The 57,671-nt window shown below is 68.0% G+C and carries 42 protein-coding genes, 1 tRNA gene and 1 pseudogene (1 of these 44 running past the window's edge); 22 read left to right on the forward strand and 22 right to left on the reverse strand.

Annotated features, from left to right (window positions below):
* A pseudogene (locus DB30_RS30930) lies at positions 1 to 1,314 on the forward strand (hypothetical protein); the annotation flags it as partial.
* 55 nt (positions 1,315 to 1,369) lie between these two features.
* A complete protein-coding gene (locus tag DB30_RS30935) occupies positions 1,370 to 2,317 on the forward strand; it encodes a M14 family metallopeptidase (RefSeq protein WP_052555795.1) in 948 nt (315 codons plus the stop codon).
* 28 nt (positions 2,318 to 2,345) lie between these two features.
* On the opposite strand, the gene DB30_RS30940 is transcribed toward DB30_RS30935, so the two are convergent.
* Positions 2,346 to 4,115 (reverse strand): serine/threonine protein kinase, encoded by a 1,770-nt coding sequence (locus DB30_RS30940; RefSeq protein WP_052555797.1) that lies wholly within the window; start codon positions 4,113 to 4,115, stop codon positions 2,346 to 2,348.
* A gap of 272 nt (positions 4,116 to 4,387) precedes the next feature.
* Positions 4,388 to 6,307, reverse strand: coding sequence for a serine/threonine-protein kinase (locus tag DB30_RS30945; RefSeq protein ID WP_052555799.1), 1,920 nt, complete (start codon positions 6,305 to 6,307; stop codon positions 4,388 to 4,390).
* A 229-nt stretch (positions 6,308 to 6,536) separates the two neighbouring features.
* Between DB30_RS30945 and hutH the strand changes: the two genes are divergently transcribed.
* Positions 6,537 to 8,078, forward strand: a complete 1,542-nt coding sequence (gene hutH / locus DB30_RS30950) for a histidine ammonia-lyase (RefSeq protein WP_052555801.1) — start codon at positions 6,537 to 6,539, stop codon at positions 8,076 to 8,078.
* Between the two features lie 184 nt (positions 8,079 to 8,262).
* On the opposite strand, the gene DB30_RS30955 is transcribed toward hutH, so the two are convergent.
* Together DB30_RS30955 and DB30_RS30960 are read right to left on the reverse strand one after the other, a co-directional pair.
* Positions 8,263 to 9,849, reverse strand: coding sequence for a glycosyltransferase family 39 protein (locus DB30_RS30955; protein ID WP_052555804.1), 1,587 nt, complete (start codon positions 9,847 to 9,849; stop codon positions 8,263 to 8,265).
* A 358-nt stretch (positions 9,850 to 10,207) separates the two neighbouring features.
* Positions 10,208 to 13,546, reverse strand: a complete 3,339-nt coding sequence (locus DB30_RS30960) for a hypothetical protein (protein ID WP_146661367.1) — start codon at positions 13,544 to 13,546, stop codon at positions 10,208 to 10,210.
* A 346-nt stretch (positions 13,547 to 13,892) separates the two neighbouring features.
* Here DB30_RS30960 and DB30_RS30965 point away from each other — a divergent pair, with 346 nt between their 5' ends.
* Complete coding sequence (locus tag DB30_RS30965; RefSeq protein ID WP_146661369.1) at positions 13,893 to 16,256, forward strand: OmpA family protein; 2,364 nt, start codon at positions 13,893 to 13,895, stop codon at positions 16,254 to 16,256.
* 26 nt (positions 16,257 to 16,282) lie between these two features.
* On the opposite strand, the gene DB30_RS30970 is transcribed toward DB30_RS30965, so the two are convergent.
* The 8 genes from DB30_RS30970 to DB30_RS31005 form a co-directional block, all read right to left on the reverse strand.
* Positions 16,283 to 16,612, reverse strand: coding sequence for a hypothetical protein (locus tag DB30_RS30970; RefSeq protein WP_146661371.1), 330 nt, complete (start codon positions 16,610 to 16,612; stop codon positions 16,283 to 16,285).
* Between the two features lie 306 nt (positions 16,613 to 16,918).
* Positions 16,919 to 17,674, reverse strand: a complete 756-nt coding sequence (locus DB30_RS30975) for an FHA domain-containing protein (RefSeq protein ID WP_052555810.1) — start codon at positions 17,672 to 17,674, stop codon at positions 16,919 to 16,921.
* 96 nt (positions 17,675 to 17,770) lie between these two features.
* The gene (locus DB30_RS30980) at positions 17,771 to 21,184 is read right to left on the reverse strand and encodes a hypothetical protein (RefSeq protein WP_052555812.1); all 3,414 of its coding nucleotides are present in this window, start codon (positions 21,182 to 21,184) and stop codon (positions 17,771 to 17,773) included.
* Complete coding sequence (locus DB30_RS30985; protein ID WP_146661374.1) at positions 21,181 to 22,965, reverse strand: YncE family protein; 1,785 nt, start codon at positions 22,963 to 22,965, stop codon at positions 21,181 to 21,183. The genes DB30_RS30980 and DB30_RS30985 overlap by 4 nt, the downstream gene beginning before the upstream one ends.
* 50 nt (positions 22,966 to 23,015) lie before the next feature.
* Complete coding sequence (gene recO, locus DB30_RS30990) at positions 23,016 to 23,837, reverse strand: DNA repair protein RecO (RefSeq protein WP_052555815.1); 822 nt, start codon at positions 23,835 to 23,837, stop codon at positions 23,016 to 23,018.
* An 8-nt stretch (positions 23,838 to 23,845) separates the two neighbouring features.
* Positions 23,846 to 25,201, reverse strand: coding sequence for a magnesium transporter (gene mgtE, locus DB30_RS30995; RefSeq protein ID WP_052555817.1), 1,356 nt, complete (start codon positions 25,199 to 25,201; stop codon positions 23,846 to 23,848).
* 76 nt (positions 25,202 to 25,277) lie between these two features.
* The gene (locus DB30_RS31000) at positions 25,278 to 25,949 is read right to left on the reverse strand and encodes a helix-turn-helix domain-containing protein (RefSeq protein WP_146661376.1); all 672 of its coding nucleotides are present in this window, start codon (positions 25,947 to 25,949) and stop codon (positions 25,278 to 25,280) included.
* A gap of 105 nt (positions 25,950 to 26,054) precedes the next feature.
* The gene (locus DB30_RS31005; RefSeq protein ID WP_146661378.1) at positions 26,055 to 26,999 is read right to left on the reverse strand and encodes a tetratricopeptide repeat protein; all 945 of its coding nucleotides are present in this window, start codon (positions 26,997 to 26,999) and stop codon (positions 26,055 to 26,057) included.
* Between the two features lie 93 nt (positions 27,000 to 27,092).
* Here DB30_RS31005 and DB30_RS31010 point away from each other — a divergent pair, with 93 nt between their 5' ends.
* The 3 genes from DB30_RS31010 to DB30_RS31020 all read left to right on the forward strand — a co-directional run bounded on the left by DB30_RS31010 (position 27,093) and on the right by DB30_RS31020 (position 29,018).
* Positions 27,093 to 28,067: a DHH family phosphoesterase gene (locus DB30_RS31010; RefSeq protein ID WP_052555824.1), complete on the forward strand. Its 975-nt coding sequence runs from the start codon at positions 27,093 to 27,095 to the stop codon at positions 28,065 to 28,067.
* A complete protein-coding gene (locus DB30_RS31015; protein ID WP_052555826.1) occupies positions 28,067 to 28,582 on the forward strand; it encodes a YkgJ family cysteine cluster protein in 516 nt (171 codons plus the stop codon). The genes DB30_RS31010 and DB30_RS31015 overlap by 1 nt, the downstream gene beginning before the upstream one ends.
* A 362-nt stretch (positions 28,583 to 28,944) precedes the next feature.
* A tRNA-Met gene (locus tag DB30_RS31020) sits at positions 28,945 to 29,018 on the forward strand.
* A gap of 243 nt (positions 29,019 to 29,261) precedes the next feature.
* On the opposite strand, the gene DB30_RS31025 is transcribed toward DB30_RS31020, so the two are convergent.
* From DB30_RS31025 to DB30_RS31035, 3 genes are all read right to left on the reverse strand, one after another.
* Positions 29,262 to 29,402, reverse strand: coding sequence for a hypothetical protein (locus DB30_RS31025; RefSeq protein ID WP_153258432.1), 141 nt, complete (start codon positions 29,400 to 29,402; stop codon positions 29,262 to 29,264).
* Positions 29,403 to 29,540: 138 nt separating this feature from the next.
* The gene (locus tag DB30_RS31030) at positions 29,541 to 30,818 is read right to left on the reverse strand and encodes a succinylglutamate desuccinylase/aspartoacylase family protein (RefSeq protein ID WP_146661380.1); all 1,278 of its coding nucleotides are present in this window, start codon (positions 30,816 to 30,818) and stop codon (positions 29,541 to 29,543) included.
* Positions 30,819 to 30,908: 90 nt separating this feature from the next.
* Positions 30,909 to 32,831, reverse strand: coding sequence for a CBS domain-containing protein (locus tag DB30_RS31035; protein WP_052555830.1), 1,923 nt, complete (start codon positions 32,829 to 32,831; stop codon positions 30,909 to 30,911).
* Between the two features lie 139 nt (positions 32,832 to 32,970).
* Between DB30_RS31035 and dtd the strand changes: the two genes are divergently transcribed.
* Both dtd and DB30_RS31045 read left to right on the forward strand, forming a co-directional pair.
* Positions 32,971 to 33,423, forward strand: a complete 453-nt coding sequence (gene dtd, locus DB30_RS31040; protein ID WP_052555915.1) for a D-aminoacyl-tRNA deacylase — start codon at positions 32,971 to 32,973, stop codon at positions 33,421 to 33,423.
* 41 nt (positions 33,424 to 33,464) lie between these two features.
* Complete coding sequence (locus DB30_RS31045; protein ID WP_052555833.1) at positions 33,465 to 34,673, forward strand: serine/threonine protein kinase; 1,209 nt, start codon at positions 33,465 to 33,467, stop codon at positions 34,671 to 34,673.
* Between the two features lie 14 nt (positions 34,674 to 34,687).
* Here DB30_RS31045 and DB30_RS31050 read toward each other — a convergent pair whose 3' ends face one another.
* From DB30_RS31050 to DB30_RS31070, 5 genes are all read right to left on the reverse strand, one after another.
* A complete protein-coding gene (locus DB30_RS31050) occupies positions 34,688 to 35,269 on the reverse strand; it encodes an eL43 family ribosomal protein (RefSeq protein ID WP_052555835.1) in 582 nt (193 codons plus the stop codon).
* A 34-nt stretch (positions 35,270 to 35,303) separates the two neighbouring features.
* Complete coding sequence (locus tag DB30_RS31055; protein ID WP_146661382.1) at positions 35,304 to 36,044, reverse strand: SDR family NAD(P)-dependent oxidoreductase; 741 nt, start codon at positions 36,042 to 36,044, stop codon at positions 35,304 to 35,306.
* A gap of 7 nt (positions 36,045 to 36,051) precedes the next feature.
* A complete protein-coding gene (locus DB30_RS31060; protein WP_052555838.1) occupies positions 36,052 to 37,491 on the reverse strand; it encodes an FAD-binding oxidoreductase in 1,440 nt (479 codons plus the stop codon).
* A gap of 92 nt (positions 37,492 to 37,583) precedes the next feature.
* Entirely contained in the window at positions 37,584 to 38,717 is a 1,134-nt protein-coding gene (locus DB30_RS31065) for a mechanosensitive ion channel family protein (protein ID WP_052555842.1), read from the reverse strand.
* A gap of 29 nt (positions 38,718 to 38,746) precedes the next feature.
* Positions 38,747 to 40,090 carry a KamA family radical SAM protein gene (locus tag DB30_RS31070; protein WP_052555845.1) on the reverse strand — a complete coding sequence of 448 codons (1,344 nt, stop codon included), beginning with the start codon at positions 40,088 to 40,090 and terminating at the stop codon, positions 38,747 to 38,749.
* Between the two features lie 211 nt (positions 40,091 to 40,301).
* Between DB30_RS31070 and DB30_RS31075 the strand changes: the two genes are divergently transcribed.
* The 10 genes from DB30_RS31075 to DB30_RS31120 all read left to right on the forward strand — a co-directional run bounded on the left by DB30_RS31075 (position 40,302) and on the right by DB30_RS31120 (position 47,717).
* Positions 40,302 to 40,904: an NADPH-dependent FMN reductase gene (locus DB30_RS31075; protein WP_146661384.1), complete on the forward strand. Its 603-nt coding sequence runs from the start codon at positions 40,302 to 40,304 to the stop codon at positions 40,902 to 40,904.
* 17 nt (positions 40,905 to 40,921) lie between these two features.
* The gene (gene cutA / locus DB30_RS31080; RefSeq protein ID WP_052555851.1) at positions 40,922 to 41,248 is read left to right on the forward strand and encodes a divalent-cation tolerance protein CutA; all 327 of its coding nucleotides are present in this window, start codon (positions 40,922 to 40,924) and stop codon (positions 41,246 to 41,248) included.
* A gap of 9 nt (positions 41,249 to 41,257) precedes the next feature.
* Entirely contained in the window at positions 41,258 to 42,790 is a 1,533-nt protein-coding gene (locus DB30_RS31085) for a metallophosphoesterase family protein (RefSeq protein ID WP_052555854.1), read from the forward strand.
* Between the two features lie 27 nt (positions 42,791 to 42,817).
* Positions 42,818 to 43,420, forward strand: coding sequence for an RNA polymerase sigma factor (locus DB30_RS31090; RefSeq protein ID WP_240480365.1), 603 nt, complete (start codon positions 42,818 to 42,820; stop codon positions 43,418 to 43,420).
* An 11-nt stretch (positions 43,421 to 43,431) separates the two neighbouring features.
* On the forward strand, positions 43,432 to 44,109 hold the full coding sequence (locus DB30_RS31095; RefSeq protein WP_146661386.1) for a DUF1109 family protein: 678 nt from the start codon (positions 43,432 to 43,434) through the stop codon (positions 44,107 to 44,109).
* A gap of 86 nt (positions 44,110 to 44,195) precedes the next feature.
* Positions 44,196 to 44,567 (forward strand): hypothetical protein, encoded by a 372-nt coding sequence (locus DB30_RS31100; protein WP_146661388.1) that lies wholly within the window; start codon positions 44,196 to 44,198, stop codon positions 44,565 to 44,567.
* Positions 44,568 to 45,023: 456 nt separating this feature from the next.
* On the forward strand, positions 45,024 to 46,409 hold the full coding sequence (locus DB30_RS31105; RefSeq protein WP_165704034.1) for a zinc-dependent metalloprotease family protein: 1,386 nt from the start codon (positions 45,024 to 45,026) through the stop codon (positions 46,407 to 46,409).
* 115 nt (positions 46,410 to 46,524) lie between these two features.
* The gene (locus tag DB30_RS31110; protein WP_146661393.1) at positions 46,525 to 46,920 is read left to right on the forward strand and encodes a hypothetical protein; all 396 of its coding nucleotides are present in this window, start codon (positions 46,525 to 46,527) and stop codon (positions 46,918 to 46,920) included.
* A gap of 104 nt (positions 46,921 to 47,024) precedes the next feature.
* Positions 47,025 to 47,234 (forward strand): hypothetical protein, encoded by a 210-nt coding sequence (locus tag DB30_RS31115; RefSeq protein ID WP_146661395.1) that lies wholly within the window; start codon positions 47,025 to 47,027, stop codon positions 47,232 to 47,234.
* Positions 47,235 to 47,303: 69 nt separating this feature from the next.
* Entirely contained in the window at positions 47,304 to 47,717 is a 414-nt protein-coding gene (locus DB30_RS31120) for a hypothetical protein (protein ID WP_146661397.1), read from the forward strand.
* A gap of 441 nt (positions 47,718 to 48,158) precedes the next feature.
* Here the strand turns inward: DB30_RS31120 and DB30_RS31125 are convergent, their stop codons facing one another.
* Together DB30_RS31125 and DB30_RS31130 are read right to left on the reverse strand one after the other, a co-directional pair.
* Positions 48,159 to 50,387 (reverse strand): prolyl oligopeptidase family serine peptidase, encoded by a 2,229-nt coding sequence (locus DB30_RS31125; RefSeq protein ID WP_240480366.1) that lies wholly within the window; start codon positions 50,385 to 50,387, stop codon positions 48,159 to 48,161.
* A gap of 241 nt (positions 50,388 to 50,628) precedes the next feature.
* Positions 50,629 to 54,504 carry a serine/threonine-protein kinase gene (locus DB30_RS31130; protein ID WP_052555870.1) on the reverse strand — a complete coding sequence of 1,292 codons (3,876 nt, stop codon included), beginning with the start codon at positions 54,502 to 54,504 and terminating at the stop codon, positions 50,629 to 50,631.
* Between the two features lie 133 nt (positions 54,505 to 54,637).
* Here DB30_RS31130 and DB30_RS31135 point away from each other — a divergent pair, with 133 nt between their 5' ends.
* The 3 genes from DB30_RS31135 to DB30_RS31145 all read left to right on the forward strand — a co-directional run.
* Complete coding sequence (locus DB30_RS31135) at positions 54,638 to 55,696, forward strand: hypothetical protein (RefSeq protein ID WP_052555871.1); 1,059 nt, start codon at positions 54,638 to 54,640, stop codon at positions 55,694 to 55,696.
* 73 nt (positions 55,697 to 55,769) lie between these two features.
* Positions 55,770 to 56,933, forward strand: a complete 1,164-nt coding sequence (locus DB30_RS31140; protein WP_052555873.1) for a DUF1365 family protein — start codon at positions 55,770 to 55,772, stop codon at positions 56,931 to 56,933.
* Between the two features lie 58 nt (positions 56,934 to 56,991).
* On the forward strand, positions 56,992 to 57,671 hold the 5' portion of the coding sequence (locus tag DB30_RS31145; RefSeq protein WP_052555875.1) for a C45 family autoproteolytic acyltransferase/hydrolase. It continues 1,099 nt past the right edge of the window; only the first 680 of its 1,779 coding nucleotides appear in the window; its start codon is at positions 56,992 to 56,994; its stop codon lies beyond the right edge, outside the window.

Here is a 57,671-nt window from a genome sequence, read left to right on the forward strand (position 1 = left end):
TGCGGCGCTGCGCAGCGCGACGGGGCATCCCGCCGACGTCGGCGACGCCATCGCGGCGGCGACGACACCCCGAGCAGCGAGGAGCAGACGCCCGAGCCGCAGCGCGTGTCGCAAGACGAGATCGTCATCGACATCGACATCGACGAGCTGAGCGCCGTGCGAACCGAGTTCGGCGAGATCGACGAGCTCGACGAGCTGACCCTCAAAGGCCGACGCCGCGCGGTCCTCGATGACCTGACCGACGAGGTCGAGGTCGAGGATCTGACCGAGCGAGACGCCGAGGATCTGACCGAGCAAGACGACGACGACGACGATGACGACGCCGCCGAGCTCGATCCGTCTGGCGAAGAGCCACTCGCTGCCGATCCAGATCCGAGCTCGGCCGCTCAGGACGACGCGCCCGAGCCCGCGTCGGCGAGCGCCGACGAGGTGACCGCCACCGCTGCTTCCGCCGAAGACCAGCCGCAGGTGGACGCAGACAACGACAGCGACAGCGACAGCTCGGGGGAATCCGAGGGCGACAAGAAAAAGCGCAGGCGCAGGCGCAGGCGCAAGAAGGCCCCGGTCGCGCCGCCAGAGCTGACCTGTCCGCCGCACAAGGATTTCTGGGAGATCTGGGCGGGCAAGTTCTCGGCCGCCGACTTCGCCCGGGAAGAGGACAGCAAGGACGCAGAGACCGACACCGACGACGACATCCAGGTCGAGACGGTTCGGCCTGCGGCGCCGTTCGCCGAGCCCGAGGTCGACGACTCGTCGGTCCCCGTGATCCAAGACGCGCCCGGGGACGATGCGCTCGTGCGGGTTGGCCTCAACATCGGCCGCAAGCACGGGCACAAGGCTGCCCATGTCCGCGCGCTGCTCCGGCGCGTGACCGGGCTCCACGGCAAGGCGGTCAAGGATCTGACCGTCCGCGATCAGAACAGCTTGTTCCGCATGGACGGGCAGCACTTCGAGACCGTGGTCGCGCGGCTCGACGGCAGCGTGGTCGACTCCATCGCGTTGACCCTCGTCAAGATGACGGAGCTCGACGCGGACGCGACCCCGCTGCGGCTGCCCGACGAGCAAGCGGCGACCATGGTCGCCGCGAGCACCCTCGCCGACGCGCTCGACTCGAGCGCCGCCGAGCCGCCCGAGCCCGCGCCCGAGCAGGCCGTCGCCCCAGCTGAACCCACGAACTCAGGGGACGCTGGGGAGACCGTGAGCGCCGACGACGCCGTCGACCGACAGCCCGAAGCGAGCGTCACCGACGTCACCGACGTCACCGACGTCACAGAGGCGCCCGAGCCGATCGCCGCTGGCCCCGAAGAAGGCTGACGCCATCGCTTGGCGGGGCCCTCGGCTGAGGGCCTCGCCGCCCACGAGTCACGCGATGATCCCCTACCCCTCGCCCGAGCAGCGCGAGCTCGAGCTCGTCGAGCTCGTTGCGAGGGCCAGCGCGACGATCCCCGGCACAGAGTTGATCGAGTACGGCCGCAGCGTCGAGCAGCGGCCGCTCCACGTCGTTCGCGTCCCGTCACCCGCGAGCACGGCGTCGAGCGTGGCCCCGCGCGTGCTGGTCTGCGCCAACACCCACGGACCCGAGTTCATCGGCAACCGCGTGTGCGTGGGCATGCTCGCCAAGCTGATCGACGACCCTCCCCCACCGCTGCGCCAGCTCCACGAGCGCGCCGAGCTGTGGCTCGCGCCGTGCCTCAACCCCGACGGCTACGCCCGCACCCACGCACGCGACGGCGCCGGCACGCTCGCGCAGCTGCGTCACAACCATCGTGGCGTGGATCTCAATCGCAACTGGCCACTGCCAACCGGAGCTCGACGGCTTCCGCTACCGGGCGCCGGAAGCCCAACCCCAGGCGACGCGACCTACCGCGGCCCCTCGCCCCTGAGCGAGCCCGAGACGGCTGCGCTGGACCAGCTGCTCACGACCCAAAAATTTCACGCCAGCGCCAACCTGCACAGCTTCATGGGCACCATGTTTCCGCCGCGCGTCCGCACCCGCGCGGCGGCAATGGCCTACGCGCGCCTGTGCGCTGCGCTTCGCCAGGCTCAGCCCCACACCCGCTACCTGCGGATCGCCAGCCGCGTGTTCGACACCTTCACGGGCGAGCAAGAAGACCACCAGCACCACGCCCACGGCTGCTGGTCGATCTGCGTCGAGTGCTTCTCCGTGCGAGCCAGCCTGGCCCAGAGCTTCGGACGGCGGGTGCCCTTGTTCTGGCGGTTCAACCCCCGCGATCCACAGCCGTGGGTCGACAACGACGTCCCCGGCGTCGCGGCCTTCCTGCTCGCCACACTCGATCTCCCGCCAGCGCACCCATGACCCCCACAGGCGGCTGTGGGGGTCAAATTCAGCCTCCGCGAGAGCCGAAGGGATCCTTGAGATCCGGCGACACGCGACGCGGCGGCTTCTTCGTCTTCGCGTCTTCCTTCGGCGTGGGCGTGGGATCTGGCGCGGGGTCGGCCTTCTTCTTGTTCGTGACCGTCTTCTTGGGCGCGGCCTTTTGAATCGGCTGCATCACGTACTCGAACTTCTTGTCCGAGTCCGGGACAATCTCGATCGTCTGCGGCTCGAAGCCGGCGGCCCTGAGCGTGAGCGGCAGCCGCTCGGTGGACTTCTCGACGCTCACGCCCTCGGGGGTGTTGGTCTTGCCGTAGCTGCCGTTGTCGCGGGGATCGAGGATCGAGGCGATCACGGGGTTGCCCTCCGCGTCGGTCGTTGTGATCCGGTAGGTGACGGTCTCGGTCCCGTCCGCGATCTCCTTGACCTTCTCGGGCTCTTCGACAACAGGCGGCGTGACCGGCTGCTCGACCACGTCTGGCTCGGGGGCCTTGGCCACGGCGGCGGGCTCTTCTTTGGCGTCGGCTGTCTTGTCGCCGCCGTCACCACCGAAGGCGATGAACGCCCCGACGCCCGCAGCGACCAGCGCGAGGCCGCCGACCAGCCCGAAGATCAGGCCTTTCTTGGACCCACCCTGCTCCTCGTCGGTCGCCGAGACTGGCGGGACCGTGCCCGGCATGACCGTGCGGCTGCCGGTGAACGCCATCTCACCGGTCGAGGGGCGGGCGATGTTCTCGTTGACGAACGCGACCGCAGCCGCGCCGCTGCCCACCGCCTCGATCGCGGCGGCCATCTCTCGCATGTCGGCGAACCGTAGCTCGCGATCTTTTTGCATGGCCTTGAGGATGATCGCCTCGACCTCGGCCGGGATCTCGGCCTCGGGGACCAAGGCCGAGGGCGCCTCGGGGATCTCGAACATGTGCTTGGTCAGGATCCCCATGAAGGTGTCCGCGGTGAACGGAACCCGACCGGTGAGCAGCTCGTAGAGGATGACGCCGAGCGCGTAGACGTCGACGCGATGATCGGGCTTGGCGCCCTGCGCCTGCTCGGGCGACATGTACTCGGGCGTGCCGAAGATCATGCCCGTGCGCGTGAGCCCCTTGCCCTCGCCCTCTTCCTCCGAGGTGACCTTGGCGATGCCAAAGTCGAGCACCTTGATGAAGTCCTCGTTCTTGCCCCGCGTGATGCGGTAGCAATTCTCGGGCTTCATGTCGCGGTGGATGATGCCCGCGTCGTGAGCGGCCGCGAGCGCGCGACAGACCTGCAACATGATGTGTTTGACCCGCGCCCAAGGCAGCCGCCCGTGGTTCTTGACGGTGTCCGAGAGGTCCTCGCCGTTGAGGAACTCCATGATGAAAAACACGGAGCCATCGGGCGTGTCACCAAAGTCGGTGATCTCCACGACGTTCTCTTGGCTGATCATCGAGGCCGCGCGGGCCTCCTGCAGGAACCGCTCGCGCAGATCCTCTTTGTGGGCGTACTCGTGGCTGAGAACCTTGACGGCGAACTTCTTGCCGATCTGCGCGTGCTCGCCCAGGTAGACGGTGCCCATGCCGCCTTCGCCGAGCTTCTTGATGACGCGGTAGCGACCCAGCAAGACCGTCCCGATCAAGTCGTGGACGTTTTGGCTCTGCGAAGGCGTGGGGGCGACGATCTCGGGTACGGCCTCTCCCATCGAGATCATGGTGCCGCCGCTGCCGAGGTCTTCTGCCGCTTGGGGTGCTGCCGCTTGGGGGGCCGCCGGTGGTGGGGCTGCCGACAGCACGGTCGACTTGGGCATTGGCGGAGGTGCGCCCGCTACCATCGTCCCCTTTCCACCGATCCCGGGCGAGGGCGCTGGCGGTGGTTTGGCGCTGGCGATCATCGTGCCTCCGCCTGCGGGTACGTGGAGGTTCGGGTTCGCTTTCGGTTCAGCCATGAGTCGCTCGTCAGTTCAGAGGCCGGCTCAGCCTACCGTATTTTCTGCAAGCCGGCTGTTGGGCACGTCTAGTTTCGTGGGCATCGCGGGGCACCGCAACCGGAGATCGACCTCGAGCATCCTGGAGTGAGGGGTCACCGGCTCGTGTGCTCGGACCCGCGCGTGCGGCCTTCGACTGGCGGACCTGCGTGGGTATTCGCCGGGTTGCTCGTGGGATCTGGGCCAACGCGCCCAGCGCGAGCGAGCGCCCGACTGCTCTCATACGAGCGCAGGCCGTGTATGGATCCCGTCACACCAGACCCCCGCGCCTCTCGCCGCTGAAGCCAGCGCATGAAGCCGATTGTGACCAGCGCGGCGAAGATCGCCGCGCCCAATGCGACCATGACCAGCGGCAAATGACGGCTCTGCAGACCCCGACGTGACGGCTTGCCCAGCGGCTGCGTCGACTCGGGCGTGGGCGTGCGCGACACCGCAGTGGCGGGAGCCGGACGCGGGGGCGCGACCCTGGACGGAACACCGTCACGAATGATGATGCTGGGCCGCTTGCGGGGATCTTTCGTCTCTGCAGCGTCCTCGATCTTGCCCGGCTTTGCCGAAAAGCTGCCCGTCGCCGGTCCGTCGAGTTCGGTGTCATGGGCGCGCGCGACCGACCCCGATCCGATCATGATCGTTGCCCGCCGAACGATGTCCTGCTCGGACACGGCGGGCGCTGGCGCCTGGGGTTGGGCCCAACCGGCCTGCGCCGCGTGACCCGGCTGATCCGTGGCGGGCTCGAGATCGTTGGCCGCCGCGGTCTGGATCAAGTGCGCCGCTTCGAGCGCCGAGCTGGGTCGCTCGTCCCGGTTCTTTGCCAGCAATTTGGCGACGGCGGCCTCCAAGCTGGGGAAGTCCGCGAACCGAGGGTCGACCTCGCGCAGCCGGGGCGCGTGCTCGAACACCTGCTTGCTCATGGTCCCGCCCGGCGAGTCCGCGCTCAGCGGGACCCGCCCGGTCAGCGCCTCGAACAGCACGATCCCCAGCGCGTAGAGATCTGACCGTGCGTCGAGGTCATCGCCGCGGGCTTGCTCGGGCGACATGTACTCGGGCGTGCCGACGATCGAGCCGACAGCCGTCAACCGGACCTTGCGACGGACGACCTGCGCGATGCCGAAGTCGAGCAGCTTGACCTGCTCGGCGGCCTCTTGGCTGGGCGCGACCAAGAACACGTTGTCCGGCTTGAGGTCGCGGTGGATCACCCCGGCCCGATGCGCGGCGGCCAAGCCCCGCGCCATGTCACAGGCGATCCCGATCGCCCGCGCAGGAGCGACTGGCCCGCTCTGGGCGATCTCGCGGGCCAGGCTGCGCCCGTCGAGGAACTCCATCACACAGTAAGGGCTGCCGCCTGGGGTCGTGCCGTAGTCGATGATGTCGACCACGTTCGTGTGCTTGACGCTCGACGCGATCCGAGCCTCTTGGGCGAAGCGCTTGGCGACCTCGGGCTTTTGCGAGTAGCGGCGACGCAGCACCTTGATCGCCAGGTTGCGCCCGATCAGCAGGTGCACGGCCTTGTAGACCAAGCCCATGCCGCCCGCGCCGATCTGATGTTCGATCCGGTAGCGATCGCCAAGCACGACGCCGAGCAGGTGCTCTTCGTCGCCCGAACCGAGGCCCGGTGGCACCGGCCAGCCCTCTGTTGCCACGGCGGCGGAGCCATCTTGGGAAGCCTGCCAACCCGAGCTGCTGATCTGCGCGCTGAGCTGCACGACGCCCCCCGAAGACGGCTCGGGCGACGGAACCGCGGCGAGAGTTGCGACCGCACGCGGGCCCGACGAACCGCTGGCCGGCGCGGACGCAACACGCAGCGGCCCAGAGCCGATTCGGATCGGACCCGACCCAGCTCGGATCGGACCCGAGCCCACGCGGATCGGCCCCGACCCGGCCCGATCCGAGGCTGGCTGAACCCGATCGTCTTGGTCGTGATCAGCCGGAACCCAACGCAGCACCGAGCCGGACGCGGACGCGCCTGCCGTCGGGCCACCGGGGCTCGTGAGCTCGCCGAGCGGTGAGCCGTCCATCGGACAGAAGCTGGGCTCCCCGTCGTAGCGAGCCCCGCAATGCGGGCATACTCGCATTCTCGACTAGCGTAGACGTCCGGGTTGCGGCGGTCAACGCGGACTGCGACCCGGATCGCGGTTTGTATTTGGGCCGCCCGCCGCCGGACCACGTGAGCTCACTTGGTCCCGGCTCGGCTCGGAAACGACCGTCCACGTGGGCGGCACGTGGGCGGCCGTGATATCGGACTCCATGCCCGCCCAAACGGTGATCGTCGGACGCCAGATCGACATCGAAGAAGTTCGTCGAGTCGCGCGACGAGGCGCGGCCGCGACCCTCCACGAGGAGGCCGAGTCGAACCTGCTGCGCACCCGCGCCCTGCTCGAGCGCGCGCTCGCCGAGGGCGCGACGATCTACGGCGTCAACACTGGCTTTGGGGCGCTGTCGGGCGTCAAGGTCCCACCCGCTCGGCTGCAGGATCTTCAGCGGAACCTGCTGCGCAGCCACGCAGTTGGCGTGGGTGAGCCGCTGGGCGCAGACGTGGTCCGAGCGCTGCTCATGCTGCGCGCCCACACCCTGGCGCTGGGTGCTTCGGGGGTGCGACCCCTCGTTCCTCAGCGCCTGCTCGAGCTCCTGCGCGCCGGCGTCGTGCCTGTGGTCCCCTGCCAAGGTAGCGTCGGCGCCAGCGGTGATCTCGCTCCGCTCGCCCACCTCGCGCTGCCGCTCATCGGTGAAGGTGAAGCGTGGCTCGAGGGCCAGCGGATGTCGGGCGCCGAAGCGCTGCGCAAGTGTGGGATCGAGCCGCTCGACCTGGCCGCCAAAGAGGGTCTGTCGCTCATCAACGGCACCCAGGTCACGACCGCGATCACGGCGCTGGCGCTGGCCGACGCCCGCGAGCTCGTCGAGGCCGCGGACATCATCGGCGCCGCCAGCCTCGACGCGCTGCTTGGCACGACCGCGTGCCTCGACGCCCGGATCCACGCAGGCAAGCCCCACCCCGGCCAGATCCACAGCGCCGAGCTGATCACCCGGCTGCTCGCCGGCTCGCCGCTCAACCAGTCCCACGCCGACTGTGGGCGAGTGCAGGACGCGTACTCGATGCGCTGCATGCCGCAGGTCCATGGGTCGGTTCGGGCCGCGATCGAGTACGCCGCGACGGCCGTCGGCATCGAGCTCAACAGCTTCACGGACAACCCGCTGGTGCTGCTGCGTGATCCCAACGATCACGCCGCCGGCTTCGATGTCCTCAGCGGCGGCAACTTCCACGCCTGCAGCGTCGCGCTGCCGGCCGATCACATGACCGCTGCGCTCACCACCCTCGCAACGATCAGCGAGCGACGCATCGATCGACTGTGCACGGCCGCCCACTCCCGCGGGCTCCCAGCGTTCTTGACCAACGACCCCGGGGTCGAGAGCGGCTTCATGATGGCGCAGGTCACCGCCGCCGCGCTGGCCAGCGAGTGCAAGTCGATGTCGTTCCCGGCCAGCACCGACACGATCCCGACCTCCGCGGGGAAGGAAGACCACGTCAGCATGGGCCCGATCGCCGCGCGCAAGCTCGCCGCCGTGGTTCGCAACCTCGCCCGGGTCTTGGCGATCGAAGCCGCGGCCACGGCCCGAGCGCTGGATCTGCGCGAGCACCCCAGCAGCCCAGCGTTGATGCGCGTACACGCGGCGATCCGCGAGCACATGGCCCCGTTCACCGGGGACCGAAGCATGACCGCCGAGCTCGAGTCGCTCGCGGACGCGATCATCGACGGCCAGCTGCGCAAAGCGTCAGAGGCAACAGCCTGAGCGACCAGAGTCCAAAGGTCGGAGTTTGGGTCCGGGCGTATAGCCTCCCGCCGAAGCCACCAAGCCCCTTCTAGGGGGCCACACATGCCCCTGCGAACAGCCAACCCCGAGGAGCGAAGCGACCAGACGCGAAGCGGCTGCAGTCGGCGAAGTCTAAGGTCTCTGTGGGGGTCTCTAGAGGTCTCTAGAGGTTCCTGCGCTTCCACAGCTGGACCCGACCGATCCGCACCCGCCGGTCGCGGCGGTAGTGCGCGTCCAAGAACGCGTGAAGCTGCTTGAACTCGCGGTGCGGAACGGTGGACCCCAGCACCACGTAGGCCGGGCGCGAGGCCTCCAGATCCGCGATGAGTTGCCTTGAGTACTCGGACTCGACAAACCGCAGCGGGCTCGCCGGCCGTCGCCAGGTGTCGTCGTTGGGTTGGCTCAGGATCCCCAGGGACTTGTAGATTCGGCTGCCCGACATGCGCCCGGTCAGCGGGTACACGTCCCACAGGTGCCAGCCCCACATCCAGATCCGGTCGTCGGGTTCGGTGTGGTCGAGCAGGTGCTTGGCGATCCGGCGGCCGCCCAGATCGTGGGGCTGGGCGCGATCATGACGAACGTGATCCAGCATCAGCAGCGCGCGAACCACCAACACCGAGCACAGCGCCAAGGCCAGCGAGCGCGGGACCCAGTGGGCGGTGCAGCGGCGCCCCAGCAGCCCGCAGGGCGCCGCGGCGAGCACACACATCGGCGCGGCCACGGCCAGGAAGTAGCCCTTGTAGAACCGAAACCCGAGGCTCGCGGCGACGAGCATGGCGAGCAACCAAGCGCACACGAAGCCGAGCTCGCGCAGGCGCTGATCCGACTGCGCGCTCACGCCAGCGCGCCAGTTGGCCACGCGCTCGGCCACCCCGCGAACGCACGAGAACGCGGCGAGCACCAACGCCAGCCCCACGAAGTGAGCCAGAGCCAACGCGCCTTCCCAGGCTGACGCCGCCAGCCCAGCCTCGCGCGCGCCCAAGTAGCGAAGCCCCCAGCGGCTCACGAAGTAGCCTTCGAACAGCGCCCTGAATTCACCCGCCGCCACGTACTGCGCGACGATCGGCAGGTGTGCGAGGCCGAACCCGAGCAGCACCCAGGCCGGATCACCCGCGCGCTCGAGCACCCTCGCCCACCCGTCGCCGCGGCTCACCTTGGCCCGCGCCAAAGACTCGCCGCCATCGCCAACGAAGGCCATGATCAGCAGCGGCACCAACACGATCCCGTCGGGTCGTTTGCACAGCGCAGCGAAGCCCGCGAGCGCGCCCGCCAGCATCCACGCGCTGGGTCGCCAGCGCTCCGATCGGACCCGCAGCGCCTCGATCCCCGCCCAAAAACTAGCGATCTGCGGCAGGTTCGCCCAGGTCACATAGTTGGCGTCCATCGAGTCGAGGTGCGCGTCGTGGAGCGCGTACAGCCCCGCGCCCATGACCGCACCGAGTCGCCCCCAAAGTCGCCAAGCGAGCCCGGCCACGCAGGCCAGCGCCAACAGAGCCCACAAATTCGCGGCAACCTGAAAACGCGAGATATCCCGCGCCTCAGGCCCCGCGAACCACTTGGCCAGATAAAAGCTCCCCGGCGCCTTGAGCTCCAAAGTGTCGACATACGGCAAGCCCCCATGCTCGAGGACCATCGCGTTGTAGAGGATCCCCGCGACATCGTGCGAAGCGAACCCACCCTGGCTAAACCCCGGCTCCCGCACCCACGCCGACCCCACCAAAACGACGATCAGCCCCACAACCGTCAGCACCGTCGCCGCGACCCCCCATCGCCCCCCCCTCTGCCCAGCTCCCGTCACCTACACACCCTCTCCAAACCGGCTGCAGTCAAAGAGCGAAGCCCCATGTGGGGGACTAAAGCGGATGCCCGCCGAAGCCACCCGAGCCCCCTTTTAGGGGCCCAGCCAGCCCCGAGGAGCGACCGCGAGCCGACGACAGTTGGCGAAGCACAAGAGCCCACGAGAGTGTCCAACAAGGATGCCCGCCGAAGCCACCCGAGCCCCCTTTTAGGGGGCCACACATGCGGATGCGAACAGCCAGCCCCGAGGAGCGAAGCGACCAGACGCGAAGCGGCTGCAGTCGGCGAAGGGCGAAGGTGCATGTGGGGGTCTAAAATGGATGGCTGAACGTGACGTTGATGTTGAATGGCGGCAGCAGTCGATCCACGTCGTCGATACCCTGCACCTCCGCGATGTAGTCGGGCAAGGTCTCGCCAAGACAGGTCCGCCCCCCCCGCCGGCCAAGCGGGACCGCAGCGTCAACCCGCAGCAGCTGCGGCGCGACGCCAAGCCAGGTAAAGCGCGCCGCCAGACCGTACCCAACCTGCCCGTACCAGCTGTTGGACCCAAACCACCCGCTGTAATCGTCACACCCCGACAGCGTCGTGACCCCGCCGAACAGCGCGCCGCTGATCGTGCGCACGAAGATCAAGTTGAACAGGGGGATCCGCAGATCATCCAAGATCACGTGGCGGTACTCGACCAGCGAGCGCGCGACCCCGCGACCGTACAGCTCGTTGGAGGTGAAGCCGACCAAGGCGCCCAGTCCGCCGCCGCGGTTGAGGCTGCGAAACTCGAGCTTCGAGGCGAGCGGCGCGACCACGCTGGCCTCGACCAGGGTCGCCAGCACGTGGTGGTGGGCGAGCGGCCACATCTGGGCCCAGCCGGCGTCGAAGTTGAGCGAGAAGCGGTGATCGGTGGCGCCGTCGAGCCGCACGGTCTGCGAGCCCGCGACGCTGCCGTACACGATGTGTCCGCGCTCGGGCCAGCCGCCGTATTTGTAGGTGCTGTGGCTCAGGCTCAAGCGCTCGACCAAGCGCATGCCGCCCGCCTGATCGAGCCCGCCGGTGTTGAGCCACGCGATCGAGTTGGTGTTGCTCAGGCGCAGCCTTCGCTGCTGGCGATTGCGCTTGGCCCCAAAGTAAAAATTGAAGCGCGTGCGACCGCCAAGGTTGGCCTCACTGTTGGTGTAGGCGTAGAACTCTGCCGTCCGGCGAAGGTCCCGCCGCAAGCTGGCCTCGAACGCCAGCGCCGCCGAGATCGCGTTGAACCGGGCCTGGGTCGTGCTGGCGGTCGCCAGCTCGGAGGCCGCGACCGAGAACCCAAACCCACGGTAGACGAACCGGGTCTTGGCGGGCGCGCGGTTGTTGAACAGCGGATCGCTGCTGTCGCCCCGCGCGCTGCGGATCACGCTGCCGGAGATCCGCGAGGTCTCGACCAAGCGCGCGCGTGGATCCAGGCGCACCGACGCGAGCCGGCGCTCGGTGTCCAGCGTGAACACGTGCTGGGCCGCGCTGGGTTGGTCGAGCAAGTCGGCGCCGGGCAGCGCCTCACCGTTCCAGGCCAGGTAGTGATCCTGCCCGCCTCGCTCGTTCACGTAGACTTGGATCGGCTCGATCAGCGGGCGATCGCTGTCGCGCGAGATCGTGATCTCGTGATGCCAGCGACCGTCGTCACCCTTGCGCGAGCGGACGTCCGTGATCGCGTAGTCGACCTCGGGATAGGGCCCAAGCCACTGGTCGAAGAACCAACCCAGCTCGCGGCCCCAAGCCTGCTCGGCGACGACCCGCGGATCGCTGTCGGGGTTCTGGCCCAGCTCCGCGTAGAACCCTGCGAGCTGCGGATCATCGAGGAGGTCCGACAGCTTCTCGTGGATCCGCCGCCCGCTCGGCAGCTCGTTGGCGAAGAACAGCGGGTGATGCCGGACCGGCCACTGATCTTCGCTGCCGCGAAAGTACGCGGACGAGAACGAGGCTTGCCCCGAGTACAAGAAGCTGTCGATCGCCGGCACGAAGGTCCACGCGGCGAGCAGATCGACAGCGTACTCGTCACGCAGATCCCGGGCCCGCTGCCACAGCTGGGCGAGCACGACCCCGAACGAGCCCGAGAGCCACAGATCCGTCGAGCTGTCGTGACGCCCCGAAAAATGTGCGTAGGCCAGCAGATCGCAGATCGAGCGGGCGACTTGGATGTCGTGAAATTTTGCCAGGCGCTTGGTCGCGAACAGCTCGAGGTACTGATCGCTGACCATGACCGCGGTCGGGTGGAACATCGACACGTCGCTGCGCAGCGGGCCTTGGACCACGGTCAGCTCGGCGTCCGGCGGCGGCTCGATGCTGACGACCGACGCGATGTCGATCGCGGCGGTGGCGATCGACAGGACGTGGCCCGCGACGTCGTGCAGCGGGTGCAGCAGGTTCTCTTGCGGGTACTGATCACCGGGCCGAACGTCGATGTGCAGGACCCGGACGCGCACGCCTCGATGCCAGATCTGGGTGTGGTGCCAGCGCGGCCCCCAGAACACCGAGGGATACGCGATCACGGCGCGCGGATCGATCGCTTCGCGGGTGATCACGAGCTCCTGCCCGTCGAGCGCCTTGGCCTGTTCGGTGGTCGGCTCGGTGCCCGGCGCCCAGCTTGGGACCGCCCCAAATCGAGCGTGATCGACCACCCACTCGACCGGCGTGATCACCCGCCCGTCGGCTGGCAACCACACGCCGCCGCGGGCCGGCTCGCTCGGCAGCGGTGCGATCGCGCCAGACAGGCTGCACCGGCGCCACACACATCCCAGCGGCCAATAGCGATGCGGGACCTCGACGCGGTAGGCGATCGTGACCTCGGTGACTCCCGCCGGCAGCTCGATCTCGATGTCACGCCGCGCCCCCACCCGCTTGGGCGTCAGCTCCTGACCACCCGCGTACACGCTGGCCACGATCGTGCGCGCGCGCTCGGACGGACCCGCGACGTAGGTCGACAGCGCGATCTCGTCGAGCTCGCGCGGCTCGTCGCGCAACAGCTCGGCGTAGTCGAGCAGGACCAAGCGCTGCTGGGCACGGGCAGGATGGGTGAGTTCGTAGCTCGCCCGCCCCTCGACTTCTGAACGGCGGCGGGCGACCCGATCACCCTCGCGCGGGTGATCGCCGCCGCGCCACACGGTCAGCTCGACGCGAACACGAGCGACCGTTGCTTCTGCGTTGGAGGGGGTTGCGACCGGGGCCTCGCCGCGCTCGTCCTCGCTCGGCTCGGGAGCTGGCTGGCGAGCCTCACTCTCGGCAGCGCTATCGACAACGCTCTCTCCAGCGCCGCTGGCTGGCGTCGCGTCGACCTCTGGGGCCGCGACTGGCCCCTCGACTGGGCCCTCGACTGGGCCCTCGACCGAGCCCGTTGGGGGGGCTGCGACCGCGTGCGACCCCGCCCCCGCGAGCGACTCGAGCAGCGGCGCGACGACGCCAAGCACGATCATCGCGACCGCGAATCCGAGCACCACGATCATGCGACGCAAGATCGGACGCGAGGTCGCGAGAGGATCGAGGGAAGCCACGATCGAACTCGGGCCGGGGATGCGTCGCTGCGGTCGCACGTCGAGGTGTCGCCGTAGCTTAACGCCAGCGCTGGTCCACGTCGCCCCCGCCGTGTGCGCGAGCGCGAGGGTCTGGTGTCGCGGTTCCATGACCATGTCCGCGGATTCCTTCAAGGGAAATCGCCCTCCCCTTCAGATCCTCGAATTCTCGCTCCTGTCGCCTCTTTGAGGGCTTCCGCCAAACCTCGGGCGTGCACCTTCGTGCTGGTCATCGCCCGAACTTCAGCGCCGCGACCAGGCGATCCGAAGGCCGATCGGAGGCCGATCGCGGTCTCCTGTGCACCTGGCCAGTCGAGCACCCGGGCTCACCAACGACGGGGGCCCGAGTACCCGCGAGCTCCGACCGCCGCCTCGCTCGCCGCTTGGCTCGTCAGCGATCCACTCCAGGAGCGAGACCGCGTTTGACACCTGCACGCTGACGTACGACGCTATTTACATGCGCCGTCTGTCCATTCATCTGCTCGCGTCGGGCCTTGCTGCGAGCACCCTGTTGTTGCTCCCCGGTCTCGCGTTCGCGGGTCCACCTTCGCTGCCCGAAGGCGGCGACGCCGAAGAAGCGACCGACCCCGAAGCGGCGACCGACGGCGGAGAAGAGATGTTGACCGCCGACGGCCAGCCGATGCCAACCGACACCGTGCCGGCTGGCCCGGGTGAAGACGTCGTCGATGATGGGACAGAGGCCGAGGCCAGCGGTGAGCTCGGCGGCGCGTTCGATCCAGAGGCCGACAGCTCGCTCGACTCGTCGTTCAGCGGCGGCTCCGAGACAGCGGGCTCGGCCGACGCTGGCGGCACCGACACGTCAATGGGCACGCTTGGCTACGAGGGCGAGTCCGGCCCCGGCATCGTCGCCGGTCGTCACGAGCCGGTCATGAACTCGCTGCGCGGCCCGGTCGGTCTGTTCTACACGTCGCTGGCCGACGTTGGAGGCAAGTACACGTTCCGCTTCCAGCTCCACAGCGACTTCTTCGTCAAGAACAACTTCTTTTGCTGTGAAGGTACATCAGACGGCGATCGCCACGCCCGACTCCGCGGCGCCGTCAACCTTGGCTTCACCTTCACAGAGTGGACCGAGGTCTACTTCAACATCAACAGCTCGGCGAACCGCAACACCCGTGATCAGGGCGCTCGCCAAGATCCGCCGTCCGTGTTCGCGCTGGGCGACATGAACTTCGGCGTGAAGGGTGCCTATAAATTCCTCAACGGCGGCGTCGGCCTTGGCGGGCAGCTTGGGCTTGGTTTGATCTCGGGCAGCGAGCGGCTGCGGACCTCGCGAGTGAACTTCGACTTCGCCGTGATCCTTGGCGCCGACCTTCGCTACCTGACCAAAAAAGAGATCCCCATGCGGATCACCGGCAACGTCGGCTGGACCCTCGACAACTCGCGCAAGTTGGTCGACTGGGCCTCGGTCGACGACCTGCTCTCGCGCGAGGTCTTGCGCTTCTCCTCGGGCGTCAACCACAGCCGCGTCACCACCAAGATCGCCGTCGACTTCCCGATCCGCTTGGGCAAGAACAAGCAGTACGGCCTCGACCCGGTCATCGAATACAACTGGGACATCGCCACCTACCAAGAGCAGGCCTTCGTCGAGCTGACCGAGCAGTTCGGCGGCTCCCCGCTCAAGCGCTCGCAGGCGTGGATGACCTTGGGCCTGCGCGCCAACGTCTACGACGGCCTGTTCCTCAGCGCCGCCGTCGACGTCGGCACGACCTCGCCCAGCTACGAGTTTGGCCCGCCGGTCCCGCCCTACCAGGTCATCCTCGGCCTCGGTTGGAGCTTCGATCCCAAGCCGCGGATCAAGCAAGTCCCGGTCCCCATGGACAACGGCAGCCCGCAGCCAGTCCTAGAAGGTCGGATCCTCGGCCGCGTCGCCGACCTCGAGGGCAACCCGATCGCCGACGCCAAGATCAGCTTCCCGGGCCTCGCGTCCAACGTGATCCTGACCGACGCCGCCGGCATGTTCACCAGCTTCCGGTTCCCGGAAGGCCCGGTCTCGATCAGCGTCGAGCTACCTGACGGCACCTTCATCGAGCAGATGGCCGACGTCCGCGTCGGCGAAGACGCCCAGGTCGACATCATCGCCGACGTCGCCGCCGACACCGGCGAGGACCCGGTGTTCGACGGCACCTTCCTCGGCAAGGACGGCGTCGGACTCCCGGTCTCCGTCGCGCTCGACGGCATGGGCATTCAAGAGTCCTTCGACTCCGACGGAACCGGCCGCATTGCGATCGCGCTCCCGCTTGGCGAGTACAAGGCCACGATCTCCGCCCCCGGCTACGACCCCAAGACCGTCTCGTTCACGATGACCGAAGACGGCGCGATCGTCAGCGAGACCCTGACCGCAAACGGCTCAGCCGGTGGTGATGGTGGCGGCGCCGCCGCGATCATCGAGACCCCCCTGATCTCCGGCAACAAGTACCGACTCCGCGTCAAGCGGGGCCCCCACTACAGCGGCGACGACGTCGACACCGATCGCAGCGCCGAGTCCCTCGATCAGCTCGCCTCATTCCTCGCCCAGCACCCCGAGTACGGCAAGATCGAGGTCCGCGTCCACACCGACGACCGCGGCAACCCCCGCAAGCGCAGCCAAGCCCGCGCCGACGCCGTCGTCGCCTACCTCGTCGGCAAGGGCGTCGTAGCCAGCCGCCTAGAAGCCAAAGGCTGGGGCGACAAAGACCCCGTCGCCGTCAACATCACCTCCGACGGCCGCGCCAAGAACAACCGCACCGAGTTCAAGGTCCGCGACTACGACGAGTCCAAAGCCGTCGCCGCCTCCAGCAGCAGCGACGACAGCGACGACTAACCCCGCCGCCCCACCGCAACCCCACATCAATCGGGAACCCCCAGACCCAGGTCGGCGGTTCCCGATTCTCGTTGTTCCACCCGCCCCCACCCACGACCAGCATCAATCTCCCCCACGCCGCGCACCAATCTCCTCACAACGACGCTCCCCACACCCTCACCCACTCCCAGCATCAATCTCCTCACAACGACGCTCCCCACACCCTCACCCACGCCGCGCACCAATCTCCTCACAACGACGCTCCCCACACCCTCACCCACGCCGCGCACCAATCTCCTCACAACGACGCCCCCCACACCCTCACCCACGCCGCGCACCAATCTCCTCACAACGACGCTCCCCACACCCTCACCCACGCCGGTTATCCCCGTCTCCCCAGACGAGAATGCTCCACAGCAGACCGCCCCCGTCCGTCCAGATCGGAGCCACCGCCCGATGAACGTAGAGCGCACAAAGGCCGCAGATGGCCTCAACCCGGCGTATCTACGCACGTGGAGATTAACGAAGCCACAACCGGTCGGGCCAAGATCGAGACACCAAAGGAAGCGGGGTCACGAGACTGGAGTAGACCTAGCCGGGTTGAGGCCATCTGCAGCCCGTGCGCGGTCCCCATCGGACACAAACACCCCCGCAAACAACCAATCAATCCAATCCAATCCAGCTCAGTTCTTCCCATAAGCATCATAAATCTCCGCCACCTCCGTCATCAATTTAGCCGGCACATCCACTCCATCTCGAGCCATAGTCCGCAAAGCATGCTCATAGTCCTGCAACCCCGACCCAGGCACCCGCGGAATCCGATCCAACGCCCCTTGAACCTGCTTGATGACCCTAGCCTGCATAATCCACCCCTTCGCCGCATGCAGCCGAAACACCCGATCGAGCCAAACCCCGCTAGAGGTCTTCTCCGCCAGCTGAACCAAGCAGTTCACAGCCGACTCCGCCGTTGGGTGATCAACCGGCACCTTCGCAGAAGCGAGCTGGTTCGTCAGCGCCAGCGCATAGCGCTCGGCCTCCTTGAACTTGCCCATGCTCAGGCTCTTCTCGACCAGCGCGCCGATCAGCGAAGGAAACTTGGAGTCCTCGCCCGGCCCGATCGTCCGACGCAGCGCGTCTGATGACTCGTCGTCATCGAGCTCGGTCTCGACGACCGAGATGACCTCGTGCCCGATCCGAACCTTGTCAGCGTGATGCAGGGTGATCTTGCCGTCGAGCTGCTCGCCGTTGACGAAGGTCCCGTTGCGGCTCTTGAGATCCTCGAGCACGACCAGGTCATCGCTGACGTGGAAGCGGGCGTGATAGCGGCTGATCAGGTCATCATCGAGGGTCAGCCAGCAGTCTGCGCTGCGCCCTACGTCGACCGTGCCCTCGGGGAGCTTGAGGGTACGCGCCCCGATCTTCAGACGGTACTGGGCCACCGCCCCGAAGATAACTCAAAAGCGGAGGATCGTGGCGACCCGCGGCGACGCAACACGTCGAGCTGCGGGAATTCGAGCTGCGGGAATTGCGGTTGGTCAGCGAACGCCGATGAACGCTTCGTCCGCGTCGATCGTGTCGCCAAGGGTCACGCGCACGACCTGCCCGCGGATCGACGACGTGGTGCCGGGGCCGCTCCCATCGACGATGTAGGCGACGTTTGACTGAGGCCCAGGGACGATCCGAACCGGGTACGTGACGGGCCGCGCCTCGAGGATCAGCCGATCGGCGAAGGCGCCATAGCCGGTCGAGAGCCGCCACTCCACGCGGTAGCCCCGGGGGATCCGCGAGCGCCTGAACCTGGCCGCCTCGGCCGGCCAGATCGCGTCTTCCCAGGTTGCATTGGGCAAGCTCGGGACGTCCTGGCTCAGGGCTTCGAGGGCGCTGAGATCCAGCACGATGCTGAACACCGGGTTGGAGTAGCGCAGCGCGCTGACCGGGATCCCCTCGTACTCGAACTGGTGGAACCGGGTGGCCGCGCGTGGTGAGACGATCCGACACGGGTTCGCGTTGCTCGGCTGAACGCTCTGATCATCGGCGCAGGTCGGGATCGCCAGCCACTCGGGATCGTCGGGGTCGTCGGTGGGCGGCAGCGGCAGCCGGCTGGTGAGCAGCCGCGAGATGTCAGCGTTGGCGGTTGGCTGGCACTCGAACATGCCGGGCAGGTCGTCGGCCTCGACCGCTTCGACCAGATCCTGGACGAACCCGACCCCCGGCCCCGTCACCTGAAACGCGTTGCTGAGCGCGACCTGGTAGCGCACGAATTCTTGAAAGCAGCCGGGGCCCGGCAGTCGCCGAAGCCGACACTCGCTGGCGTTCTCACACGGCCGCCGGCAGCGGGAGTCGATACACAGGCTGTCGGTGCACTCGTCGTCGGTGGTGCAGCCGCCGTCGGGCTGGCTGTTGGTGCACACGAACTGATCCTCGAATTCGGCGACCGGGGCCTGACCGCTCAGCAGCTGGCTGGGATCGGGGCAACACTCGAACTCGTTGGTGACCCCGCACGCGGCCTCGCTGAAGCCTGCGAGGCACGCACAGTCACCGTTGGCCATCGACACGCTGTTGGCGGGGCAGCCATCGTCGAGCTCGGGCGAGCGCGCCCGCAGGTACGACCTCGGCGCCTGGGTCATTGGCTCGATCCACAGCTGATCCTGGAAGGCGCGCGTGATCGTGTACTCGCGCAAGGCCTCGCCGCAGGGATCCGAGATGAAGGTTCCGCACGCCTTGCGCAGCTGCTCGACGCCGTCGTCGTAGGCCGAGGCAGAGATGCAGATCCCGCTGCTCTGGGGCGCGGTGTCGCTCTCGAGCAGGCACCGACGACCGTCGCCGCAGTCGTCGTCATCGTTGCAGCCAATGAGCACCAGCTTGTCGCCAGCGAGGACGCCGTCGTCACAAAAGGCCGCGGTGCTGTCGATGAGGCGGGCGTCGCCGGGATCGGAAGGCGAGCAGGTTGGGTCCGACGCGTCTGCGTTCGCGCAGCTGATCCGCCCGGTCGACGACTGCGTGTTCTGGATCGTGCCCTCCCACTCGAGCGACCACGACTGGGTGCCGGAGCTGCCCCAGCTGCGATAGTCGTGGACGATCACCCGCGCGGCGGAGTCCGCGTAGAGGGGCTCGTCGCCAGCCCCGAGCCGGTCGAAGTCACCGCCAACGTTCAGGCGCGCGAGCGCGTTCTCGTCGGCTGTGTAGGCGGCGTCGATCCGTCGCAGCGTGGGCGCGAGCTGGCGGGTGATCCCCGATCCGTTGGCGATCACGCGCCCGGGCGGATCGTCTTGGACGACCGGCAGCTGGGCCCGAAGATCTTCGGTGGGCTGCGGCCACAGCGAGTGGGCAAACAGCCGGACCTCCATGATTGACGCCGGGTCGGTGCCGCCGAGGTCGGACGCCTCGGTCTGGCCGTTGGCGCGCTCCTGGTCGATCATCGAGTAGACCGCGTAGCCGCCCGAGGTCACGCCAACGGCGACCGTCCCTGCCTCTGTCGATGGGCCGCTGTTGGGCGAGCCAACGTAAGCCTTGCGGAACATCCAGTCGGTCACCTCTTCGCCGCGACCGGGGCGGAGCCCAGGCCCCCGCGCGAAGCCCCGGCGCGAAGCCGGCTGGCCCTCGTTGGGCGACTGCGCGACCGCGACGCAGGCGACCGCGGCCGCCTTGGGCACGATGCTGGGGTCGAGCTGGGTCTCGCACTCGATGCCGATGCTGTCTTCCGCGGCCGGGAGCTCGCGCCCCACGACCCGCGTGGATCCGTCGCCGGCCACGACGTAGATGAACTGGCTAAACGGCGAGCCCTGCTCGTCGATGCTGGCGTTGACGGCTGGGCTCACGCGGATCCCCTTGATCCCGCCAGCGTCGCTGAGCATCAGCTGGTTGGTGAGCGGCTTCCACTGCCCGGTGTCCTCGATCGGGATCTCGAACAAGAGGTCGGATCCCAGCCCGCCCACGAACAAGCGCTGACCTACGACCTCGGCGTCTGCTTCGTCGTAGCCCGACGAGGTTGGTTCGCCAGCGCTGGGCTCGGGGTCCTCGCTGGGCAGCGGCACCTCGAGCGAGAGCTCGAGCGCCTGCACGAACGGACCGGTGGCGTCGACCAGCGGCGAGCTTGGCAAGTCGCCCTCGAACTGGGCCGGACACTCGAGCGGACAGGTTGGGGTGACGCCCGTGTCGACCACGGTGACGCCGCCAAACCCATCGCTCTGAAACTGCCGACTCTGGATGATCTCACCGTTTTGAAGGTTGACCTCTGCGACCAGGTTGCAGGTTGGAAAGCTGACGTAGGCGCTGGCGCGGACCAGCGGATCGCAGATCCCCGTGAGCGTCTGGCCTGGGCCGAGGCCGGGCGCCTGCGTGAGGTTGGCCGGCACCGAGAGCACCTGCCCCGGCCGGGCGCCGAGCGGGCGCCGCTTCTTCGCCTCCGCGTCGAATGTTGTGGGGATCAGGGTCGTGACCAGGCTGCTAGGCTCGTCGATTGGATCGGCGTTGCCAAGGGCGATGCCAGCGAGCGCGGGCGCGTCGAGCAAGGTCAGATCACAGCTGCCAACGTTGGCCGACAACACCCGGCAGCCGTCGTCGCTGGCGTCGAGATCCGTGGGCAGGATCCCGGCCGGGATGAAGTTGTAGCCGGGGATCTCGACGTTCAGATCGACCAAGCGGTTCGAGCACTTGGTGAACATCGCGATCTCGTTGCGCTCGGAGTTGGCGACGAAGCCGACGAGGTGGGGGTTGTCGGACGTGCAGCTGCCGGTCTCCTGCTGACACACGCTCAGCGGCAGCGGCTGCGCCACGCAGTTCTCGTCGTTGTCGTCGCACTCGACCACCGCGCACACCAGCGCGAGGTCGGTGGGTCGGTCGAGCACCCGGTTGGGGATGTCCGGCGTCTCTTGGGGCTGACAGCCCGCGCTGGAGAGCAACACCAGCGAGGCCAGCAGTGGGGCGAAGATGCGGATCCGGCGGCTCATTGTACGTAGGGCTCCTGCAGGCCGATCCGCGCGACTTGGCTAAACCGCGCCGGATTCGTGGGGGCCATGCTGATCACGCTGATCGTCGCGTCGAGGGTGTTGGCCACGTAGACGACCTCGCGGGCGAGGTCGACGGCCATCGTGTCGGGGCCGATCCCGGCGCGGGACAAGCCGACGACGGTCAAGCTGGCGAGATCGACGATGAACACCTCGCCGCTGCGAAAACAGGTCACCAACCCGTACTCGACCGCGCCGTCGTCATAGATCACCAAGCTCGTTGGCTGCGCGCAGATTTCTACCTGGCCCGCGGGCACGTCGAGCGGCTCGCCGTCGACGCCCAGCGACGTGTCGACCCGCACCAGCGCGCCGGGGTTGCTCTGGACCACGTACAGCTCGTTGCCCGTGCGCGAGAAGGCTATGTCGGCGAGGATCGGGCGGCTGACCGCCGGATCGAGCACCTGGGGGAGCCCGCCGACCTCGAAGGGCGCACCGACCGGCTCGAGCTGGGCCTCGCAGATGATCGCGCCAGGCTGGCTGGGCACCGTGGAGTTGTGGTTGATGCAGGTCTGCCCGCTGACGGGCTTGTGCGCGATCGCCCGGACGGGCTGGGCCGAGGCGATCCAGCGCATGCTCGCGTAGATCAACGGACCGATCTGCGCGGTCGCCTCATCATCGTCATCGCCGTCGCCGTCGCCGTCGCCGTCGCCAGGTTCTGGCCGCTCAGCCAGGCCAAACCCGCCTTGAAAGCTAAACGACGCACCCAGGATCTCGAGCAGATTCGCCTGGTGGACGATCGCCGGACGCCCGTCGCCGCCGTTCTCAAAGCCCTCGAGCTCGAGCAGGGTCAGGTCCGAGTCGCCTTGATGGGTCACGTACGCGAGCGGCTGCTCGGGGTGCGGGCTGACGAGCACGCGGAACGGCTCGCGGGCGAGCCGGCTCTCGTCGGGATCGTTGCGCAGGAACCTGAGCCGGTGATCGTCATCGCAGCGCCGCCCGCCGTTGACGTCTTCTGGATCCTGGGATTGGCCGCACTCGAGCTGCAAGTCGTCCGCGCCGCCGAGCCCCCCGCTCATCTCGACATAGGTGATGCTGGGGTCGCCGCGCACGGGGGTCAGCAACATCGACTGATCGGCGGCGGGGCTGAACGTGTCGGTACGCATGTCCCACGCGACGGTGGGACCCGGAAAGTTGCCGAACTGGACGGTCGCCGCCTCGAGCACGAAGGGCTCCTCGAGGCACTCGATCACCTGGGGCAGGTTGGCGACCCGCCGGCACGGGACAAACTTGCCAGGCTGGTACTCGGGATCGGCGGACCCGGCGTACTTCAGGCCCGACGCCGCGGCGTCGTAGGCCTCGTCGATGTCGGTCGCCTGCGGGAGGACCTGATCGGACGCGACCGCGTCCCAGAACAGGTCGAGGTTGAGCGCGACGAGCGAGCCCGCGTTGTAGCGCCGATCGCTGTTGGCGTTGGTCACGACCAACCACGACGCGGGCGTTCGGCACTGGAGATTGCTGGTGCAGACGTCGCCGGCCGCACACTCGACGGGCGGCTCGTCGGGCATCGCGGGATCAACCCCGCACGGTCCGTTCGACTCCGCGGACACCCGCGGGTCGAGCAGCAGCCCCGATGGAAACGCGAGCGCTCCCGCCGGTGGATTGAAGCCGGGGTTGGCCTGGCCGCAGCCGGCCCCCAGCGCCAACGCGCCCGCCGTCACGCACGTGAACGCGGCGACCAACGAGGTGGCCGCCGTCCTTTGCAGACCAGCTGGTGCGCGACGCATGAGCCGGGAAACTATCAAGTACACCGGCGAATTCCAGCCTGTAAGGGCGCTCATTCGGATCCGTCGGAGCAGTTGGCCCCGTCGGACGACCCCTTGTCCGCGTGTCGCGTGGCGATCTGAGCAAAAAATGCCAGCGAGCGCAGCGGCGCACGCAGGTGCGGCTGGATCAGCTCACGGCACAAGTCACGCAGGCCCCGCCGGATCTCGCGCTCGGCCTGCGCGTAGGCCCGGTCGCGGGCCTCGGGATCGGCGTGGAGCAAGGTCGTCGCCAGGTCCCGCACGGCCACGGGCAGGCGCCGGGCCCCGCTCGCATGAACCGGACACGCGACCCCGCCCCGTGCGGCCGAGAACGCGACGCCGTCCTCGCTCACGTTGGCCGCGGCCCCGCACACGCTGCATTGATCCAGCGCAGGCAGCAGCCCCAAGCTGTCGAGCAAGCCAAGCTCGTAGCGGCGCAGCAGCGCGGGCTTGTGGGTCTCGGGCTGGCCCGCCCAGGTCATCGCGTCCTCGATCGCTTCGCACAGGCGACCAAAGGTGGTGGGATCCGGCGCGCTGCCCCCAACGAGCTGATCGCTCAGCTCGCACAGGTACGCCACGTACGCGAAGGCCTCGAGGTCGCGCCCGAGCCCGCTGTGATCAAAGCTTGGCGTGAAGCTGTCGAGCACGGCCAGCGAGCCGCGGCCGCGGTCGAGCCCAACCTCGCCGCGGGCGCCAACTGGCAGCCCGCCCGGAAACCGCCGACGGCTGCGCCGGGCACCCCGCGCGATGCAGTCGACCTTGCCGCGCCCGGGCGTCAACAGCACCACGATCAGATCCGACTCGCGCAGGGCTCGGGTCCGCAGCACCACCGCGGGGGTGAGGATCTCGCTCATGACAGGCTCTACATGGGCACGTCGAGCAGCACCGTCGCCAACCAAAAATAGAACATCAGACCCAGGATATCGACGGCGGTGGTCACAAACGGACCGGTCGAGACCGCGGGGTCGATCTTGAGCCGGTTCATGAGCAGCGGGATCGAGGTGCCGACCGTCGCGGCGATCGTCATCGATCCCATCATTCCGGCCATCAGCACGATGCCCAGCGCGACCGGGTCCGCGACCGAGGTGCCGACGAAGGGCGCAGCGAGGGCGATCAGCAGCCCGTACAGCGCCCCCAGCGTCAGGCCCAAGCCCATCTCGCGGAACACCAGGCGCCCGAGCGCGCCGCTCTCGACGTAGCCAACCGCCAATCCGCGCACGACGATCGTCGAGCTCTGGGTGCCAACGTTGCCCCCCATGCCAGCGACGACCGGCATGAACAGCGCGAGCACGGGCACGGCCTCGAGCGCGCTCTCGAACCCCGACAGCGCGACCGCGACCAGCACCCCGCCGATCGCCGCAGCCAACAACCAGGGCATCCGCGCGCGAAAGCTGGACCAGAACGAGCGGGTCTCGAACAGCTCTTCGCCGGCGCCGGCCATCTTGAGGATGTCCTCGGTCGCCTCTTCGCGGATGACGTCGACGATGTCGTCGATCGTCACGACCCCAACCAGCCGCCGCTGCTCGTCGACGACCGGGACCGCGACCAGGTCGTAGCGCATCGCCACGTCGGCCACGTCCTCCTGATCGGACTCGCGGTCGACGTAGACCAGCTCGGGCTCCATGACCTCGCGGATCGAGTCGTCGCGGCGCCCGGTCAGCAGCTTGCGCAGCGACACGACCCCGACCAGGCGATCGTCCTCGTCGATCACGTACACATAAAACGCCTGGTCGGGCGGATCCTCGACCTCTTGTACGACGCGGGTGGCCTCGGCCACCGTCGCGCTGTCGTACACGCGGATGAAGTCCAGCGACATGATGCCGCCAGCGCTGTTCTCGTCGTAGCCAAGCAGCTGCTCGACCTCGTCGGCGTCCTCGGGGTCGAGCCGGGTCAGGATCTGACGCAGAAGGCTCTCTTCGACGCGACCCAAGATGTCGGCGACGTCGTCGGAGTCGAGATCATCGAGCAGGATCGCAACTTCTTCGGGGGCGAGCCGACGGACGATCTCGGCCGCCGTCTCTTCGCGCAGCTCGGCGAAGACGGCCGCGCGCCGCTCGACCGAGAGCATCTGCAGCACCCGGTCCTGATCTTCCGGCGGCGCGTTGTCGAGCTGGGCCGCGATCTGAACCTCGTCCAGCCGCTGCAGGATCCGCGCGACCCGGCGCGTCTCCTTGCGTCGCAGCGGACGCATCAGATCGATCTGCTTGCGACGAGCCATGGCCGGGACCTGCGAGCGGCATGGTACTGGTTTCCAGCCCAGGCCACGAACGCCCGGTCCGCGCGACCGCAGCCGCTCAGGACTTGATGATGATCGACTCGGCCTGCCCGCTCGCGAGCGTGAACGCGATGAACACGACCAGCGCGACGAGCAGCGCCACGACCAACCACATCAGGATCCGCGCGCTCGGGAGCTTGCCGATCCACTGGGCCAGCCAAGCGTCGACGACGCCCGCCCGCCGGGTCGCCGGCCGCCGTGACCGCGCCGCGTCCTGACCCCGACCGGGCTTGCCGTCGAGCGCCGCCGGACTGCCGTTGGCGTTGTTGGTCTCGCGTCGGCGTGCCCGCAGCTTGGCCCGCTCGCGCTCATAGAGCAGGCCGAGCACCGTGTCGGGATCGAGGTCGAGCGAGCGCGCACAGCAGCGCAAGAACCCCTTGGTGAACACCATGCCCGGGAGCTCTTCGTAGCGGTCGGCCTCGAGCAGCTCGAGTTGGCCCCGGGGGATCTTGGTGACCGCCGCCAGCTGCTCGAGGCTCATGCCCCGACGCTTGCGCTGGGCCTGCAGATATGGACCCGGGCTCTGGTGCCCCTCGGCGCCCGGCTCGGACCGCGCCGATGGATCTTTTGGGTACTCGACCTCGCGGCGTCGCTTCGCGGCCTTCGATCGCCCCCGCCCGCTGGGCTGTCCTTCAGCGTTCGCTACCGTCTCGGGAACCACGACCCGAAGGCGACCTGTGTCAGCTGGCATCGGCGCGAGTGTGCAGTCACCCCCGGCGACCGGGCAAGGGCTTCGGCGCCAATCACGCCGTGAGCCCGCGCCTCCACGTCTGCGCCCGAGCGGGGCCGATCGGCCTCACTTGGCGGGGGGCGGCGCATCGGCCGCTGCCAGCGACATGAACTGACGGCACGCATTGGCCAGGCAGCTGCGAGGGGCCAGCTCCAGGCACTCCGCAAACGCGTCACTCGCGCCCTGCCCGTGCCCAAGCCGCATCCGAGCGATCCCGGCGACCCGATGGGCATCCTGGATCGGACAGCGCTCGTCGTTGATCACCCGCTCCGCCTCCTCGAGCGCTTGCTCGGTCATGTCGAAGTCGAGGTAGACCTGCGCGAGCCGGTAGCGCCCAACACAGTAGTCCGGGTTCATGAGCACGGACTGGCGCAGCTCGGTCATCGCCTGCACGAGGTCACCCTGCTCGTGATAGGCCAGCCCGAGGTTGGCCAGCGCCGAGTACTTCTCTGTGTAGAATTGGGCTCCAAGCGCGAGCTCGAGCTCGGTCCGAGCCCGCTCGTGATCGTGGAAGTACAGCGAGATCACGGCCATCGAGTTGAACGCCCGGCCCAGGCTGGGATCGTTCTCGTCGTAGGCCGCCGCGGCCTTGCTGAAGGACTCGTGGGCGGCGCGATGCAGATCGTCGGCCCGAAGCCGCTGCTCGTCGGCGGCCTGGTCGGTCAAGCACATCTCCGACTCGATGAACTCGATGATCATCCGCCCCTCGTGCAGCAGGATCAGACCCATCAGGTAGTGGGAGTTGCCGTGCTCCGGGATCGCCTCGAGCGCGAATTCCAGCTGCTTCTTGGCGTCGTCGAAGGAGCCGGTCTGGGCCGATCCAAGCGCGATCTCATAGTGGTTGTCCGCCGAGTCCTGCAGCTTCTCGGGGCTGCGCTTCTCGCTTTGGTGGGCGCACCCGAGGGTCACGACGGCCAGCAACGCCAGACCCAGGGTCCTCGGACCGCGACGGCGGACGGGGGCGGGCGCTTGGCGAGGGACGCCGGCCGAGACATCGGGTCGCAATTGCATCGTCGCCGACGCTAGCAGCGAGCGCCCTGGCCCCAAAGAAAGCGACAAATGCGGGGTGGACCTGGTCGACGCCCCCCCCTACCCTGCCGGCGCATGCGCGTTCACGTGCTCCACCACGGCCGCTGCTTCGACGGCGCCGCCTCGTCGGCGCTGTTCGGCGCGTTCATGCGTGAGCGCCATGGGTCGGAGATCGAGCTGGTCTATCTCGCCAAGCACCACCGACGCGGGGACCCGTTCGAGGACGCCGACTTCGCGGGCGCGGACGAGGCCGCCGTCGTCGACTTTCGCTACACCCAGCACCCCCAGCTGACCTGGTACTTCGACCACCATCGGTCCGCGTTCCAGCTCCCGGGGGATCGCGCCCACTTCGAGGCCCGCGAAGGAACCCAGCGCTTTCACGATCCAACCGCGCCCAGCTGCACCGGCTACCTGGCCAAGATCGTTGGCGAGCGGTTTGGGTTTGACAGCTCGGCCCACGCAGAGCTGATCCACTGGGCCGAGATCATCGACTCGGCCGGGTTCTCGAGCCCCGAGGCCGCCGTGCTGTACGCGGATCCGGCCATGCACCTCGCCGCTTGGATCCAGACCGCCGATGATCCCCAGGCGATCTCGACCTTCATCGAGGAGCTGGTCGTCACGCCGCTCGCCCGCTTGGCCCAGGCCGACTGGGTCCGCGAGATCGTCGAGCCTCGCTTGGTCTCGCATCGCCAGGACATCGAGCTGATCCGGCGGCTTGGTCGGACCAAGGGCGGCGTGTTCTCTTATGATCTGCTGGACGAGCCGCCGCGGATCCTGAGCCACTTCATCCCCTACTACTTGGCCCCGGGCGCGCACTACAGCCTTGGCGTGTATGGCCACCCCGACGGGGATCTGCGCCTGTCCGTTGGCTTCAACCCCTGGTTTGACCGCGAGTTGCGGCGTCACGATCTGGCCCAGCTGTGCGAGCGCCACGGCGGCGGTGGGCATCCCTTCGTCGCGGGCGCCTCGTTCGCGTTGGATCAGATCGACCAGCTGCGAGCGGCACAGGCTGACATCTTGGCCACGCTGCGCGATCCGGCGAGCCGCTGATGCCGGTCTCCCAGCACTTGGTCACGCTGCGCACCCGCGTGGACCAGCACTTTGACGAAGCCGTGGCGCGCAGCCCCGCTAGCTTCGCGTGTCGGGCGGGCTGTGATCGTTGCTGCGGTCAGCGCTTCTCGGTGTTCGAGGTCGAGGCCGGGCCGATCCGGGCTGCGCTCGCGGATCTCGCAACGAACGATCCCCCGCTACGCCAGCGGATCCGCGCGCAGGGCCAAGATCCCAAGTCGACCAGCTGCGCGTTGCTCGTGGATGGGCGGTGCAGCGTGTACGAGCAGCGGCCCCTGATCTGCCGCTCGCACGGGCTGCCGGTCGCCGTCCCCGATCCCGAGCGCGCCGACGGACCGCTGCGCGTGGATCACTGCCCCCTCAATTTCGTGGACGATCCCCCACCGCGGCCCAGCGTGCTGATCCTCGACGCCGTGAACCGGCCGCTGGCCGTGCTGGCTGAGCTGAGCGCGCCCGGCCAGCCACGGGTGGCGCTGGCCGAGCTGGCCGCGACGTAGCGCCACGCTGCACCAGCCTGCGAAGGCGTCCGCACGCGGGCGAGGAGCCCTCGCCGCGCTGAAATGAAAGGATCCCCGTCCGAGTGCAATGAACACTTGGAACCCGGAGGACGATGATGCGCGGATCGAGCTGGAAGATTTGGATCGCGGCCATGCTGCTGGGCGTGTTGCACGTCGCGCTGGCGAGTTGATGCCTCGCGCTCCCGCCGAGGTCGAGAACGGCGGGCTGATCGCGCCGCAATCCGGCTGTAGTTGGCGTCTGAGGTACAAATGAGCGTTTTTTTGCTCAATTTCGTTTCAGCTCTTGACCGGGCCCTCGCTTGCGCCTAAATACCGCTTCCCGCGGCACTCGCCGCGTCCACTGCGGGGTGGAGCAGCCAGGTAGCTCGCCGGGCTCATAACCCGGAGGCCACAGGTTCAAATCCTGTCCCCGCTACTCACTAAAGGGCTCGCAGATACACTCTGCGGGCCCTTTTCCTAATTCATGCTCCGGGCGGTGGCGCCATGGTGGCCTGGTTCTCGTAGAAGTGATCGGCTCAGACCCAGCACCGCGCAAGCGATCGCCTTGCTCGGCGCCGAGTCGACCACGCCGATCAGCATGGCCGCACGCATCCGCGGCCACGCGTCGATCTCCACCGGTACCGAATGAGCTGCTCGCGGACACGAAGCGAGCGCTGTGTCACTTCTTCGAGCCGTAGCGAGCTTCAAGAAACGGCGCAGCTCGGGGCTCGACCTTCTGCAGTGCAGCAGCCTGCTGCACACCACCCCGGCCGTTCGCCTGCCCGTTCGCCTGCCCGTTCGCCTCGGCGATCTCGATCACCTCGCTGGCGGGATCAATCCCCCTCTTCCAACGACGTCGACAGCGCCACCGGTGGCGCAACTCTTCTACGGGACAGCGTCCCGCGGCCGGAAGATAGCCGGTGCGGCGGCTAGTTGGATCCGGGAACCGGCGCCGCGTTCACTCGGAGTCGCCGCCGTCGGTGACAGCGTCGCCCGCAACCCCGCCACGCCCACGCCGGCTGCTCTGCACCTGCCGGCGCCGGGCGACCACCAGATCATCCCCGCCGCCAACGTCTTTGCGGTACCCAAACATCCGCAGCACTTGCTTGACCACGCCGCCCACCACGACCTGGCTGCCGACCCGCCCAATCCGAATCTCGTCGCCGCCGTCAGCCTGATCAGCCTCGACGTCGACCCCAGGCAGGTACCCCAGCAGCCCGTCGATCTTGAGCTTGCGCAGCGTGGCCGAGAGCTGCAGCTGCGCGGGCCCGAGGTCGCGCGCGACGAAGAACCCGTCTTCGCCGAGCCCCTGGTACAGCGGCATCAAGATCCGCCCGGCCGAGGGTGAGTCGACGTCGCCGCTGCGATCGATCGCCAAGCGCTGTCCCCTGCCGATCCCCTGAAAATTATAGAAGCCGGGATCCATGCGGAACTCGTCTTCTGGCGTGATCGGGTGGCGGTAGACAATCTCGACCGCGCGCGGCAACCCAGCGGCGGCCTGGGCCAGGCGCGCCTCGAATCGAGCGATCTCGGGCACGTCCGCGCGGGCGACCAGGCCCGCAGACACCAGCGCGATCCAGATCGCGGCGACGTTGTTCTCGACCGTGCGCGGATCGTCGTGCTGCCCGGCCTCGAACCCGACGGCGATGTGGCCACGATCGGCGAGGTAGCCCAGCAGCGTGCCTTCTACGGCCTCCTCGAGCCCGAAGATGATCGGGACCCGCAGCTCGTAGGCGATCGGACGGTTGCGCAGCGTGTCGGCGACGACCGAGAAAGGCGGGCCCTCGGCGGAGAAGCTGTGCAGATCCATGACCACCAGCGGGTGATCAAAGGTCTCGTCGAGGCGATCGAAGATGTTCAAGAGCTCGCGCTGCTCGATGTCCTCGGACGACTCTTCGGCGTGGGGGGTGTCGCGCAGCCGGGCGAGGTGATCCGGGAACCACCGCCGGTTGAGGTCCCGGGTCATGTAGCGGACGTTCTGCGAGAGCGCGCGCAAATTGCCGGCCAGCCCCAGCAGCCGGCCGCTCACCGCGACCCGACGCTGCCGCAGCTCGTGGAGCACCCGCTGCACGGCGATGACCCCGGCCGGCTCGTTGCCGTGGATCCCACCGACGATGACCATCGTGGGCCCCGGTCGCTGCCCTTCGTGGGAGCCGACCCAGCGCCGGGTCAGCGTCGCGCCCTCCACCGGCCAGTTTGGCCGACTCGGGCCGGATGCCGCTGCGGGCGCGTCCACGTCCGCAGCAGACCCCGCAGCCTTGGCAGAGCTACCACCACCGCCGCGTCCGCTCGCCTCGGACCTGTTGCGCCCCCCGCTATTCAGCACTCACTTGCCTCGCAAATAATTGTCGAGCAGGCGACTGGAGACCGCGATCAGATCGTGTTCGGTCACGATCCCGACGAGCTTGTCACCGTCGACCACTGGCAGCGATCCGACCTTCTGATCGCGCATGATCTCCAACACCTCGAGGGTCGTGGTGTTGGGCGCGACGGTGATCGGATCAGTCTTCATGATCTGTCGCACGGCCACCTTCTCGGATCCGACCCGATCGAGGTGCCCGCGGGCGACCAGACGTAACACGGCACGGTGCGAGATCAAGCCAACCAGCTTGCCGTCGTCCTCGACCGGGATGTGGCGAATGCGCTCCCAGTCCATCAGGCTCGCGGCGAGGTCCACGAGGTCCTCGGGGTGCAGCGTAAACAGGTCCGTGGTCATGAACTGGCCCGCGGTCAGGTAGTTCTCGCGCACATCGCTGACCTTGTGGAACGCGGCCGGCTCCCAGGCGTGCACGGGATCGCCGACCTGCTGGTGCTCGAGCATGGCGTGGGTCAGCGCGCGGGACCGGGCATCGCGCGGGCCGTCGGTGGGCATCGTGGCCAGCGAGTTGATCGCCCATTGCGCACCCGTGACGCCCTTCTTGACCCGCTCTTCGACCACGCCGAGGTAGCGATCGATGTCGGCCCCGTCGATCGAGTGGGCGGTCAGGCCCTCGCGGGCGAGCGGCAGCAGGATGTCCAGCAGCAGCCGCGGGGCCTCGTAGGCGCGGCCGTCGATCCAGGTCAGGCGCGCGTCGAGCCCGTAGCGCGCGGCCGAGAAGAAGTTGTGCTTGGCGTCATCGAAGTCCATCACCTTGCTGATGTCGGGGATCTGCGCGGACATGCCCGACATCAAGCCAAAGTAGAAGGCCGCGCTGCCGACCTCGTCGACGACGCTGGGGCCAGCGGGTAGCGCCCGGTTCTCGATCCGCAGGTGCGGGCTGCCGCCCGGCGAGATCCCGTAGCACGCCCGGTTCCACCGGTAGACCGTGCCGTTGTGTAGGCGCAGCGCCTTGAGCTCGGGCGCCTTGCCCTGGCGGACCCGCTCCATTGGGTCTTCGTCGAGCGCCGTTGACAGCACCACGCGAAACCGAGCGATGTCCTCGCGAAAGATCTCCAGCGCCGACTCCTCGACCCAACGATCACCAAAGCCAACGCGAGGTCGCGCGCTGCGAGCCTTGTGGGCGTCGTTGCGGGTGTCGACCGAGTGATGGAAGAGGGCGACGCGGGTCTCGTTCCACAGCCGCTTGCCCATGAGCACGGGCGAGTTGACGGCCGACGCCAACACCGGCGCGGTCACGACTTGCGCGAGGTTGTAGAGCGGGGCGAACTCGTTGGCGTCGACCTGAAAGTGGATCTGAAAGCTGGTGTTGGCGGCCTCGAGCATGACGTTGTCATGGGTCAGCTCGAGCTCGTCCTTGCCCTTGATCAACACGTGGAAGTCTTGGCCGCCACGCATGCGCTGCATCGCCCGATTCAACGCGAAGTAGCGCGGCAGCGGGGTCATGTTCGACATCGCCAGATCGGGCTTGCGCAGGGTCGGCAGGATGCCTGTGAGCACGATCCGCGCGTCGTGGACCGCGGCGGCCTTGCGCGCGACGCCAAGCACTTCTTCGATCTCGCGCTCGAGCACGCGCAGGCAGTCGCCGCCAAAATCCTGCGGTGAGAGGTTGGCCTCGAGGTTGAACTTGGCCAGCTCCGTGGTCAGCCGCGGATCGTTCGCGGTCTCGAGCACCTCGGTCGCAACCGGCGCGACCGAGAGCGTGTTGTCGACCAAGAACATCTCTTGCTCGGCCCCGATCCGGCGCACGCCAGACTCGATCATGCCGCGATCGATCACCTGCTCGAGCGCGTGGAGGTCGGCGAGAATGGCGCGCATGAACGCCCGCAGCTCGGCATCATCGTTCGCGTCGGTGACCTCTTGTTCGCCCATCTAACCTCACGGTACGCAAGCCGCGGCCCCGCGTGCAAGTCGCCGTGAGCTGAATCCTGCCGGTCTTTTTGGGGCGGGTGTTGGCACGCTGCCGCCCCCGGCCCCGCTACCATCCGACCATGAACCGCAGGGGTTGGGCTTGAAGACGATCATTCAACGGGTCACCCGCGCGTCTGTGAGCGTCGACGGCGAGCTGGTCGCCAGCATTGGCGCGGGGGTCTTGGCGTTGGTCGGCGTCGAGCGAGGCGACGGGCTCGCCGACGCCCAGGCGACGGCCCGGAAGCTGGCCAGCCTGCGCATGTTTCCAGGGACCAAGCCGATGGATCGCTGCCTGACGGAGGTCGGCGGCGCAGCGCTGGTGATCAGCCAGTTCACCCTGGCGGGCAGCCTGCGCAAAGGTCGACGTCCCAGCTTCGATCGGGCCGAAGATCCGCAGCTGGCCGAGCCGCTGTACCTGGCCGTGGCGCAGTTGCTGCGTGAGCACGGGATCCCGACCCAGACCGGCCAATTCGCGGCGAACATGCAGGTCGAGCTGGTCAACGATGGCCCGGTCACGCTCATGATCTTCACGGATGCGGGCGCGATCGTCTGACCGCCCTTGCTTTTGGCGGCGCAGGTCTCGAAAGTCGGGCAGTGCCCAGCGAAGGCCTCCAGCGCTACCAGATCATGGAGCGGCTCGGTTCGGGGAGTCAGGGGCACAGCTACCGGGCGATCGACCGCGAGACCCACGAGGACGTGGCGATCAAGGTCCTGTCGCTTGGCGGCGCGACGGAGTGGAAGGCCTTCGAGCTGTTCGAGCGCGAGGCCGAGGTGCTCGCGGGCCTGCGCCACCGCGGGATCCCCCGCTACCGGGACTACTTCGCCAGCGAAGAGAGCGGCGACTATTTCCTGGTCATGGATCTCGTGGTCGGGCACAGCCTGGCGGACGAGCTGGGCGCGACGGGGCGGTTTGACGAGGCCCGGCTGCGCCGGCTGATGCGCGGCGTGCTCGAGATCCTCGAGTACCTGCACACCCGGTCGCCGCAGGTCATCCACCGCGACATCAAGCCGGCCAACATCGTCGTGGGTGAGGACGACAGCGTGCACCTGGTCGACTTCGGCGGGGTCAGGGTGCTGACCCGGCTCGAGGGCGGGTCAACGATGATCGGGACCTTCGGCTACATGGCCCCCGAGCAGCTGCACGGCGACGCGGGGCCGGGGGTGGATCTGTACGCGCTGGGGGCCACGATCGTCGCGCTGGCCACCGGTCGGGCGGCCGACGAGCTGCCGCATGTGGGCCTGGCGATCGATCTCGATGAGCTGGTCCTGCCCGAGCGCCTGCGCCCGGTGCTGCGGGCCTTGCTCGAGCCGGATCCGCGCGATCGGGTGCGCTCGGTCGCGGAGGCCCGCGCGCTGCTCGATGGGCGATCCACGAGCAACGGCGCGGCGCCATCCGCCAAGGCCAGGTCCACGTCCACCTCCACGCCCACGCCCACGTCCTCCCCCACTGGGCCCGAAACCCCCGCGACCGCGCTGGCGGTGCCGGGGCTGGTCCAAGAGCTGGCGCAGACCCCCAAGCCCATGTCGATCTTCGTGTGGCTGTTCGCGCTGTTCGGCGCGGGGGCGCTGATCGTGATCGAGTACGCGTTGCTGCCGATCGTGTACCTGTTCTTGCGGGCCGTGGCCGACAACAAGAACAACAAGGGTGAGGCGATCGACGACGACAAGGCTGGCATCACCTCGCTGCGCGACCTTCGAAGCTCGACCAGGCGCCAGCGCGAGTTGGTCGCCCACGTGATCCAGGGGACCTCGCCGCTGCGCGATGACCCCCCTGCCCTGCCGCCGGGTGCCGACGACCGCTGATCGCGGTGTTCAGCTCAGTGCCGAAGCGTGCGCTTGGGTAAGGGCTTGGGCGGGGTCTCGAGGTGCTCGCTGCGCTCGACCAGCATCTGCACGCTCGCGAGGTGTCGCTCGACCAGCGCCTCGAGATAGGTTGCCTGCGACGCGAACACGCTCGCCGCCTCACCGGTCAAGACCCGCAGATCGTGGTCGAGGCAGGCTTCGAATTCCCACAGATCCCAGCGCTCGTCGTGCGAGACGTACAGCCAGCCGCCAAGCTGCTCGGCCGCGTCGCGCAGGCACTTGCTGCTCCACACCAGCACCGAGAGCCGCACGCTGGACACCTTGGACTCGTCGCCGCGCTGGCGATCGAGGGCCCAGCGCAACATCAAGAGCAGCATTTGCGCGCGGCGCAGGCTGTTGAGCGCGGTCTTCCAGCGCTCGATCTCGGGCGTGTCGGGCAGCTGTCCGTAGGCGGCTTGCCAGCGCACGCGGACCAGATCTTGCCCACCCGCGAGCCCACACGCGCCGCACTCCCACGCCCGCTCGCCGGCCGCGAGGTGATCGAGCAGATCGGATCCACACGCGCGGCAGCGGTGGCGCTGGAGGACGGGACGCACGGGCTAGCGACACTGTAGCGAAGTCGGGGCGGCCTCAAAAGCCAATGCGTCGCATCACGAAGCGGGGCAGCCAGCGGATCGCCAGCATGACGAATCGCCAGATCCAGGGCGCGTAGACGACCGGCGTACCGCGGTCGATTGCGCGCAGGACTCGGGCCGCGACCGCGTCGGGCTCGCCAGCGAAGGGCGGCGGCTTCAGGTTTGCCGTCATGCCGGTCTTCACGAACCCTGGCTTGACGCAGATCGTCTGCAGCCCCTGGGCCCGGAATTTGTGGTCCAGACCCTCCAGATAGGCCGAGAGCCCCGCCTTGGCGGCCCCGTAGATCACGACCGGCTTGCGCCCACGGTCACCCGCGACCGAGCTGAACACACACAGCTTGCCGCCGCCGCCAGCGAGCAGCTTGACGCGCGCGCGCTCGCAAAAACCAACGGTGTTGGCGAAGTCCAGGGTCACCAGCCGCAGCGCCAGCTCGGGATCTGCCTCGAGCTGATCTTGGGTAGCGAACAGCCCGGCGGTCACGACGACGCAGTCGAGCTTGCCGAGCCCGGCCGCCGCCGCGTCGAGGGCCGGCCCGAAGCTGCTGGGATCGGCGAGGTCACAGATCGCCGTGATCACCGGTTCGTCGGAGCCCGCGCGGGCCTGTAGATCCGCCGCCGATCGCTCGAGCTGCTCGGCGTCGCGGCCGAGCAACGCCAGTCGATCGCCGCGCGCCGCCATCGCGCGCGCGAGCGAGCGGCCCATACCCTTGGTCGCGCCGAGGATCGCTACGCGCATCTGGCCCCTAGATATCACGGTCCGGGGCTGGATCACCGAACACCCGCACCGACTGGGCGCTGCGCATGCGCAGATCGGGATCCCAGCGGCGACGCACTTCCATGAAGCGATCCAGGCGCTCGCCCTCCATGGCCCGGAAGTGCTCGGGCCGCGTGAACGAGTCCTTGGCGAGGTAGATCCGGCCGCCCTCGGCCAGCGTGGCCTCGTTGAGCCGGTCGACGAGGCCCTGGGTGTCTTTGCGCACCGGGATGTCCAGCGCGATCGAGACCCCGCGGGTGGGGAACGACAGCATCGCGTCGCTCTGCGGGCCGCAGTCCTTGATCACGCACAAGAACGAGGTGCCCCCAGGCGTCGTGGTCAGGACCTCGAGGAACCGGCGCGCGGCGTCGGGCCCCGCGTCATCGGGCAGCACGCATTGGTACTGCGTGAAGCCCTTGCGCCCGTAGGCGCGGTTCCAGTGCCGGACCTTGTCGAGCGGATAGAAGAAGGACTCCCAGTGCACGGGCTTTTGCCGATGCGTGGGCTTCCAGTACACGCCGGCGTTGAACGCCCGCACCGTCACGGGGTTGAGCGTCCAGCTTGGCAGCATCATCGGCACGGTCAGCCGCGAGAACGGAGCCGCGAGCTTGTTGGGGGCCTCGTCCGGCGTGGCCCAGCGGCCGCGAAACAGGACCCCCCGCCCGAGCCGCCGGCCCTTGGACACGCAGTCGATCCAGCCCATGGTCATGGGCCACGCTTCGGCCGACTGCTTCATCAGGCCGATGTACTCGCCGATGTCGCGGACCCGCAGCGTCTCGCCCCAGATCCACGTGCTCGGGATTCGGTCCATGCGAAACTCGACCTCGAGGATGTGCCCGGTCAGGCCCATGCCGCCGATCGTGGCCAAGAACAGATCCGGGTGCTCGGTCGGCGAGCACCACAGCACCCGCCCGTCGGGCACGCGCATCAGCAGGCGCGTGACGTGCCGGCCAAAGCAGCCCGCGACGTGGTGGTTCTTGCCGTGCACGTCGGCCGCGACGGCCCCACCCAAGGTCACGAACTGGGTGCCCGGGGTGACCGACGGAAACCACCCACGCGGGATCCACAGGCGGTTGATCTCGTGCAGGCTGAGCCCGGCCTCGGCGCGCATCAGCCCGGTGTCGGGGTTGAAGCTCAGGATCCGATCCGCGAGCACGGTCCCGGCGACCTCGAGCACCCCGGGCGGCGGCTGGGCCGAGTCGCCGTAGGCCCGACCGAGCCCGCGCGAGAGCACCCGCCCCGCCGTGAGCGCCCGCAGGTCCTCGGACCGCACCTCGACCCCCGGCCGCGCGAGGTTGCCCCACCCGACCAGCATGGGCTGCTCACCCGCTCCGAGCGTTGGCCCGGGGACCAGGGTGGATGGCACGACCTTCAGATTGGGCCGCGGGGTTTGGATCTCGCCCGCAGGCGCGCTGTCCGAGGTCCCCATTCGCAGCCGAGCTTACGAGCGCGCCGGATGGCCGACAAGCGCTGCCACCGGATTGCACAAAAACGACGGGCCCACCCCGCGCGAGGGGCGGATCAGTGCGGCAATTCTCGTTGCATGGCGTCGGGCGCCCCCGGCGGGAGGCTCTCGACGTACAGGCTCTGGCTGGGGAACGCGAAGCTCAGCCCCACGCTCCGAAACCGGCGCATGAACTCCAGCAGCAGCTCTTGGCGGACCTGCATGTACTCGTCCCAGCGGGTCGTGGTCGTGAACGCGTAGACGAAGATGTCGAGGCTGCTGGCGCCAAAGTTGGTGAAGTTGACCAGCATGAAGTCCTGCGAGACGCGCGTGTCGCCCTCGAGCACCTCGCGGATCTGCTTGACGCCCTCTTGCAGCTGCTCGGGCGTTGCGCTGTAGGTCACGCCGAGCGTCAGCTTGATCCGACGCTTGCGCATCCGCGACCAGTTGTTGATCGCGGTCGTCGTGAGCGCCGAGTTGGGCACGGTGATCAAGCTATTGGCGAATGTACGGATCCGGGTGACCCGCAGACCCACGGCCTCTACGGTGCCCTCTTGATCGCCGATCTCGACCCAGTCACCGATCTGAAACGGCCGGTCGATGAAGATCACGATCGAGCCGAACAGGTTGGCGATTGTGTCCTTGGACGCCAAGGCGATCGCCGCGCCGCCGATCCCGAGCCCCGCCAGCACTGATCCAACCTCACCGCCAAGGTTTTGGACGATCACCAACACCCCGACGATCAGGATTGAGATCTTGGAGAGCGTCTTGACGACCGGAACCAGCTGATCGTCGAAGGTGTCGTCCGTCGACTTGGCCTGCGTCCCCCACAGCGCCGTCAGTCGATCGGTCAGGCGGCTTGCGAACCACATCAAGAGCGGCATCTCGGACGCCAAGAACAGCCCGTAATTGAAGCGCGCGTCGGCGTCGGTGGCCTCGGCCCTGAGCACGCCTTCGGCGTTGTCGGCCGCGATGATGACGTAGGCGATCCACAGCGACGCCACGATGATCGACCATCGCAGCGGCCCGTCGAGCGAGGTCACGACCGCGCCGCGGATCGAGGACGAGTCGGCCCGCTTCGAGATTCGCAACAGGATTAGGTTGATCAGCGACGACAGCACGACGCCAACGACGATTGCGAGCAGCACGTACCCGATCTCCGCCACGCTGATGTCGGTGCCAAACAGCTCAGTATCTAGAAACTCTTGCATGGGACGCCTGCGCGAACCCACTAACAAAATCAATGGATGACGTCGAGCCGCCGACCGCCCGCCCGCCGCTGTGCGGGTGCAGACTCGAAGAAGAACTGGTCCGCGCCGAACGCCGGGCGCAGCTCGTCGAGCCACGACGCTCGCGGATCGTAGGCTGCGTAGAACGGTCGCCGCACCCACGCAGGGTCACGCGCTTGCAAGAACGACAGCGCGAACACGCGCTCGCCCGCGATCTCGACGACGCCATCAATTGCGATCTTGCCCGCAAAGGTCGACATCGAGGGCCCGCGAACGGTCCGCGCGAGGCCGCTGACCTGCTGATAGGCGTCACGAAAGATCTGCCACGCGCGCTCCAACGGGACCTGAAAGTAGCCGCGGGGGCCCGTGTCTCGCTCGACGAACATGTAGTATGGGACGCAGCCCAACCGCACGCCTGCGCTCCACAGCTGGGCCCACGTCTGCGGCTCATCGTTGATGTGGCGAAGCAGCGGCGACTGCATGCGGATCTGCGCGCCTGTGCTGCGGATCCGCGCGATCGCCTGTTGAGCGACCGGCGTGCTCAGCTCGCGGGGGTGCGTGTAGTGGCCCATGATCGAGAGGTGACGCCCGCTCGCGGTCACCCGCTCGAACACCCGCAGCAGCGCGTCGGCGTCGGGATCGCTGACGAAGCGCTGCGGCCAATAGGCAACCGACTTGGTCCCGATCCGCACGTCGACCTGCTCGAACTCCGGGGCCAACAGCGGCTCGAGGTAGCGCTCGAGCGTGCTCGCGCCCATGACCAGCGGATCCCCGCCGGTCACCAACACGTCGCGGATCTCCGGGTGCGCCCGCAGATAGGCCGTGACGTCAGTGGTCTCGCGGGCCTCGAACTTCATGTCGGTGAGCCCCACGAACTGCGCCCAGCGAAAACAAAAAGTGCAGTAGGCGTGGCAGGTCTGGCCCTGGCTGGGGAAGAACAACAAGGTGTTGCGATACTTGTGCTGCATGCCCGAGAGCCTGCGGCCGCCCAAAATCGGGACGTTGTGGGTCAGCTGCCCAGCGGGGTGCGGGTTCAGGCGCAGGCGAATTTCGTCGGCTGCGGCCTTGATCCGCGCTGTCGGAGCCTCGCCGTGGACCAGGTCGGCCATCCGCGCATAGTCCGCGGGCGCCAGCATCTTGGGCTGGACGAAGGTCATCTGAAAGATCGGGTCATCGGGGACACGGTCCCAATCGATCAGCTCGCTGACCACATAGTGGTTGGTCTTGAACGGCAACACCGTCGAGACCACCCGAATCGCATCCTGTAGATCCTTGGGCAGACCTGCCCACTCTGGCAGCCGACCGACATTGGCCCGCGTGATCGCGCGGTATCGGGGCGACTCGGAGCTCGACACGCGACTGCAATGCCAGAAACTCACAATATCCACAACAAGGCGGCAGCGCTCGAGCGCGCCGCGATAGCTGTTCAATGGGCCTCCTGGCCCTCCTGGGGGCCAGGAGGCGAGCGAGCGGAGGTGGCGGGACCGCGGTCGGCGCAGCACCGAGCGCGCGGCGGGGGTCCTGCCCAGCCGTTGCGGCCGCCCTGGGAGCGTTCTACACACGACCATGGCGCCGAAGATACTCGTCGTGTGCGGCTCGAGTCGCGAAGACGGATACCTCGATCAAGTAGTTGGTCTCGCTGCCGTCGCAGCGCGCATGGCCGGCGGCGAAGTTCGAGAGCTGTCGCTGCGGGCCGTGCAGCTGCCCGTGATGATCTGGGGCGACGCCGGGCAAGACGCGAACCCCGACGTGACGCGGGTCCGCGAGCTCGCGGGCTGGGCGGACGGCTTCGTGATCGGCACGCCCGAGTACCACGGCAGCATGAGCGGGGCGCTCAAGAACTGGTTCGACTTTCTGCACGGCGAGCTCGCGGGCAAGTTCGCCGGGGTCGTCGCCACGACCGGCGGCGGCACCGGGGACATGTCGATCACCGCCGTCAAGACCTGCTTTCAGTGGTGCCACGGGTTCGTGCTGCCGTTCCACGCGGCCGCGAGCCCGACCGCGTTCGAGGGTGAGATGCTGACCGACGCCCGGGTCATCGACCGCGTGGAGCGGGTCGGACACGACGTCGTTCGCTACACGCCGGTGATCGCCGCCGCGTTCGAGCGGGCCCAGGCGCTCGAGGGACCCGCCGCCGGTGTCGCAGGCCTGCACGCGGACCCCGGTTGATGCGAGACTCTCGCCGCATGCCCGACGCCGGACTTCGACTGCTGCTGTGCACCGCGCCGAGCGAGGTCGCACCGGACCTCGCGCGCGCGCTGCTGCAGGCCAAGCTGATCGGCTGCGCCAACCTGGTCCCGGCCGTCCGCTCGCTGTACTGGTGGGACGGCGAGATCCAGGACGACGCAGAGGTCTTGCTGCTGATGGAGTGTACGGAAGCACGCGCCGACGAGGCCGTCGCGGCGTTGGCTGCGGCCCACCCCTACGACGTTCCCAAGATCCTCGTGATCGAGCCCAACGCGGTCAACGGGCCGTACCTCGACTGGCTGCGCGCCGTCGCACCGCCACGCTAATTCGTCACCATGCACGATCTCTTCGTCGTCAGCGACCTCCACCTCGGGCGCGGCAAGAACCCCCAGACCGGGCGCTATCACGAGCTCGAAGCGTTTTTCTATGACGACGACTTCCGCAGCTTTTGCCAGTGGCTGATCGACGACGCGCACAAGCGCAACGCCCAGATCCGCCTGATCATCAACGGCGACGCGTTTGATCTGCTGCGCATCGATCGGCCCCCGCAGACCCCCGAGGCGACCTTCGTGGAGCGGCGCTTTGGCCCGTTCATGACCCCCGATCGGGCCGCGCGGGACATGTCGGACGTGCTCGACGGTCACCCGGGCTTCGTCGACGGCCTCGCGCGAGTGCTCGCCGCCGGTCACGACGTGGTGATCTTGCCGGGCAACCACGACATCGAGGTCCAGTGGCCGGCTGTGCGTCGGCAGATCGAGCGGGCCGTGCTCGGCCGGGTCCGCGAGCAGCTCACCCACGGTCGCGAGGTCGACGACGCCGCCACCCGCCTGCGGTTTCCACCGTGGTTTTGGTACGAGCCTGGGCGCGTGTGGCTCGAGCACGGCTGCCAGTACGATCCAGAGAACGCGTTCAAGTATTGGCTGCGCGGCAGCCTCGGCGAGGCCCCGCCCGCCGTGCACGAGGCCGAGTACGACATGCCGCTCGGCAATTTTTTTCAGCGCTACTTGTTCAATGGGTTTGGGGCGATCACCTTCATCGTGCCCAGCACCCGCGCGAACATGCGCTACGCCAAGTGGTTGCTGGCCAACACGCCGCACCTGATCAGCCGGGCGGTGCTCAGCCACGCGCGGTTCTGGCCCCAGGTGATCCGCAGGATCGCGCAGAGTCAAAAGCGAGCGCGCCGGGTCTACCGCGAGGGCCACGAGCGGGCGCTGACCCGGCTCGCCGAGCTCCCCGAGGCCGGCGCGCTCGGGGACAAGCTGCGCCAGATCGACGCGCTCAAGGAGCGCAGCGCCAGCGTCGTAGAGGCGATCAGCACCCTCACGCGGCAAGCGCTACGCGTGCTGTTGGTGGTCGTCGCGCTCGCGGGTCTGACCTTCGGGCTGTGGTTCGCAGGGTTCCACGCGATCGCCCAGCTCAAGGGCGGCTTCATGGTCAAGGCCATGCTGTTCTTGCTGCTCGACTTCGCGTTCTTGGTCGCTGCGATCTTTGGGATCGGGTGGGGTCTGTTTCGCAGCCCGCGGCCAGGTTCGTCCCCGCTGCGGCGGGCGGCCCAGAAGATCGTGGACCTGCTCGACGTCCCGATCGTCAGCTTTGGCCACACCCACGACGAGGTGCTGTGGGCGCTGCAGCGGCCCAGCGGCGGGCGAGCCTGGTACTACAACACCGGGACCTGGCTGGCGGTGTTCACCCACGACGTGTTGATGCCCCGCGAGCGGGTTCAGTTCACGTTCTTGCGGGTCCGCGGGCACGAGGCCGAGCTGCTGTACTGGAGCCCCGGCCGCGGCAGCTCGGCGCCGGTGATCTTGCTCGACGAGCGCAACCCCAAGGCCGAGCCCCGGCGCCAGGGCGCCCCCGAGCCCGTGTAGCGCGAATCAGGAACGGGCCGGATCAGGGTGACGGACGATCGCAGCGACGAGGCCCTGATGACCGCCTACGTTGGCGGGGATGCCCGGGCGTTGCGCGAGCTGTTTCAGCGTCACGCGCCGGGTTTGACCCGGGTGATGGCGGGCCACCTCGGCTCGACCGCCGACGCCCAAGACGTGGTTCAAGCCGCGTTCTTGAACCTGCATCGGGCCCGGCGGGACTTCCGGGCGGGCTCGCGCCTGCAGCCGTGGCTGTACACGATCGCCTACAACTTGATGCGCGATCATCATCGCTACCGCGGGCGGCGGCCCGAGCTGCTGACGGAGCCGACCGGGCCCGGCGGGCATGACACCCGGCCCAGCCAGGCCCCCGGACCCGACGCGGATCTCCACGCGCTGCCGATCCGGCGCGCGCTCGCCCAGCTGCCGGAAGCCCAGCGCGAGGTCATCGTGCTGCACTGGTTCGCGGGGTTTTCGTTCGCCGAGGTCGCCGAGCGCGTCGGCGCGCGGCGAACGGCGGTCAAGGTCCGGGCCCACCGGGGGTACAAGCGGCTGCGCGAGCTGCTGGGGCCCGAGTATCTCGAGCTGCCTGGCGACAGCGAGGCGGTAACCGTGCAGGAGCCGAAGGCATAAGCGTGACGTCGATGCGTGAACCGACCCCAGGGCCCGACGAGCTCGACGCGATGTTCGAGGCGGTGGAACGCCGGATCGCCGCGCCCGTGGGCTGGGTCGAGGGGCTGCGCCAACGCTCGACGTGGGTCCGGAGCGCGGCGCTGCTCGGCGTCGCGCTCGCCATGGTCGCCCTGATCCTGCTTGGCTTGCGGCGGGTGGATCTTGGCCTGCATCCCCTGCCCCGCTTGCTCGGCACGATCGCCGCCCTGGCGACGGCGGTGCTCGCCGCCGGGGCCGTCGCCTTGCGCCCGCTGCACCGCCGCCCGCTACGCGGATGGTTGCTGGGGTTGATCGCCGGACTCGCCGTGCTCGCGCCTGCGATCGTGTGCAGCCTGCCGCCGGCCCATCACGATCACCCGGCGTCGCTGATCGGCGTTGACGCGGACTTGGTCCCGCGCGCGGCGGGATGCTTTGCGTTTGGCATGGGGTTCGTGGCGCTCGCGGTCGCGGCCGCGTACTTGCTCGAGCGCTCGGCGCTGCGCAGGCGCGGTTCGGCGGTGTTGGCCCTGCTCGGCGCCGGGGCGCTGGCGAACTTGGTGTTGGTGCTGCACTGCCCGATCGTCGCGCCGATCCATCAATGGGCCGGGCACGCGACGATCACCTTGGTGCTGCTGCTCGTGGCCGCGGGTGCACGCGCGCGCGGGGCATGAGCACCACCGTCTGGCCGAGAGTTCCAGGAAACGAGAAGCCTGCTCGACATACGCAAGATGCGCGCCCCACGATATGGTGGACAGTGTTGGACCGCGACCGTCCCATGTCCGTGCCTGCTGCAGCCCTTGCCGTTTCACTGGTTGCGGTGTCGCTGGGGTGCTCCCCGCCGCTGCCCTCCGACGAGAGCGCCGAGGGCAACGTACCCGCCGACCTCCCCGTGGAGATCATCGAGTACGCCGGTATCCTCGAGGGTCTGAACTTCGGCGCGAAGCCAAGCCGATTTGCGCTGTCTGACAGTGGTGAGTTCGTAGAGTGGTCGTTCCCTGGCTCCCGCCAGGAGGAGGTCTGGTCGGGGTCATGCGACGGCGTATCTCATCGCGTTCGCGGCCAACTCGACCGGAGCTTCGAACCGCCCCGGCTGATCATCGATGAGGTCGTCGAGTCCCGCCGTCGCTAAGGAATGGGAAGCTGGTCGCAGAAAAGTATTGATCGGTCTCCCGGGCTCGCGTACTGTCCACAATAGATGCGATGTTTGCCTCGAATTCGAGCCCTCACCGCGGTCGTAGCCCTGTTTGCGTGCTCGGATGATGAGGAGCCACTGCCCATCGGACCATGCAACAGCGACGGTGATACTGCGGGGCCTGATGGCGAACCAATTGTTGAACCGTTCGACGTAACGCCCTTGGGCAGCAGGGATGGCGCAGACCCCAACGACGTGAGAGTGCCGAAGCCGATCGTAGACGCCGATTGGATCGCCACGAACGAGGGATACTACCGACCTGCAACTGCCGACGAGCAGCGCCGGGCGAGGTGGGATGCGCCGACCATCCTGGTCGCATTGCGGCAGCCTCCGTTGGCTGCAAATCCGGACGCACCCGCACTCACGATACCTGTGTGGCGAGACTCGGCCAACGTGCGCCGTCATACCAACATCGATCAGGTCTCGCTTCGCTTTCGAGTGCTGCAAGAGATGACGCTAGGAACCTTCGTGACCCACCGCAGTGTCACGCACGGAGCAATTCACGAGGCGAAGGTCCCCTTGTTCACCTACTTCGCAGGTGAGCAGACTGACTCCGACTCGCGCGCCGAGTTGCTGGCCTCCTCCGATGGGCAGATCCTGATCCGCGCCGACATCGGCGGGACCAGCGTGATCGCTACGGGCCCTCACAACAGCCTCGCCCTCGATCCGCCCGCGCCCGACGGCTACTACGTGCTCACCGTGCGCGTCGCCGAGGGGAACGTGGCGCGGCGGGGGCAGGAGCCCTTTGCATGTGAAAACGGCGCCTGCGACGATCCCGACGACCCGCTCGATGAATGCAACGACGGCATCGACAACGACGGTGATGGTCACGCAGACCTGTGCGATTGGAACTGTCTCCCACACGCGGACTACCGCGCGGACGCGTTTCCGGAGGCACGGTCGAGGGTCGAAAGTGGTGAAACCTACGCGCTGATGGGGCACGGCTCGCTGTGCACACAGTATCCCGACACGTGGGAGATCGAGCTCGCAGACTCGGCACTCCGCGCGGCCGAACTGCTCGACAGCTTGCGGCCCGATCTTGGCCGACCGATTCGCTTCAGAACGTTCTCCTGCTGGGTGTTCGATAACTGGGAGGCTTACAACGAGTGTCAGTTCGGTCCCTATCAGATCGTCGATGGTGAGCCTGTCTACGGTGCGCCGATATGTTCGCCAGGCATGGAAGACTATCCGTACGGCCCGACGGAGGCTGACCAGCTGTCGGCGTTCGACCAAGCCAATTTGTTCTTCGAGGAGGCGCTCCCGCGAGTTTGGGCAGACTTTGAGCTCAGCGCCGCGGCGCTTGGCGCCAGCGGCGAGCCCGTCAATGGGGTCGTCCTGTTGACCTCGGATCTCCGCACAGCCTGCAAAATGTCGGAGTTCCCACAGTGCCCGCCCGTGGCAGGGATCGCTACGTTGCCCCATGGAGACCCGCAGCACCGAGGCACAGCGATCGTCACCGACCAACCCTACATCGAGACCATGTGGACCACGTTGGCGCATGAGATCGGGCATACGATCGGGTTGGTTCACGACGACTACCCACAAGGTTTCATGAATCAGTTCTCGGGCGACGCTGCGGGGCTCGGTCTCTCCGTTGACGACGAGTATCCCAACCTCGACAACGCCACACGTTGGGAGTTTGGGCTAACAGGAAGCAAGGGAAAGGACCCGCGCTCTCCTGGTTTCTACCTCTCGGGCTGCGAAGGGCCCGCCGAGTGTGCCCCGCTGGGAAAACCTGGTTGGTCTTGCGCGGCCAACGTTTTTTGCGAGGAGAACTGAGATGTCGAAGAATCGGATGCCGACTCGGCTCACCACACCAGCTTGGCCACAGGCTGGTGTTATATTCGTTCTAGCTCTCCAATACGTCGGCGGTCTCGGCTGCACCCGCGCTCCGGTGACGTCACTCGACGAGGTGCTTCAGGAACTAGCAGCGTTGCGCAACGAGAACCGCGAAGTCAGCTGTGCCTGTCCGCATCAGGTCCTCGATGGCTCTGGCGATGTTTTCAAGAGCGAGATGGCGTGCCTCGCCGGCTCTGACCCAGTGCAGGATAGCGACCTGGCGTGCATCGAAGACGTGTTGGCCGGTTCGGGGCGCACGACCGAACAGCATCTCGCGCTCATCCAATGCTTCAATGACGAGATGTCAGCGGACATTGAGTGCAAGCGAGCGCACCTCGACTCTTGTGCCGATCAGCAATTCTCGCCCTGCTCGGATGACACCGACACCGACACTTGTGGAGGTGACTACTCCCAAGATACGTTGGAGGCGCTCTGGATTTGCACGTACTGAGTTCAGGTTCGCCCCCAGCGATTCGTGCCATAGTTTGCCACTCCGCCGTTAACGTGATCCGCTGCAGCTTGGCTTGGACCAACATAGCGCATGCGCCGGACCTGGTGCGAGCCCGACGACTGCGCCGACGGTGCCGATGTTGGAACCCCGAAGGCCACACCACCGAGCCCGGCACCTGCGTCCCCTACTGCGACATCGAGGGTGCGATCGGCCCGACCTGCAAAGCCGCTTGCGTCCCTTGCAGCGCGACCGAGCGGGGCCTGTGCGTGAGCGGGTGCTCGGGCGAGGACTGCCACGTCGGCGCGTTTTGCTAGCGCTAGCCGATCTCACCGCCTGAACTTGTCGGCGAGCTGGGCGAGCTAGGCGAGTGGCGGCGGCGAGACGTGGGAGCGCGCCCTCCGGGCGTTCGTGGGTTGACGTCCGACGCCGAGCACGACGACGTGGTGCGCGGCGAGGCGGGGCGAGCCGAGCACCTCGTCGGTGGCGGCGGCGAGACCTTCGAGACGCTCGAGCTGGGGTCGGCCTCGCGGGGCGATCATGTGGGTCACCCCCTTGGGGAACAGGCGCTCGGTGACGAAGCCGCAATTCGGGACCACGTCGATGCGACGTTTGTACCGCTTGGTCTGGTCGTCGCTGATCGTGTCTCGATGGTCGCGCTGGGCCCGGGCGTAGATCTCTGCCCGCGCCTGGTGTCGCGCACGGTCTCGAACGACTTGTCGATCGCCGCCAGGACCTCGTCGACCTGCGGAGCGAGGGGGGCCGTCAGGGGATCGGCGCTGAGCCGGGCGACGAAGTAGACCAGTTGGTCGGTGTACGCGGCGTAGCCGTCATGTTCGCGTGGAAGCGCCATGCAACCCAACCTGCACAGATCTGGCGGACTTGAACATGAGTTCGCGCTCGTAGGTGGCCTGCGACGCGCCCCAAATCGCTCCCACCCCGTCTCCAGGTCGTGATGGGCCGCCCGATCCAGCCGATCCAGCGTCACAGCGGCGCGGTGGGCCAGCCGTCGCCACCGATCCAGCGTCGCAAGCTCGCCTTGGGTGTCCGGTCAGCCCCGATCCAGCGTCGCGAGGCCGCGATCGCTCGAGTGAACGGGCATGCGCCGGGTCGCAGGGCCACGGCGCCCGCGCGCAGGTGCGTTGTTCGGCGTCGCGAGGCCGCGATCGCTCCCTACCCGCGGCTTTGACACGCCGCGGAGCCCGAATTCCACCCAATTCGGTCCCCCATCCTGGACCGCTCTAGAACTCCGGCGGCAGGGTCATGTCCAGCTGATCGCTCAAGAACCCCCACAGATCGGCCCACTCTTCGATCTGCTTGGCCGTGGGCTTACCCGCCCCGTGCCCGGCCTTGGTCTCGATCCGGATCATCACAGGCGCCGGCCCAGCGTGCGCCGCCTGCAGCCGCGCCGCGAACTTGAAGCTGTGCGAGGGCACGACCCGATCGTCGTGATCCGCGGTGTAGACCATCGTCGCGGGGTACGACGTCCCGTCGACGAGGTTGTGATACGGCGAGTACTCGAGCAGCGCCTTGAACTGCTCGGGGTCGTCGGCGCTGCCGTAGTCGCTGGTCCACGCCCAGCCGATCGTGAACAGGTGAAAGCGCAGCATGTCCATGACGCCAACGCCCGCGAGCACGGCCCCGAACAGATCGGGCCGCTGGGTCATCGCCGCGCCGACAAGCAGCCCACCGTTGCTGCGCCCGCCAATTGCGAGCTTGTCGGGCCGGGTCCAGCCGCTGTCGATCAAGTACTCCGCCGCCGCGATGAAGTCGTCGAACACGTTTTGCTTGGTCAGCTTGGTCCCGGCGTCGTGCCATGCCTCGCCGTACTCGCCGCCGCCGCGCAGGTTGGGCTGGGCATACACGCCACCCATCTCCAGCCAGATCAGATCCGGGACCGAGAACCGCGGCGTCAGTGAGATGTTGAACCCACCGTAGCCATACAGATACGTTGGCGAGTCCCCCGTGGGCTTTTGACCCTTCTTGTGGATCAAGAACATGGGGATCTTGGTCCCGTCCTTGCTGGCGTAGAACACCTGCTCGGTCTCGTAGCGGCTGGCATCAAAGGCCAGCTTGGGCTCGCGCCACAGCGTGCTCACCCCCGTGTCGACGTTGTAGCTGTAGACCGCGTAGGGCTGGGTGAAGCTCATCAGCCCGTAGAAGGTCTGCTTGGCGTCCTGTTTGCCGCCAAACCCGTAGACCGTGGCGATCGGCTCGGGCAGCGCGATCGTGCGCTCGAGCTTGCCGGCCAGATCGTGGACGCGGACCTCGTTCTTGGCGTCGACCATGTACTTGGCGAACAGCCGACCGCCCGTGAAGCTGACCGACTGCAGCGTGTGGGGGTCCTGGGGAATGACCTCGTCCAGGACCAGCGCCGGCAGACCAGCCCCATCGTCGCCGGCCGCCGCCGCGGCCTTCATGCGCGCCCCCACGTCGATCTTGACGACCCGCCCGCGCGGCGCGTTGTCGTTGGTGAAAAAGTAGAACACCCCGCCCTGGTTGCCGATGAACGTGTAGCTGGCGGTGAGCTCGCTGATCAGCTTGACGACCTTGCCCGAGACCGCGCCCCCGCGGCCGAGCGCGGCGACGTACAACATGTTGCGGACGTCGGTCCCCACCGACACGTCGATCACCAGCCACTTGCCGTCCTCGGTGACGTCGCCGTCGAACTGCCAGTCGGGCTGGCTGGGATCCGCGTAGACCAGCTTGTCGGCCTTCTGCTTGGCGCCGAGCTGGTGGTAGTAGAGCTTTTGGTTCTTGTTGACCTGCTCGAACTCGTCGCCTTCGGTGGGCGCGTCGTAGGCCCCATAGAAGAAGCCCTTGTTGTCTGGGGTCCACGAGATGCCGGTGAACTTGCTCCACTCGAGCAGATCGGGCCGATCCTTGCCAGTTGCGACGTCGCGCACCTTCCAGCGCTGCCAGTCGGAGCCGGCGTCGGACAGCGAGTAGGCGGCGAGCTTGCCGTCGTGGCTGACGCTCAAGCTGCCGACCGCGGTGGTCCCGTCGGCGCTGAGCAAGTTGGGATCCAGCAGCAGCTTGGGCTCGCCGTCGAACGACTCGGACCAGTAGTAGACCGACTGGTTTTGTAGGCCGTCGTTCTTGCTGAAGAAGAACCGGTCGCCCTCTTGCCACGGGGTGCCGTAGCGCTCGTGGTTCCACAGACTGGCCAGCTTGGCCTGGATCGCGGCGCGCTCTTCGATGGTCTCGAGATAGCCAAACGTGACCGCGTTCTCGGCCTCGACCCACTCGCGGGTCTGCGCGGAGTCCAGGTCTTCCAGCCAGCGGTAGGGATCGGCGATCCCGACGCCGTGTAGATCGTCGACCTGCGGCGACACGCGGGCGACCGGGTAGCTCCACGGCGAGGCGGGCTTTTCGGTCACCGTGTCCTCCACGGGTTCCGGCGCGGCCGTGTCGGGGTTTTGGGTGTCGCCGGTGTCACACGCGAACGCGAGCGATACACACAAAGACATGGACAACAGGGGCAACGATCGCTTTGACATCGGCTCACAATCTGTTTTCAGCTCGGGCGAACTGTTTTCAGCTCGGGCGAGGGCTTCTCGCCCGCTTGCGGACGCTTTTGTAGACTGGTTCTCTGCGGGCAGCGAACTGTTTTCAGCTCGGGCGAGGGCTTCTCGCCCGCTTGCGGACGCTCTTGTAGACTGGTTCTCTGCGGGCAGCGAACTCTGGGGACGAACCTTGTAACGCCGAGGGTCACTCGCGCGCAAGCGTACGCGCGGGCGCGACCAAGCGGATGAAGCCCTCGGGATCTTCGATGTCCTCGAGCTCGAAGTAGCCTGCAGCGTGCGCCGCATGTGCCGGACCTTCGCCCGTGTCACCAAGTAGCTGGGCTTGGCGCGCGCGGACGGCCGCGAGCTGCCCACGCATGCCTTGGGCCTGAAATTGATCGGCAGCCTCGGCCCACGCTGTCTGGGCGCCCGCGGCGTCGCCCGTGAGCGACGCGAGCCCCGCCTCGATCACGGCCACGTGCCCGTGCAGCGTTGGGTTGCCTGCGGCGCGCAGCTTCGCGGCCCAGCGCCGCGCGCGACGAACATGGGGCCCGCCGCCCTCGTGAACGGCCGCCATCAGGTGACAGCGACACAGCAGCTCGATCACGTTGTAGCGGGCGAGCAGATGCTCGGACAGGAACGTGCGCTTCATCTGCGCGAGCGTCTGAGTGGCCAGCTCGATCGCCTGCTCGTGCTCGCCCTCGTGGAGCAGAATCCGAACTTGGCCATAGAACGCCCACACGTCGCCAAACAAGTAGCGACCGGGCTTCCAATGATCGAGGGCCGCCGTCAACACGCTGCGAGCCTGGGCTGGCTTGCCAGCGAGCACCAGCGCGACCGCCATGAATGACGACACCTCGACCATCTCTTGCATGTCGCCGCGCTCGCGGGCGCGCTCGGTCGTGCCCTTGGCCCGGGCCCAAAACTCGCGCAGGCGGCCCTGGCAAACGAGGGTCCACATGTGGTGGATCTGAGCGGTGCGGCGGTCCCACGCGGCCCCGGGCACGCCCTCGAGCCGCTCGATCACCTTGGTGTGCAGCTCGCCGCTGATCGGGTAGCGGCGCTCGAACCAGTGCAGGCTGGCTTCACACAGATCAATGAAGCCCTCGAGCTGCGGATCGCCAAGCTCGGCCGCGAGCTCGCGCGCCACCCCCATGTGCTGCTCGACCCGGCGCCAGTCGGCGCCCGCGACGTCGATCACACATTGGTACGCGAGCGCCCGGGCGACCCGGTAGGGCTCACCAGCGCGCAGCGACAGCCGCAGGTTGCGAAAGTTAAACAGCGCGCTCAGCAGCGTCTCTTGAGTGGACAGACCGTTGACGACCGCGAAGCAGGTGTCGATCTGATCGAGCAACCCAGGCTCGACCTCGGACGCCTCGCGCCGCACGAACGCGAACCCACGCACGCGCGCACGCGCCTGCTCCCACACCAGCGCCGAGACCGAGGCGACCGTGCCAGACGGGAGCTGCAGCGCGACCGATCGCAACAGCGTGTCGAGCTGCGCGAGGCCTTCGTCGACGTGGCCGGTCTTGACCAGCTGATCGGCGGCCAGGCGTCGACACTCGCGGGCGCGCGCCGGATCGACCTGGACCGGGTTGTGCGGGTGGTCGGCCTCGTCGGCCAGCGCAAGCAACAGCTGGGCGGCCTCGTACCCCCGGCCCACGTTGATCAGCTGTTCCGCCAGGCCCATGCGCAGATCTGCGACCCGGTTGGGATCGGCGTCTTCGGGCAGCAACTCCAAGGTTGTCCGAAACAGCGCCACCGCGCGCAGGAACGCCAGCGAGTTGGCCGCGAGCTCGGCTGCGCGCTCGTAGTAGTTGGCCGCGCGCGCACGATCACCGCCCCGCTCGAAGTGCTCGGCCAGCGCTTCTGGATCGCAGGCAAAATGCTCGAGCGCGTCGGCCAGACGACGGTGCACGCTCCGCAGCGCGTCGGGCTCGAGCTCGCCAACCGCGACCTCGCGGATCCGGGCGTGGGCGGTCTCGAGGGTCCCGGGCGCCCCACCCTCGCCGCTGCGGGCGAGCAGCAGCTCGGCCTCGCGCAGACGGGGGAGCAGCGCCATCGGATCTTCGATCTCGCTGGCCCGAAACGCGACCCGGCGATCGACCGGGCCGCCCGCGACGGCGACGACCTCGAGCAAGCGCCGACTGTCCGCGTCCAGCTCGAGGATCCGGCGTACGACGATCTGGTCGAGCTCCTCTGTCGCGAAGTCGGACGAGCCCCCGTGGGTCAGCTGAACCAGCTGGCCGACGAAGAAGGGGTTGCCCTGGGCCCGCGAGGCCACGAACTCGGCCGTGACCGGATCGAAGTCGTCGCCCATGAGCGCGCGGGCCAGCTCTTGGGTCTCTTCTGGGTCCAGCGGGCCAATGAACAGCTCCTGGGTGTCCCGGTCGTCGACCGCGGTCGCGCTCGTCAGCTCTTGCAGCGCCTCGTTGCTGTCGATCTCGTCGCGGTAGGTCACCGCGACCAACATCGGAGGGGCGTCGGGGGGCGCGAGCAACGAGCTCAGCAGTCGCGCGCTGTCGACGTTGGCCCAGTGAAAGTCGTCGATGAACACGATCAGCGGCCGCCGCTTTGCGACCCCCGTGAACAGCTCGCGCAGCGACTCGAACGCACGCTCGCGCAGCTCGTGGGCGTCGAGGCCGCTGGTTCGCGTGCGATCGGCCCGCCACAGATCGTCGAGCACCGGAAACAGCCGCGCGAGCGCGACCGGGTGCGCGGGCTCGAGCGCCAGCAGCGACTCGCGGGGGATCTGCCGCAGGTGGACCGAGAGCGCGTCGATCACTGGATCGAGGCCCTTGTAGGGCACCGACTCGCGCTCGAGGCAGCGACCCTTGAGCACCACCGCCTGCTCCCGATCCTGCACGCGGGCCAAGAACTCGCGGACCAGCGCCGACTTGCCGTAGCCGCTGGGCCCGCGCAGGTGGACCATGGCCGGACCCGCGCCCGCGCCCACCTTGACCCGGTCAAACGCCGAGTCGAGCAGCGCCAGCTCGCGCGTGCGGCCAACGAAGGGCGCCCGCGCCCGCACCATGCTGTCGTCGTCGGTCTCGAGCGAGCCCCACCCAACGCCCGATCCGGTGTCGGTGCGCCCGTCCAAGATCGCCAGGATCTCGCGGGCGCTGGGTCGGTCTTCGGGCATGCGCGCGAGCATCCGGCGGCACAGCGCGGCGAGGTCCGGCGGGATGTCGGCGACGAACTCGTCGATCTCTGGCGGCTCGTACTCGCGCTTGGCGAACAACAGGTGGGTGAGGTTGCCCTGAAACGGCCGCCGCCCGCTCAGGCACTCGTAGAGCATGACCCCCACCGCGTACCAGTCTGCGGCTGGTCCCGCGCGCTCGAGCCCAGCCTGCTCGGGGCTCATGTACGCGGGCGTGCCCATGATCTGGTCGTCTGGGCTGTCTGGCTGCGCCTCCGAGTGATCCTGGACCAACCCAAAGTCGAGCACGACGACGCGGCCTTCGGTCGTGACCAAGACGTTGGAGGGCTTGAGATCGCGGTGAATGCAGCCGTGCTGGTGCAGGTGGCGGACACCCGCGACCAGCTGTCTCACCGCCCGACGCAGCCGCGCGAGGTTGGGCAGCTGGCCTTCTGGCGTTCGCCCGCGCACGTAGTCGTCGAAGCTGACCCCGTCGATCAGCTCCATCGTGAAGAAGCTGACCGAGTCCGGCAGCACGACCAGCTCGCCGAGCGCGACCAAGTTCTCGTGGGCGACGCCCGCCAGCGCGCGGAACTCTTGCTTGAATCGATACAGCAGGCTCGCGCTGGTTCGCTCGAGGTACTTGAGCGCGACCAGCTCGCCAGCGTTGGCTCCGCTGATCCGCCGCGCCGCGAACACCTGACCCATGCCGCCAGCCCCGAGCTCGTGCTCGACCCGGAACTCACCAAGCCGATCGCCCGGGTGCACGGCCGGCCGATCAGCCAGGCCGCGCGCGACGATCGTGTCCATGCTCGTGTCGGTCTTGGGCTGGCCGTGCTCCGTCGCCAGATTGTCACCCGTGCGGGTGATCGACGAGGTGTCCAGGCGCAAGCCCGAGTCGGTGAGCTCCGGTAGGCCGTCGGCCGTGTCCGGGCCTTGCATGGCCGAGAAGGTATCACGTGTCCCAGTGCTAGCGACTGACCCCGAGCGCGCCCCTTTCACGCGTGGCTCGCTCACCTTCCCCCCTGCGCGTGAGCCCCATCGCCTCCCGCGCGTCCCGTGATAGCGTCTCGCCGTGGCCAGCGACGATCACGAGCAGGGTGGACAAGGAGAGGATCTCGGGCAGCTCGTCGAGGAGCTCTTCAACGACATCGACAAGGTCCGCCGTCTGCTCAAGCGCGCGTTCCCGGGCACCCAGCCCGGCGAGGACGAGGTTCGAGCCAGGCGCGACAAGCTACGCCGGGCCGAGGTCGAGCCGGGTCTCGAGCGGATGCACCAAGACGGCGAGCCCGACGATGCCGAGCGCGAAGCCGCCGAGCGACAAGAGAGCGCCCGCGGGCAGCACACGATCTACGCGGTCACCGCTCGCCACAACCGGACCAAGCCGTTCGCTTCCGACTGGGTCGGGCACACCCAGTCGGTGCGGGTGACGCTGCCGGCGACCCTGGCACAGGCCGAGCCGATCTGGACCCACCTCGGGGTCGTCAAGGCCGAGGACCACCTGATGTTCTCGGTCGCCGAGGTCGTCGCCGGCTACACGGCGATGTTTGGATCCGAGCCCAAGGTCGCCCGCGTGGATCTGATCACCGGCGCGCGCCACTACGATCTGGATCGGTTCGCGCCGCTGTCGGTGTTCCTTGCTTACGAGCACGCCGACGACAAGCAGGCCGTGTTCTACGTGTACGAGAGCGGCAGCGCCCAGGGCAACCCGGCGGTGCTGTACTGGGCGCCAACCATGGGCGCCAAGATCATCGCCCAAGCAGGCTTTCAGTTCACGCCCTTCTCCTGCGCCGAAGACTGGTACGCAGGCAAGCTGATCATGAACCGGGCGAAGACCGAGCCGAGCGTGCTGTCGATCTCGATCTCGCAGGTCAAGGACGGGTCGCGCCACTACATCGATCTCACCGCGAGCTACGCGGTCGTCGAGCCCGGCAAGGTCGTGTGGCCCGTCGCCCACCAGATCCAGGCCGCGCTGCGGGTGTTTGCGATCGCCCAGGCCATGGGCTGCAAGCTCGACGTCTGGGAGTGGGGCCTGGGCCAGATCGGCCGCACCGCGTTCGACTGGATCGCCGAGCCTCCCCAGCGCGGCACCAGCCAAGGCTACTCGGGCTGCTCGCGGACGCCCGACACCTGAGTCTCCGCTCGGGCAGGGCCGCTGATCATTCGTCCCGCGCATACACCTACAGGGCGCGGTGGTACGGTCGACCATGGCCGAGCTCGACCTCGAGAACCCCGAGCACCTGTGCGAGCTGCTACGACGCAGTCTGCCTGGGTTCGACGAAGAGACGGCCGCGCGCGTGGGCGCCCACGTCGAGGCGCTCGAGCGCAGTGACAACGACATCTTTGGGATGGTTGGCGCGGGCCGACGTCACCCCGAGGCGCCCGCCGAGCAGCTCCCGCCAGACGCCCAAGCCGGCCAGGCTCCCGATGATCTCCCCCTCGATCTGGGCGGCGAAGGCCAGCTGATCGAAGCGCCGGGCTCCGGGCTCGAGCTCGGCCGTGTGCTCGCGCGTCGCGGCTGGACCGAGCTCGATCGCGTCGCCGCCAAGGGCCACCACGAGATCTACACGCTCGTGGCCAAACACATCCGTCGCAAGCCGATCCGCGCCGGGTTCACGGCCAACTGCCAGTCCGTGCGGGTGAGACTGCCACTCGCCAAGCCCGCCAAGGACGCGTTCATCGGCACGTGGATCGGCACGGTCGAAGCCAAGGATCACCTCGCGTTCTCGGTCGAGCAGGTCGCCAGCTACTACGAGCGCGCCTGCGGTGAGCGACCCTCGCTGGCCCGGGTAGATCTAATCACGGGGCCACGGTTTCGCGGCCGAAGGTTCTCGCCCGTCTCGATCTACCTCGCCTATCGCAGCGCCGAGGCCCACGCCAAGCCGTGCTTTTACCTGCTAGAAGGCGGCAGCGCTTCGGGCAAGGCTCAGGCCATGTACGTCAGCCGCTCGATCGAGACTGGCATCAAGTCCAAGGCCAAGTTCGCGTTCACGCCGTTCGCGTGCGCCAGCAACTGGTACGACGGCGGCCTGGCGATGAGCGAGGATCTGAGCGAGCCCGCGTGTGTGTACTTGAAGGCCGCCCAGACCCGCGATGGCCACCGCGAGTACCTGCAGATCTCTGTCACCTACGCGCGCGACCACCAGCTCGAGCGCGTGGCCCATCCCTTCGAGCAGCAGATCGAAGCCGCCTTGCGGGTCACGGCGATCGCCGATGAGGCCCGCTGTCAGCTCGAGGTCGGCGCTGGAGGCGTGCTGCAGCACTCCCTGGGGCCCATGGTGAAGTCGATGATCCCCTGGGACGAGCGACCCAACGGCACCACGACGCCGCAAGAGCGCGACCAGTTCTGCGGCTGCCCAAAGACGTCCTAGTACCCTGGGGCCGTCCCTGCCGTTGTCGACTCGGCGCTCGCGGTATACATGGGCCGGCGTGGCTCGTCCGTTCCAGACCCAGGCCCAAGAGGGCCGCAGCGTGTTCGCGCTGCTGCGCGTGCTCGCGATCGTTGGCGGCACCTTCGCCGTGTTGCTGGCCCTGATGTACTCGGGCTACGTCGGCTACACCGCCCTCGAGCCAGACGACGTCGAGCCCGGAGAGTATGAGTTGGTCGTCGACGAGACCGGGCGCAGGGTCGACTATGGGCGCTCGTGGCTGGCCCGTCGCGGCGGCCTGTGGGTGATGCACTTCGAGGGGTCGCCCGCAGACATCGGCGACGCCCACGGGCACCTCGCCGGGCGCTTGTTTCGAAACATCGACACGCGGGTCGACGCGCTGCTCGAGCAGCGCTACCGCGGCTACATCGAGAGCTGGGCCGAGCTGATGCTGTTGCGCTGGGACTACCGTGGCGCCGACGCGGCCCTCAGCCCCGAGCATGCCGCGCGGACCGATCGCAACAACCAGGCCGAGCACGCGGATCAAGCCACCCACACCGACTATCGCCGCGAGCTGTCCGCGCTCGCGGCCGCGCTGCCCGATGACGGCGAGGGCGAGCTCGAGCCCTACCATCGCCTGTTTCTGTACCAGTGCCTGTTTGATCTGACCCAGCGGCTGCAGGACGTCGTCATCGAGGGCAGCATGTTCGCGGTCGCGCCCCGGGCGACCAGCGGCGGGGT

Source organism: Enhygromyxa salina, assembly GCF_000737335.2.
GTDB classification, from domain to species: Bacteria; Myxococcota_A; Polyangia; order Nannocystales; family Nannocystaceae; genus Plesiocystis; species Plesiocystis salina_C.

What these genes read in the sequence shown, in the direction of transcription:
- DB30_RS30935 (WP_052555795.1), top strand. Translation starts at nt 1,370, where the DNA reads ATGATCCCCTACCCCTCGCCCGAGCAGCGCGAGCTCGAGCTCGTCGAG.
- DB30_RS30940 (WP_052555797.1), bottom strand. Translation starts at nt 4,115, where the DNA reads ATGCCCAAGTCGACCGTGCTGTCGGCAGCCCCACCACCGGCGGCCCCC.
- DB30_RS30945 (WP_052555799.1), bottom strand. Translation starts at nt 6,307, where the DNA reads ATGGACGGCTCACCGCTCGGCGAGCTCACGAGCCCCGGTGGCCCGACG.
- hutH (WP_052555801.1), top strand. Translation starts at nt 6,537, where the DNA reads ATGCCCGCCCAAACGGTGATCGTCGGACGCCAGATCGACATCGAAGAA.
- DB30_RS30960 (WP_146661367.1), bottom strand. Translation starts at nt 13,546, where the DNA reads ATGGAACCGCGACACCAGACCCTCGCGCTCGCGCACACGGCGGGGGCG.
- DB30_RS30965 (WP_146661369.1), top strand. Translation starts at nt 13,893, where the DNA reads ATGCGCCGTCTGTCCATTCATCTGCTCGCGTCGGGCCTTGCTGCGAGC.
- DB30_RS30980 (WP_052555812.1), bottom strand. Translation starts at nt 21,184, where the DNA reads ATGAGCCGCCGGATCCGCATCTTCGCCCCACTGCTGGCCTCGCTGGTG.
- DB30_RS30985 (WP_146661374.1), bottom strand. Translation starts at nt 22,965, where the DNA reads ATGCGTCGCGCACCAGCTGGTCTGCAAAGGACGGCGGCCACCTCGTTG.
- recO (WP_052555815.1), bottom strand. Translation starts at nt 23,837, where the DNA reads ATGAGCGAGATCCTCACCCCCGCGGTGGTGCTGCGGACCCGAGCCCTG.
- mgtE (WP_052555817.1), bottom strand. Translation starts at nt 25,201, where the DNA reads ATGGCTCGTCGCAAGCAGATCGATCTGATGCGTCCGCTGCGACGCAAG.
- DB30_RS31000 (WP_146661376.1), bottom strand. Translation starts at nt 25,949, where the DNA reads ATGCCAGCTGACACAGGTCGCCTTCGGGTCGTGGTTCCCGAGACGGTA.
- DB30_RS31005 (WP_146661378.1), bottom strand. Translation starts at nt 26,999, where the DNA reads ATGCAATTGCGACCCGATGTCTCGGCCGGCGTCCCTCGCCAAGCGCCC.
- DB30_RS31010 (WP_052555824.1), top strand. Translation starts at nt 27,093, where the DNA reads ATGCGCGTTCACGTGCTCCACCACGGCCGCTGCTTCGACGGCGCCGCC.
- DB30_RS31015 (WP_052555826.1), top strand. Translation starts at nt 28,067, where the DNA reads ATGCCGGTCTCCCAGCACTTGGTCACGCTGCGCACCCGCGTGGACCAG.
- DB30_RS31035 (WP_052555830.1), bottom strand. Translation starts at nt 32,831, where the DNA reads ATGGGCGAACAAGAGGTCACCGACGCGAACGATGATGCCGAGCTGCGG.
- DB30_RS31055 (WP_146661382.1), bottom strand. Translation starts at nt 36,044, where the DNA reads ATGCGCGTAGCGATCCTCGGCGCGACCAAGGGTATGGGCCGCTCGCTC.
- DB30_RS31060 (WP_052555838.1), bottom strand. Translation starts at nt 37,491, where the DNA reads ATGGGGACCTCGGACAGCGCGCCTGCGGGCGAGATCCAAACCCCGCGG.
- DB30_RS31065 (WP_052555842.1), bottom strand. Translation starts at nt 38,717, where the DNA reads ATGCAAGAGTTTCTAGATACTGAGCTGTTTGGCACCGACATCAGCGTG.
- DB30_RS31075 (WP_146661384.1), top strand. Translation starts at nt 40,302, where the DNA reads ATGGCGCCGAAGATACTCGTCGTGTGCGGCTCGAGTCGCGAAGACGGA.
- cutA (WP_052555851.1), top strand. Translation starts at nt 40,922, where the DNA reads ATGCCCGACGCCGGACTTCGACTGCTGCTGTGCACCGCGCCGAGCGAG.
- DB30_RS31085 (WP_052555854.1), top strand. Translation starts at nt 41,258, where the DNA reads ATGCACGATCTCTTCGTCGTCAGCGACCTCCACCTCGGGCGCGGCAAG.
- DB30_RS31095 (WP_146661386.1), top strand. Translation starts at nt 43,432, where the DNA reads ATGCGTGAACCGACCCCAGGGCCCGACGAGCTCGACGCGATGTTCGAG.
- DB30_RS31125 (WP_240480366.1), bottom strand. Translation starts at nt 50,387, where the DNA reads ATGTCTTTGTGTGTATCGCTCGCGTTCGCGTGTGACACCGGCGACACC.
- DB30_RS31130 (WP_052555870.1), bottom strand. Translation starts at nt 54,504, where the DNA reads ATGCAAGGCCCGGACACGGCCGACGGCCTACCGGAGCTCACCGACTCG.
- DB30_RS31140 (WP_052555873.1), top strand. Translation starts at nt 55,770, where the DNA reads ATGGCCGAGCTCGACCTCGAGAACCCCGAGCACCTGTGCGAGCTGCTA.